The sequence below is a fragment of the Ruegeria sp. AI3 genome (assembly GCF_056541245.1).
Map to the genome: position 1 here is coordinate 113080 of NZ_JBQFYA010000013.1, position 56410 is coordinate 169489.

The 56410-nt window shown below is 59.0% G+C and carries 56 protein-coding genes, 2 tRNA genes and 1 riboswitch (2 of these 59 running past the window's edge); of the genes, 37 read left to right on the plus strand and 21 right to left on the minus strand.

Annotation, left to right across the window (positions count from 1 at the left end):
- Both ACRZ95_RS18470 and cysQ read right to left on the minus strand, forming a co-directional pair.
- Positions 1 to 392, minus strand: the 5' portion of a protein-coding gene (locus tag ACRZ95_RS18470) for a 3-deoxy-manno-octulosonate cytidylyltransferase family protein (RefSeq protein ID WP_170680714.1). 409 nt of this gene lie to the left of the window's left edge; only the first 392 of its 801 coding nucleotides appear in the window; it begins with the start codon at positions 390 to 392; its stop codon lies off the left edge, out of view.
- Positions 392 to 1189 (minus strand): 3'(2'),5'-bisphosphate nucleotidase CysQ, encoded by a 798-nt coding sequence (gene cysQ, locus ACRZ95_RS18475; RefSeq protein ID WP_170680717.1) that lies wholly within the window; start codon positions 1187 to 1189, stop codon positions 392 to 394. The genes ACRZ95_RS18470 and cysQ overlap by 1 nt, the downstream gene beginning before the upstream one ends.
- Before the next feature lie 122 nt (positions 1190 to 1311).
- On the opposite strand from cysQ, the gene ACRZ95_RS18480 reads away from it, so the two are divergent.
- Positions 1312 to 2133 (plus strand): ABC-2 transporter permease, encoded by an 822-nt coding sequence (locus ACRZ95_RS18480; RefSeq protein WP_170680720.1) that lies wholly within the window; start codon positions 1312 to 1314, stop codon positions 2131 to 2133.
- On the opposite strand, the gene ACRZ95_RS18485 is transcribed toward ACRZ95_RS18480, so the two are convergent.
- The gene (locus tag ACRZ95_RS18485; RefSeq protein ID WP_170680723.1) at positions 2130 to 2732 is read right to left on the minus strand and encodes an alpha-ketoglutarate-dependent dioxygenase AlkB; all 603 of its coding nucleotides are present in this window, start codon (positions 2730 to 2732) and stop codon (positions 2130 to 2132) included. The two genes, ACRZ95_RS18480 and ACRZ95_RS18485, sit on opposite strands and share 4 nt — an antisense overlap.
- 214 nt (positions 2733 to 2946) lie before the next feature.
- Between ACRZ95_RS18485 and dnaK the strand changes: the two genes are divergently transcribed.
- From dnaK to radC, 13 genes are all read left to right on the plus strand, one after another.
- Positions 2947 to 4854: a molecular chaperone DnaK gene (gene dnaK / locus ACRZ95_RS18490; protein WP_170380243.1), complete on the plus strand. Its 1908-nt coding sequence runs from the start codon at positions 2947 to 2949 to the stop codon at positions 4852 to 4854.
- Between the two features lie 74 nt (positions 4855 to 4928).
- Entirely contained in the window at positions 4929 to 6077 is a 1149-nt protein-coding gene (gene dnaJ / locus ACRZ95_RS18495; protein WP_170380244.1) for a molecular chaperone DnaJ, read from the plus strand.
- 250 nt (positions 6078 to 6327) lie between these two features.
- Positions 6328 to 6432, plus strand: a riboswitch (TPP riboswitch).
- 45 nt (positions 6433 to 6477) lie between these two features.
- Positions 6478 to 7281 (plus strand): bifunctional hydroxymethylpyrimidine kinase/phosphomethylpyrimidine kinase, encoded by an 804-nt coding sequence (gene thiD / locus ACRZ95_RS18500; RefSeq protein WP_170680726.1) that lies wholly within the window; start codon positions 6478 to 6480, stop codon positions 7279 to 7281.
- Entirely contained in the window at positions 7278 to 8255 is a 978-nt protein-coding gene (locus tag ACRZ95_RS18505; RefSeq protein WP_170680729.1) for an FAD-dependent oxidoreductase, read from the plus strand. The genes thiD and ACRZ95_RS18505 overlap by 4 nt, the downstream gene beginning before the upstream one ends.
- Entirely contained in the window at positions 8239 to 8433 is a 195-nt protein-coding gene (thiS, locus tag ACRZ95_RS18510) for a sulfur carrier protein ThiS (protein ID WP_170660915.1), read from the plus strand. The genes ACRZ95_RS18505 and thiS overlap by 17 nt, the downstream gene beginning before the upstream one ends.
- A gap of 2 nt (positions 8434 to 8435) precedes the next feature.
- The gene (locus ACRZ95_RS18515) at positions 8436 to 9200 is read left to right on the plus strand and encodes a thiazole synthase (protein ID WP_170680732.1); all 765 of its coding nucleotides are present in this window, start codon (positions 8436 to 8438) and stop codon (positions 9198 to 9200) included.
- Entirely contained in the window at positions 9197 to 9793 is a 597-nt protein-coding gene (locus ACRZ95_RS18520) for a thiamine phosphate synthase (RefSeq protein ID WP_170680734.1), read from the plus strand. The genes ACRZ95_RS18515 and ACRZ95_RS18520 overlap by 4 nt, the downstream gene beginning before the upstream one ends.
- Entirely contained in the window at positions 9790 to 10752 is a 963-nt protein-coding gene (locus tag ACRZ95_RS18525) for a HesA/MoeB/ThiF family protein (protein ID WP_170680737.1), read from the plus strand. The genes ACRZ95_RS18520 and ACRZ95_RS18525 overlap by 4 nt, the downstream gene beginning before the upstream one ends.
- A 20-nt stretch (positions 10753 to 10772) precedes the next feature.
- Complete coding sequence (locus ACRZ95_RS18530; protein WP_170680740.1) at positions 10773 to 11708, plus strand: ABC transporter substrate-binding protein; 936 nt, start codon at positions 10773 to 10775, stop codon at positions 11706 to 11708.
- Positions 11705 to 12379, plus strand: a complete 675-nt coding sequence (gene tenA, locus ACRZ95_RS18535) for a thiaminase II (protein WP_170680743.1) — start codon at positions 11705 to 11707, stop codon at positions 12377 to 12379. Before ACRZ95_RS18530 ends, tenA begins: the two co-directional genes overlap by 4 nt.
- Positions 12376 to 13101, plus strand: a complete 726-nt coding sequence (locus ACRZ95_RS18540) for an ABC transporter ATP-binding protein (protein ID WP_170680746.1) — start codon at positions 12376 to 12378, stop codon at positions 13099 to 13101. The genes tenA and ACRZ95_RS18540 overlap by 4 nt, the downstream gene beginning before the upstream one ends.
- A complete protein-coding gene (locus ACRZ95_RS18545) occupies positions 13098 to 13832 on the plus strand; it encodes an ABC transporter permease (RefSeq protein WP_170680749.1) in 735 nt (244 codons plus the stop codon). Before ACRZ95_RS18540 ends, ACRZ95_RS18545 begins: the two co-directional genes overlap by 4 nt.
- A gap of 36 nt (positions 13833 to 13868) precedes the next feature.
- A complete protein-coding gene (gene radC, locus ACRZ95_RS18550; RefSeq protein ID WP_170680752.1) occupies positions 13869 to 14624 on the plus strand; it encodes a RadC family protein in 756 nt (251 codons plus the stop codon).
- 278 nt (positions 14625 to 14902) lie between these two features.
- Here radC and ACRZ95_RS18555 read toward each other — a convergent pair whose 3' ends face one another.
- From ACRZ95_RS18555 to secA, 3 genes are all read right to left on the minus strand, one after another.
- The gene (locus tag ACRZ95_RS18555; RefSeq protein ID WP_170680755.1) at positions 14903 to 16459 is read right to left on the minus strand and encodes a phosphate ABC transporter substrate-binding/OmpA family protein; all 1557 of its coding nucleotides are present in this window, start codon (positions 16457 to 16459) and stop codon (positions 14903 to 14905) included.
- Positions 16460 to 16483: 24 nt separating this feature from the next.
- Entirely contained in the window at positions 16484 to 17392 is a 909-nt protein-coding gene (locus ACRZ95_RS18560) for a hypothetical protein (RefSeq protein WP_170680758.1), read from the minus strand.
- A gap of 100 nt (positions 17393 to 17492) precedes the next feature.
- Complete coding sequence (secA, locus tag ACRZ95_RS18565) at positions 17493 to 20210, minus strand: preprotein translocase subunit SecA (RefSeq protein ID WP_170680761.1); 2718 nt, start codon at positions 20208 to 20210, stop codon at positions 17493 to 17495.
- A 176-nt stretch (positions 20211 to 20386) separates the two neighbouring features.
- On the opposite strand from secA, the gene ACRZ95_RS18570 reads away from it, so the two are divergent.
- From ACRZ95_RS18570 to mutT, 3 genes are read left to right on the plus strand one after another with little or no spacing between them, the layout of a single operon-like run.
- Positions 20387 to 21235, plus strand: a complete 849-nt coding sequence (locus tag ACRZ95_RS18570; RefSeq protein WP_170680764.1) for a peptidylprolyl isomerase — start codon at positions 20387 to 20389, stop codon at positions 21233 to 21235.
- Between the two features lie 5 nt (positions 21236 to 21240).
- The gene (argJ, locus tag ACRZ95_RS18575; RefSeq protein ID WP_170680767.1) at positions 21241 to 22467 is read left to right on the plus strand and encodes a bifunctional glutamate N-acetyltransferase/amino-acid acetyltransferase ArgJ; all 1227 of its coding nucleotides are present in this window, start codon (positions 21241 to 21243) and stop codon (positions 22465 to 22467) included.
- Positions 22464 to 22862: an 8-oxo-dGTP diphosphatase MutT gene (gene mutT / locus ACRZ95_RS18580; protein WP_170334201.1), complete on the plus strand. Its 399-nt coding sequence runs from the start codon at positions 22464 to 22466 to the stop codon at positions 22860 to 22862. Before argJ ends, mutT begins: the two co-directional genes overlap by 4 nt.
- Positions 22863 to 22953: 91 nt before the next feature.
- On the opposite strand, the gene ACRZ95_RS18585 is transcribed toward mutT, so the two are convergent.
- Positions 22954 to 23364, minus strand: a complete 411-nt coding sequence (locus ACRZ95_RS18585) for a nuclear transport factor 2 family protein (protein WP_170680770.1) — start codon at positions 23362 to 23364, stop codon at positions 22954 to 22956.
- 388 nt (positions 23365 to 23752) lie between these two features.
- Between ACRZ95_RS18585 and ACRZ95_RS18590 the strand changes: the two genes are divergently transcribed.
- The 10 genes from ACRZ95_RS18590 to ACRZ95_RS18635 all read left to right on the plus strand — a co-directional run bounded on the left by ACRZ95_RS18590 (position 23753) and on the right by ACRZ95_RS18635 (position 34656).
- Positions 23753 to 25696, plus strand: a complete 1944-nt coding sequence (locus ACRZ95_RS18590) for an AMP-binding protein (protein WP_170680843.1) — start codon at positions 23753 to 23755, stop codon at positions 25694 to 25696.
- Positions 25697 to 25775: 79 nt separating this feature from the next.
- Positions 25776 to 26594 carry an ABC transporter ATP-binding protein gene (locus tag ACRZ95_RS18595; protein ID WP_170380262.1) on the plus strand — a complete coding sequence of 273 codons (819 nt, stop codon included), beginning with the start codon at positions 25776 to 25778 and terminating at the stop codon, positions 26592 to 26594.
- 29 nt (positions 26595 to 26623) lie between these two features.
- Complete coding sequence (locus ACRZ95_RS18600; RefSeq protein WP_170462900.1) at positions 26624 to 27610, plus strand: branched-chain amino acid ABC transporter permease; 987 nt, start codon at positions 26624 to 26626, stop codon at positions 27608 to 27610.
- Between the two features lie 2 nt (positions 27611 to 27612).
- A complete protein-coding gene (locus ACRZ95_RS18605) occupies positions 27613 to 27870 on the plus strand; it encodes a hypothetical protein (RefSeq protein WP_170380264.1) in 258 nt (85 codons plus the stop codon).
- A 3-nt stretch (positions 27871 to 27873) separates the two neighbouring features.
- Positions 27874 to 28950 carry a branched-chain amino acid ABC transporter permease gene (locus ACRZ95_RS18610; protein ID WP_170380265.1) on the plus strand — a complete coding sequence of 359 codons (1077 nt, stop codon included), beginning with the start codon at positions 27874 to 27876 and terminating at the stop codon, positions 28948 to 28950.
- Positions 28951 to 29025: 75 nt separating this feature from the next.
- Complete coding sequence (locus tag ACRZ95_RS18615) at positions 29026 to 30309, plus strand: ABC transporter substrate-binding protein (RefSeq protein WP_170380266.1); 1284 nt, start codon at positions 29026 to 29028, stop codon at positions 30307 to 30309.
- Between the two features lie 72 nt (positions 30310 to 30381).
- On the plus strand, positions 30382 to 31215 hold the full coding sequence (locus tag ACRZ95_RS18620) for an ABC transporter ATP-binding protein (RefSeq protein WP_170380267.1): 834 nt from the start codon (positions 30382 to 30384) through the stop codon (positions 31213 to 31215).
- Between the two features lie 19 nt (positions 31216 to 31234).
- The gene (locus tag ACRZ95_RS18625) at positions 31235 to 32452 is read left to right on the plus strand and encodes an acyl-CoA synthetase family protein (protein WP_170680845.1); all 1218 of its coding nucleotides are present in this window, start codon (positions 31235 to 31237) and stop codon (positions 32450 to 32452) included.
- Positions 32453 to 32567: 115 nt separating this feature from the next.
- Positions 32568 to 34232, plus strand: a complete 1665-nt coding sequence (locus ACRZ95_RS18630) for an ABC transporter permease (protein ID WP_170680774.1) — start codon at positions 32568 to 32570, stop codon at positions 34230 to 34232.
- 73 nt (positions 34233 to 34305) lie between these two features.
- Positions 34306 to 34656: a DUF2794 domain-containing protein gene (locus ACRZ95_RS18635; protein ID WP_170380289.1), complete on the plus strand. Its 351-nt coding sequence runs from the start codon at positions 34306 to 34308 to the stop codon at positions 34654 to 34656.
- Positions 34657 to 34659: 3 nt separating this feature from the next.
- On the opposite strand, the gene ACRZ95_RS18640 is transcribed toward ACRZ95_RS18635, so the two are convergent.
- The 3 genes from ACRZ95_RS18640 to ACRZ95_RS18650 form a co-directional block, all read right to left on the minus strand.
- A complete protein-coding gene (locus ACRZ95_RS18640) occupies positions 34660 to 35541 on the minus strand; it encodes a C40 family peptidase (RefSeq protein WP_170680777.1) in 882 nt (293 codons plus the stop codon).
- Positions 35538 to 36920 carry a M17 family metallopeptidase gene (locus ACRZ95_RS18645; RefSeq protein WP_170680780.1) on the minus strand — a complete coding sequence of 461 codons (1383 nt, stop codon included), beginning with the start codon at positions 36918 to 36920 and terminating at the stop codon, positions 35538 to 35540. Before ACRZ95_RS18645 ends, ACRZ95_RS18640 begins: the two co-directional genes overlap by 4 nt.
- 64 nt (positions 36921 to 36984) lie before the next feature.
- Positions 36985 to 37374 carry a hypothetical protein gene (locus ACRZ95_RS18650; protein ID WP_170680847.1) on the minus strand — a complete coding sequence of 130 codons (390 nt, stop codon included), beginning with the start codon at positions 37372 to 37374 and terminating at the stop codon, positions 36985 to 36987.
- A gap of 144 nt (positions 37375 to 37518) precedes the next feature.
- Here ACRZ95_RS18650 and ACRZ95_RS18655 point away from each other — a divergent pair, with 144 nt between their 5' ends.
- Positions 37519 to 38169 carry a carbonic anhydrase gene (locus tag ACRZ95_RS18655; protein ID WP_170380271.1) on the plus strand — a complete coding sequence of 217 codons (651 nt, stop codon included), beginning with the start codon at positions 37519 to 37521 and terminating at the stop codon, positions 38167 to 38169.
- Positions 38170 to 38322: 153 nt separating this feature from the next.
- A complete protein-coding gene (locus ACRZ95_RS18660) occupies positions 38323 to 38790 on the plus strand; it encodes an SRPBCC family protein (RefSeq protein ID WP_480555375.1) in 468 nt (155 codons plus the stop codon).
- Between the two features lie 21 nt (positions 38791 to 38811).
- On the opposite strand, the gene ACRZ95_RS18665 is transcribed toward ACRZ95_RS18660, so the two are convergent.
- From ACRZ95_RS18665 to ACRZ95_RS18680, 4 genes are all read right to left on the minus strand, one after another.
- Positions 38812 to 40644: an amidohydrolase gene (locus ACRZ95_RS18665; RefSeq protein ID WP_170680783.1), complete on the minus strand. Its 1833-nt coding sequence runs from the start codon at positions 40642 to 40644 to the stop codon at positions 38812 to 38814.
- A 160-nt stretch (positions 40645 to 40804) separates the two neighbouring features.
- Positions 40805 to 41827 carry an aspartate-semialdehyde dehydrogenase gene (locus tag ACRZ95_RS18670; RefSeq protein ID WP_170380274.1) on the minus strand — a complete coding sequence of 341 codons (1023 nt, stop codon included), beginning with the start codon at positions 41825 to 41827 and terminating at the stop codon, positions 40805 to 40807.
- A gap of 103 nt (positions 41828 to 41930) precedes the next feature.
- Positions 41931 to 42962, minus strand: a complete 1032-nt coding sequence (locus tag ACRZ95_RS18675; RefSeq protein ID WP_170680786.1) for a glycosyltransferase family 4 protein — start codon at positions 42960 to 42962, stop codon at positions 41931 to 41933.
- Between the two features lie 21 nt (positions 42963 to 42983).
- Positions 42984 to 44156 (minus strand): MFS transporter, encoded by a 1173-nt coding sequence (locus ACRZ95_RS18680; protein WP_170680849.1) that lies wholly within the window; start codon positions 44154 to 44156, stop codon positions 42984 to 42986.
- A gap of 141 nt (positions 44157 to 44297) precedes the next feature.
- Between ACRZ95_RS18680 and ACRZ95_RS18685 the strand changes: the two genes are divergently transcribed.
- The 3 genes from ACRZ95_RS18685 (at position 44298) to ACRZ95_RS18695 (ending at position 47201) form a co-directional block, all read left to right on the plus strand.
- Positions 44298 to 45440 carry a DUF3095 domain-containing protein gene (locus ACRZ95_RS18685; RefSeq protein WP_170680791.1) on the plus strand — a complete coding sequence of 381 codons (1143 nt, stop codon included), beginning with the start codon at positions 44298 to 44300 and terminating at the stop codon, positions 45438 to 45440.
- Between the two features lie 99 nt (positions 45441 to 45539).
- The gene (gene hpaR, locus ACRZ95_RS18690) at positions 45540 to 45974 is read left to right on the plus strand and encodes a homoprotocatechuate degradation operon regulator HpaR (protein WP_170380277.1); all 435 of its coding nucleotides are present in this window, start codon (positions 45540 to 45542) and stop codon (positions 45972 to 45974) included.
- A 531-nt stretch (positions 45975 to 46505) separates the two neighbouring features.
- Positions 46506 to 47201 (plus strand): fumarylacetoacetate hydrolase family protein, encoded by a 696-nt coding sequence (locus ACRZ95_RS18695; RefSeq protein ID WP_170680794.1) that lies wholly within the window; start codon positions 46506 to 46508, stop codon positions 47199 to 47201.
- A 3-nt stretch (positions 47202 to 47204) separates the two neighbouring features.
- Here ACRZ95_RS18695 and ACRZ95_RS18700 read toward each other — a convergent pair whose 3' ends face one another.
- Complete coding sequence (locus tag ACRZ95_RS18700; RefSeq protein WP_170680797.1) at positions 47205 to 48419, minus strand: DNA glycosylase AlkZ-like family protein; 1215 nt, start codon at positions 48417 to 48419, stop codon at positions 47205 to 47207.
- A gap of 4 nt (positions 48420 to 48423) precedes the next feature.
- Positions 48424 to 49449, minus strand: a complete 1026-nt coding sequence (locus ACRZ95_RS18705) for a LacI family DNA-binding transcriptional regulator (RefSeq protein ID WP_170680800.1) — start codon at positions 49447 to 49449, stop codon at positions 48424 to 48426.
- Positions 49450 to 49586: 137 nt separating this feature from the next.
- Between ACRZ95_RS18705 and ACRZ95_RS18710 the strand changes: the two genes are divergently transcribed.
- The 5 genes from ACRZ95_RS18710 to nadC all read left to right on the plus strand — a co-directional run bounded on the left by ACRZ95_RS18710 (position 49587) and on the right by nadC (position 54158).
- A tRNA-Arg gene (locus ACRZ95_RS18710) sits at positions 49587 to 49663 on the plus strand.
- A 123-nt stretch (positions 49664 to 49786) separates the two neighbouring features.
- Positions 49787 to 50701: an NUDIX hydrolase gene (locus ACRZ95_RS18715; protein WP_480555378.1), complete on the plus strand. Its 915-nt coding sequence runs from the start codon at positions 49787 to 49789 to the stop codon at positions 50699 to 50701.
- Positions 50702 to 50778: 77 nt separating this feature from the next.
- Positions 50779 to 51750, plus strand: coding sequence for a quinolinate synthase NadA (nadA, locus tag ACRZ95_RS18720; protein ID WP_170680803.1), 972 nt, complete (start codon positions 50779 to 50781; stop codon positions 51748 to 51750).
- The gene (locus ACRZ95_RS18725) at positions 51747 to 53285 is read left to right on the plus strand and encodes an L-aspartate oxidase (RefSeq protein ID WP_170680806.1); all 1539 of its coding nucleotides are present in this window, start codon (positions 51747 to 51749) and stop codon (positions 53283 to 53285) included. The genes nadA and ACRZ95_RS18725 overlap by 4 nt, the downstream gene beginning before the upstream one ends.
- 3 nt (positions 53286 to 53288) lie before the next feature.
- Complete coding sequence (gene nadC / locus ACRZ95_RS18730) at positions 53289 to 54158, plus strand: carboxylating nicotinate-nucleotide diphosphorylase (RefSeq protein ID WP_480555380.1); 870 nt, start codon at positions 53289 to 53291, stop codon at positions 54156 to 54158.
- On the opposite strand, the gene ACRZ95_RS18735 is transcribed toward nadC, so the two are convergent.
- The 5 genes from ACRZ95_RS18735 to ACRZ95_RS18755 form a co-directional block, all read right to left on the minus strand.
- The gene (locus ACRZ95_RS18735; protein WP_480555382.1) at positions 54149 to 54547 is read right to left on the minus strand and encodes a DUF6538 domain-containing protein; all 399 of its coding nucleotides are present in this window, start codon (positions 54545 to 54547) and stop codon (positions 54149 to 54151) included. The genes nadC and ACRZ95_RS18735 overlap by 10 nt on opposite strands.
- 63 nt (positions 54548 to 54610) lie before the next feature.
- Positions 54611 to 54685 (minus strand) — tRNA-Phe (locus ACRZ95_RS18740).
- Between the two features lie 79 nt (positions 54686 to 54764).
- Positions 54765 to 54947 carry a DNA gyrase inhibitor YacG gene (locus tag ACRZ95_RS18745; RefSeq protein WP_170641041.1) on the minus strand — a complete coding sequence of 61 codons (183 nt, stop codon included), beginning with the start codon at positions 54945 to 54947 and terminating at the stop codon, positions 54765 to 54767.
- Entirely contained in the window at positions 54944 to 55966 is a 1023-nt protein-coding gene (locus tag ACRZ95_RS18750; protein WP_170680808.1) for a ribonuclease E/G, read from the minus strand. The genes ACRZ95_RS18745 and ACRZ95_RS18750 overlap by 4 nt, the downstream gene beginning before the upstream one ends.
- Positions 55963 to 56410: the 3' portion of a Maf family protein gene (locus ACRZ95_RS18755; RefSeq protein WP_170680810.1), read on the minus strand. 131 nt of this gene lie beyond the right edge of the window; 448 of the gene's 579 nt are visible here — the last part of the coding sequence; the start codon falls outside the window, past its right edge; its stop codon occupies positions 55963 to 55965. Before ACRZ95_RS18755 ends, ACRZ95_RS18750 begins: the two co-directional genes overlap by 4 nt.

A 56410-nucleotide genomic window follows, 5' to 3' on the forward strand; every position in this document is an offset into this window, starting at 1 on the left:
GTGGCGACACCGGCCTCGGGCGCGGCGCGCAGGCCCGAGATCAGGTCTTCGACAAACCAATGCGGTGTCAGCGGCGCGTCGCCTTGCAGGTTTACGATGATCTCATAACTACCGCCCAAAACCTCATGCGCCTCGGCACAGCGTTCGGTGCCATTCTGGCAGGCTTCCGAGGTCATCACGACCTCGGCCCCGAACCCTTCGGCAGCCTCCCGGATGCGGTCGTCATCTGTGGCGACAACCACCTTATCTACACCTGACACAGACTTGGCCGCTCGCCACGAGCGTTCAATCAGTGTCATAGCTTGGCCCTTCGTGCCGGTCAGCGGCACCAAAGGCTTGCCCGGATAACGGGATGAAGCATAGCGGGCGGGAATGGCGATCAGAACGGACATCAGGCTTCCTTCAACTCAACACCCGGAGCGTAGGCGATGAAGAACGGGTTTGCATAGCCGTCCTTGCCATAGGTCAGGGGTGTGTGGTCGTCGAACCGGACCACTTGACCACCAGCCCCTGCCAGTACAGCGTGCCCGGCGGCGGTGTCCCACTCCATTGTGCGACCAACCCGTGGGTAGAGATCCGCCTCGCCCGTTGCGACCAGACAGAACTTGAGGGACGAGCCCGCGCTCTTGCTGTCCTGCACCTGATATTTGTTGATGTAATCCTCGGTCGCCTGATCCCGATGCGATTTGGAGGCGACGATCAAAAGGGCGGAATTGTCTGGGTTAGAGACTGAAATCGGCGTGATCTCCCCGGCGTGAGCCTTGTCCAATGCGCCGGTTTCCTCGACCGATTGCCCATCGGCTTGGGTGTAGAACATGCGACCGCGCGCAGGGGCATAGACGACGCCGCGCGTGGGGGTGCCGTTTTCGACCAGTGCGATATTGACGGTAAAATCTCCGCGCCGATTGATGAACTCCTTGGTGCCATCCAGCGGATCAACGATCAGGAATGTCTCGCCCTTCTCGGAATGCGAGGCGGCCTGTTCTTCGGTCACCAGCAGGATGTCGGGGAATGCGGCGTGCAGCCCTTCTGAGATCAACGCATCGGCGGCCTCATCAGCCTCGGTCACAGGGCTTTCGTCGGATTTGACCTTCACATCGAACGTATCCGAGTTGTAGATCTCCATGATCTTGTCACCGGCTTCCAGTGCCAGACGTCGGATGACGGGGATAAGGGCGTCGTAGGTCACAAAAAAGCTCCGATTTGATAGTTTGTTGATCGAATATGGTGACGGACTTATGATGTGCTGGTTACCGAACGGCAAGGTATTCGTGAAAGACTGAGGTCAACAGAGCAGGAAAGACCCGACACGTGTTCTATTTCAGGAATAACAAGACCCTGCTGGGTGGTGCCTTCACCACGGCCGAGCTGATCTTTCATGCGGTTGTGCGAGATATCCGGACCCAGCACTCGAACGCGGTGGTCGCGATTATCCGAAGTGTTGTTCAAGTCCTTGCGATGGTTCTCGTGTTCTACCTGATCATGTCATTTATGGGCACACGGGTGGCCAAGGTGCGAGGCGACATTGTTTTGTACCTCTTGTCGGGTGTGTTCCTGTTCATGTTGCACATCAAATCGGTAAAAAAGGTCGCGGGTGTCGGGGCGGGTAACAACCCAATGATGCTGCATTCACCTATGAATATGGTGATCACGATTTTGGCCACGGCTTTTGGGACGCTCTACACCATGATGGTGACGATGTTTGTCATCCTGTTCATCTACCATGCCGCGGTAAATCCATTGGTAATCGAACAGCCCGGGCCTGCCTTTGCTATGGTCCTTTTGTCATGGTTCACCGGATGTGCGGTGGGGTTGGTTTTGATGGCGCTGCGGCCTTGGTTTCCAATGACGGCAGGTATTCTGACCACGGTGTACCGACGGTTGCAAATGATCTTCTCTGGCAAGATGTTTCTGGCCAATGCACTGGGCGGATACATGTTGATGTTGTTCGCTTGGAACCCGCTTTTTCATTTGATTGACCAGTGTCGCGGTTATGTTTTCCGAAATTATTACCCGCGCAACACAAGCTGGGAATATGCGGTCTGGGTTGGCGTCGCGCTGCTAATGATCGGCCTGCTGGGCGTTTTCTTCACCAAGAAACATGTTTCACAAAGCTGGAGCGCGCGCCGCTAACGCGCAACGCGCAGGGTTAGGTTGATCCGCCCGCCTTTGGGCAGCAGTTTGGATGATTTGAACCGGATGCGGTCCACACCGTGATAAGTCAACCGCGCAGGGCCGCCCATGATCACCACATCGCCTGAGTTCAGCCAAAGGGATTCCGTCTTGCCTCCACGTGTTGTGTTGCCGATGCGGAAGAGCGCGTCATCGCCGAGCGAGACCGACAACACAGGCCACGAGAAATCGGCCTCATCTTTGTCCTGATGCAGGCCCATCTTCGCGTCTTCGCCATAGTAGTTGATCAGGCAGCAATCCGGTGCGCGCTCTGGGCCCACCAGATCTTGCCAGATCGCAAGGACAAGTTCGGGGATCTTGGGCCAGTTCATGCCCCCGGGATGCTGGTCCTGATAGCGGTAGCCCGCCTTGTCCGTCACCCAGCCCAAATCTCCGGCAGACGTCATGCGCACCGACATTTCTTTGCCCGATGGTGTCATGGGGCGGAACAGGGGTGCGGATTTCAGAATCGGGCGCAGCGCGTCTATCAACCGGTTCTGGGCGGCATTGTCCAGATAGCCCTTCCTGATCTCAATTCCCCGTAAAAGCAGCCGAGCCATGCCGGATTCCCCATTCCTTACCAAATCCTTGCCAAAAAAGGCAGCAGATTCCCGAAAACCTGCAATTCAGAATGCTTGCAGGCCTCTGGTCCGGCCCTTATATACGCCGGGACGCGCGATGGTGTAGTGCTGTCGCGCACATCAGATCGGGGACGGGATGCCATAACGGGTCCGGCCCTCGGGACATCGCCTTGAAGAGAAAGGGATTGAAAATATGGGAAAAGTAATCGGGATTGACCTCGGCACCACCAACTCGTGTGTTGCGATCATGGATGGCTCGCAGCCGAAGGTCATCGAAAACGCCGAAGGGGCGCGGACCACGCCCTCGATCGTCGCCTTCACTGAAGATGAGCGACTGGTCGGTCAGCCTGCAAAACGTCAGGCGGTCACCAACCCCGACAACACGATTTTTGGCGTCAAGCGTCTGATCGGTCGTCGTGTAGATGATGCCGAAGTCGAAAAAGACAAGAAAATGGTGCCCTATGCCATCGTAAATGGCGGCAACGGGGACGCATGGGTTGAAGCCCGCGGTGAAAAGTACTCCCCAAGCCAAATCTCGGCCTTCACTCTGGGCAAGATGAAGGAAACCGCAGAAAGCTACCTGGGTGAGGAAGTCACGCAGGCGGTTATCACCGTTCCAGCATACTTCAACGATGCACAGCGTCAGGCCACCAAAGACGCCGGTAAAATTGCCGGTCTGGAAGTTCTGCGCATCATCAACGAACCGACAGCGGCTGCTCTGGCCTATGGCCTGGATAAAGAAGAAACCCAAACCATCGCGGTCTATGACCTTGGTGGCGGTACCTTCGACGTGACCATTCTGGAAATCGACGACGGCCTGTTCGAAGTTAAGTCGACCAACGGTGACACCTTCCTGGGTGGTGAAGACTTTGACATGCGCATCGTCAACTACCTGGCGGACGAGTTCAAAAAGGAACACGGTGTCGACCTGAGCCAGGACAAAATGGCCCTGCAGCGTCTGAAAGAAGCCGCTGAAAAAGCCAAGATCGAGCTGTCCTCAACCTCGCAGACCGAAATCAACCAGCCGTTCATCTCGATGGGGTCGAACGGTCAGCCGCTGCACATGGTCATGAAACTGACCCGTGCCAAGCTGGAATCACTGGTTTCGGACCTGATCAAAAAGTCGATGAAGCCTTGCGCCGCCGCTCTGAAAGACGCCGGTCTGTCGGCTGCTGACGTGGACGAAGTTGTTCTGGTCGGTGGTATGACCCGGATGCCGAAAGTGATCGAAGAGGTCACCAAATTCTTCGGTAAAGAGCCCCACAAAGGCGTGAACCCGGACGAAGTGGTTGCCATGGGCGCGGCTATCCAAGCCGGTGTTCTGCAGGGTGATGTCAAAGACGTGGTTCTGCTGGACGTGACCCCGCTGTCGCTGGGTATTGAGACGCTGGGTGGCGTGTTTACCCGCCTGATCGACCGTAACACCACGATCCCGACCAAGAAGTCTCAGGTCTTCTCGACCGCCGAGGACAACCAGAACGCCGTAACCATCCGCGTGTTCCAGGGTGAGCGTGAAATGGCTGCGGACAACAAGATCCTGGGTCAGTTCAACCTCGAAGATATCCCGCCGGCGCCGCGCGGCATGCCTCAGATCGAGGTGACTTTTGACATCGACGCCAACGGCATTGTCTCGGTTTCGGCCAAGGACAAAGGCACCGGCAAAGAGCAGAAGATCACCATCCAGGCTTCGGGCGGTCTGTCCGATGAGGACATCGAAAAGATGGTCAAGGACGCCGAAGAGAACGCGGAAGCCGACAAGGAACGCCGCGAGCTGGTCGACGCCAAGAACCAGGCGGAAAGCCTCATCCATTCGACCGAGAAGTCGATGGAAGAGCACTCCGACAAGGTTGATCCGACCACCATCGAAGCCATTGAGCTGGCAATTGCCGCGCTGAAGGACGAGCTGGAAACCGAGAACGCCGACAAGATCAAGTCCGGCATCCAGAACGTCACCGAAGCCGCCATGAAGCTGGGCGAAGCCATCTACAAGGCGCAAGCCGAAGAGGGCGAGGAAGAGCCTGCAGCGGCAGATGCGGGTCCTGCGGATGATGACATTGTCGACGCCGAGTTCGAAGATCTGGACGACGATAAGCGTAAGTAACCGGTAACCGGGCCAATCTGGGCCGGTCCGCTTGCCGGGCCGGCCCAATTACGTTGAGGCAGAAGGGAAAACTGATGTCAAAACGCGACTACTATGATGTGCTTGGTGTAACCAAGGGCGCATCTGCGGATGAGATCAAAAAAGGTTTTCGCAAGAAAGCCAAGGAATTGCATCCCGACCGCAACAAGGACAACCCGGATGCCGAGGCGCAGTTCAAAGAAGCGAACGAAGCCTATGACGTGCTGCGCGATGCTGACAAAAAAGCAGCCTACGACCGTTTTGGTCATGCCGCTTTTGAAAACGGCATGGGCGGTGGTGGCCGTCCGGGCGGTGGCTTTGGTCAGGGTGACTTCTCCAGCGCGTTCTCGGATGTGTTCGACGATCTGTTTGGCGATTTCATGGGCGGCCAACGTGGTGGCGGCGGCGGACGTCGCGCGGCACGCGGATCTGACCTGCGCTACAACCTGCGTGTAACGCTGGAAGAGGCCTTCTCGGGCCTGCAGAAAACCATCAACGTTCCCGCTGCCGTGGCTTGTTCGGCCTGTGACGGATCGGGCGCTGAGGGTGGTGTTGAACCTACAACATGTCCGACTTGCTCTGGCATGGGTAAGGTTCGGGCTCAGCAGGGCTTTTTCACGGTTGAACGCACCTGCCCGACCTGTTCGGGCTTGGGGCAGATCATCAAAAACCCCTGTAAATCCTGCAATGGCGCGGGTCGTGTGGAAAAAGAACGCGCGCTGTCGGTCAATATCCCCGCCGGTGTTGAGACCGGTACACGCATCCGCCTGGCGGGTGAGGGTGAAGCCGGTATGCGCGGCGGCCCTCCGGGTGACCTCTATATCTTTGTTGAGGTCTCGGACCACAAACTGTTCGAACGCGACAGCGTGAACCTCTATTGCCGCGTGCCTGTCAGCATGGCCAAAGCCGCGCTGGGCGGGTCCATCGAGGTGCCGACCATTGATGGTGGGCGCGGACGGGTGCAGATCCCGGCGGGCAGCCAGTCGGGTCGCCAAATGCGCCTGCGCGGAAAGGGCATGCCTGCTTTGCGGGGTGGTGGCATCGGTGACATGTTCATCGAACTGGCTGTGGAAACTCCGGTCAACCTCACCTCTCGCCAGAAAGAACTTTTGCGTGAGTTTGATGATTTGGGTGAGGATAACCATCCAGAATCAAAAAGCTTTTTCTCATCCGTGAAGTCCTTCTGGGATGGGATGAAAAGCTAAGTTCAGGCCGCTCCAACTGGGGCGGCCTTTTTGAATCGAGACTCTGATCTCGCCGCCCCACGTATCTGTCGCCAGGTGGCTCGGTCTCGCAAACGATGTGATCCTTCATTCATCTGTCGCAAATAGCTTCAAAGCTTGCGGCAGATTCCCGCAAACTCCACCGCTCCTCTGGCCTTATTTTATTGAAGATATTGGCCATACGATACGCGGATTGAGGCTTGATTTTCCAGACTGGTCCTGAGATTGTCCGCATCAACCGTTGGGGTGCCCTTATCGAAGGGCTGAGAGGCGCAAGTGCTAACCCATCGAACCTGATCCGGGCAATTCCGGCGTAGGGAACGGTCTAAAGCAAACAGACGTTTTCCATGCCCGAGTTGCTCACAAAAGATGGAGCAACGACGTGGCACCTATTGCCTTGACCATAGCAGGATCCGACAGCGGCGGCGGCGCGGGTATTCAGGCCGATCTCAAGGCGATGTCGGCTTTGGGTGTTTTCGGGGCCAGCGTGATCACCGCCGTTACCGCTCAGAACACACAGGCGGTTACGGCCGTGCATGGCATTCCGCTAGAGGTGATCTCGGCCCAGATCGAGGCAGTCCTAAGCGATCTGGATGTACGCGCCATCAAAATTGGGATGCTGGCGACGCCAGAGATCATTGAAACTGTGGCGCAGGGGGTTTCCGGGTTTCGAGGGCCAATCGTTCTGGACCCCGTGATGATTGCGAAATCCGGTGACGCCCTTCTGGCCGATGAGGCGGTTCAGACCCTGCGCGATGTCTTGCTGCCTCGTGCGACGGTTCTTACGCCAAACCTGCCCGAGGCGGCATGTTTGCTGGATCAATGTGATGCCGACACGCCTGAGGTGATGGTTGAACAGGGCAAAGCTTTATGCGCGTTGGGTGCACAAGCGGTATTGATGAAGGGCGGTCATGGCAAGGGGGATGTCTGCCACGATCTGCTGATTGACGAAACCGGGGTGATTGCCGAATTACAGGCCCCACGAAAAGCCACCCGAAACACCCACGGAACTGGTTGCACGCTGTCCTCATCCATCGCTGCCGGATTGGCCAAGGATCTGACGCTTGTAGATGCTGTGGCGCGGGCGCATGAGTATCTGCAGGGTGCCATTGCGCGGGCTGATGAGCTGAAGATCGGTGCGGGCCACGGGCCTGTCCATCACTTCCACCGGGTTTGGCCTGCGTGACTCTCTGGTCTGTCATAGGCGCCGGTGTAGCCGGTTTGGCCGTCGCGTCCGAGCTGGTCTCGCGCGGGGCAAAGGTACAGGTTTTTGATCCCGGCGGCCCTCCGGGCCCGCATGGATGTTCCTGGTGGGCGGGCGGTATGCTGGCCCCGTGGTGCGAGTATGAAAACTCGGAGGAACCTGTCCTCAGGCTCGGTCAATCTGCCATTGACTGGTGGGCGTCCCGAACACCTGTGCAACGATGCGGTACTCTGGTCGTGGCCAATGCGCGGGACATTCCGGATTTGCGTAGATTTGCCCGTCGGACGAATTCTTATTCCGAAGTAGATCGGGCAAAAATCGCCAATTTAGAGCCTGATTTGCATGGATTCGGAAAGGGACTGTTCTTCGATCAAGAAGCGCATCTTGACCCCCGTCAGGCGTTGCTCGACCTGCACCGAGGACTCAAAGACAAGGGCGTTGAATTCCACCGCAAACTCGCACCTGCACAGCTGGAGAACGCCATCGATTGTCGAGGTCTGCACGCACGGGAATATCTGCATGATCTGCGCGGCGTAAAGGGTGAGATGCTGGTGGTGCGATGCCCTGATGTGATGCTGACACGCCCCGTGCGCCTGTTGCACCCGCGGATGCCGCTCTACATCGTCCCACGTGGCGGGGGCATTTACATGCTGGGCGCGACCATGATCGAAAGCGAAGACAGCAGCCGGATTACCGCGCGCTCAATGCTGGAACTGCTCAGCGCGGCCTACGCTTTGAACCCGGCCTTTGGTGAGGCTGAGGTGCTGGAAATCGGCGTCGATCTGCGCCCTGCCTTTCCTGACAACCTGCCGCGCATCCGGCGTTTGGGCCGGACGATCTATGCCAATGGTCTTTATCGCCATGGCTACCTGTTGGCCCCAGCGCTGGCGCAGGGCGTGGCCGATCTGGCGCTTGAGAACAAACATTCGGAGATGGTCGATGAAGATCGTGCTTAATGGCGACCCCAAGGAGGTAAAGGCCTCCACCTTGGCAGAGCTGCTAGATGAATGCGGTTTCTCGGGCCGTGTCGCAACGGCGGTGAACGAGGAATTCGTGCCCTCCAGCCTGCGCATTGCCCATGCCCTGTCCGAAGGTGACCGGGTCGAAATCCTGTCGCCGATGCAAGGAGGGTGAGGATGAAAAGCTTTTACGGCGTCGATCTGCCCAACCCGCTGATGCTGGGCACCGCGCAATATCCCAGCCCTGCTATCCTAGAACAGGCGTTTCGCGACAGCGGCGCGGGTGTGGCGACTGTCTCTCTGCGGCGGGAATCGGGGGCCGGGCAGACTTTTTGGCAGATGATCCGTGATCTGGGCGTGCTGGTGCTGCCCAACACCGCCGGCTGTCATACGGTCAAGGAGGCGGTGACCACCGCGCATATGGCCCGCGAAGTGTTTGAAACCAAGTGGATTAAGCTAGAGCTGATCGGCCATACCGACAGTCTGCAGCCGGACGTCTTCCAACTGGTCGAGGCCACGCGCATCCTGACCGAGGACGGGTTCGAGGTCTTCCCTTACACCACCGACGACCTAATCGTGGGTGAACGGCTGCTTGAGGCCGGGTGCGAGGTCCTGATGCCCTGGGGTGCGCCAATCGGTTCGGGCCGGGGGTTGAACAATGAATACGCCCTGCGCGCAATGCGGGCCGAGTTTCCGGATGTGCCGCTGGTGATTGATGCCGGGATCGGCCTGCCCAGCCATGCGGCTCACGCGATGGAGCTGGGATATGACGCCGTATTGCTGAACACTGCCGTCGCCCGCGCCGGTGATCCGGCGTTGATGGCAAAGGCCATGATGCGCGCGGTTGAGGCCGGGCAGCTGGCCCATCGGGCCGACCCGATCGAGGCCCGCGACATGGCCGAACCCTCAACCCCCGTCGTTGGAAAGGCGTTCCTGTCATGAGCTTGGACCGTTTTTACCCGATCTTTGACCACTCGGACTGGCTGCGGCGGATGATGCCCTTGGGTGTAAAGCTGGTCCAGCTGCGCATGAAGGATCAGCCGGACGATGTTGTCCGGGCCGAGATCGCGACCTCTCGCGAACTGTGCAATCAGCATGGCGCGGTTCTGGTGGTGAACGATTTTTGGCAGGCTGCGATAGATGCTGGCTGCGACTGGATCCATCTGGGGCAGGAAGATTTGGATGATGCCGACCTCAAGGCGATCCGAAAAGCGGGCCTAAAGCTGGGCGTTTCCACCCATGACGATGATGAGCTAGAGCGCGTTCTGGCCATGGACCCCGACTACGTCGCGCTGGGACCGGTCTATCCGACGATCCTGAAAAAGATGAAGTGGGAGCAGCAGGGCCTGCCGCGAGTCACCGAGTGGAAAGCCCGTGTGGGCGATATTCCTCTTGTCGGGATTGGCGGTATGAGCGTCGAACGCGCGCACGGCGTGCTTGAGGCAGGGGCCGACATTGTCTCGGTCGTTACGGACATCACCCTGAATGCCGACCCCGAGGCGCGGGTGCGCCAGTGGGTCGAGGCCACCAGATGAGCCGCTACGCTCGACAGATGATCCTGCCTGAGGTGGGGGCCGAAAGGCAGGCGCGCCTGTCCAAGGCGCGGGTTTTGGTTGTCGGGGCGGGTGGATTGGCGGCTCCGGTCCTACCTTTGTTGGCTGGGGCGGGCGTTGGGCATCTGACGATCCTCGATGCGGATGACGTGGCCCTGTCGAACTTGCATCGGCAGACGCTGTTTACTGAGGCAGATTGCGGACGCCCAAAAGCCGAAGTTGCAGCCGATCGCAGTCGTTCTTTGAATTCTGATATCGACGTCGTGGCATATGAACGGGCTCTAACAAACGAGAATGCGGCTGGTTTTGTTTCACAGGCCGACGTGATTCTCGACTGTGCGGACAGCTATGCCGCTAGCTACACGCTGTCGGATATCTGCCTGACCTTGGGAAAACCTTTGGTCAGTGCCTCGGTGTTGGGCCTGTCTGGCTATGTTGGTGCGTTCTGCGGCGGTGCGCCTTCACTGCGGGCCGTGTTCCCCGACGCACCAACCAGCGGGGCGAGCTGTGCCACGGCAGGCGTGCTGGGGCCGGTTGTGGCGATGATCGGCGCGATACAGGCGCAGATGGCATTGGCCCTGATCCTCGGCCTCGACCCATCGCCCCTGGGCCAGATGGTGCAGGTGGATGCCCGGACCTTCCGAAGCTCTAGCTTCCGTTTTGACGCAGCGCCCGAGCCTGAACAATCCTTCACCTTCGTTGCCGCCTCGCAGCTGTCCTCAGAAGATGTGATTGTTGAACTTCGGAGTGAAGACGAAGCCCCTCAGCCGATCCATCCATTGGCACGACGCCTAAGCGTGGAACACCTTAAATCAGAGCCTAACAAAGCAAAAAGGCTGGCTTTGTGCTGTGCAACCGGCCTGCGCGCCTGGCGTGCGGCTGAACAGATTGAACCGGACTGGCCGGGCGAGATTGTCCTCGTCGCGGCCTCAACCTCGTGAGTGAAAAGGAAACGCGAGACATGAAAAAGCTGATGACAGCCATCGCCCTTCTGGCCGCTGCGCCGGCCTGGGCCGAAGACAAGATGACCGTTCTGCTGGATTGGTTCATCAACCCAGATCATGGGCCCATCATCGTGGCGCAGGAAAACGGCTATTTCTCCGAGCAGGGCCTTGAGGTTGAGATCGTTCCGCCCGCTGATCCCTCTGCCCCGCCGCGTCTGGTGGCCGCTGGTCAGGCCGAACTGGCCGTATCCTATCAGCCGCAGCTACACCTGCAGATTCATGAAGGCCTGCCGCTGAAACGTGTCGGCACGCTGGTTGCGACTCCTCTGAACTGTCTGCTGGTTCTGGAAGACGGCCCGATCAAGTCGCCTGCGGACCTGAAGGGCAAGAAAATCGGCTTCTCGGTCGCTGGTGTGGAAGAGGCTGTTCTGACCACCGTGCTGGGCAAATATGGCGTGGCGCTGGACGATGTTGAACTGATCAACGTGAACTTCTCGCTCTCGCCGTCGCTGATGACCGGTCAGGTAGATGCGGTGATCGGCGCCTATCGGAACTTCGAGTTGAACCAGATGGATATCGAAGGCCGTCCCGGCACCTGCTTCTATATCGAGGAAGAGGGCGTGCCGTCCTATGACGAGTTGATCTACGTTGCTAACCCCGAGACGATGGACAAGGATAAGATCGCGCGTTTCCTGGCGGCGACCGAAAAAGCGACCCAGTACATTGTCAACAACCCCGAAAAAAGCTGGGAGATTTTCGCCGCGACTTCGCCCGAGTTGCAGGATGAGCTGAATGCTCGCGCTTGGGTCGACACCCTGCCGCGCTTTGCTCTGCGCCCGGCGGGTTTTGATGCAGGCCGTTATGCCCGATTTGAGACCTTCCTGAACGAAAGCGGCATGATCGACAGCGTTCTGCCGGTCAGCGACATCACCATCGACGTGACCGCGCAATGAGCGACTATGGCAAAGCCTTCACGCTGATGCGTGATGCAGCGCAGGGGCCGTGGCAGGACTACACCCGCCACGCCTTTGTCGAAGGGATGAAAGACGGCTCTCTGCCCCGAGAGGCATTCCTGCACTACCTGCGTCAGGACTATGTGTTCCTTATCCATTTCAGCCGCGCCTGGGCGCTGGCGGTGGTGAAATCGGAAACGCATTCCGAAATGCTGACGGCTGTGGGCACCGTGAACGCTTTGGTTGCCGAAGAGATGCAGCTGCATATCGGTATCTGCGAAGCGGCTGGGATCTCTCAGGAGGAGCTGTTTGCGACCCCGGAACGTGCCGAAAATCTGGCCTATACGCGCTTCGTGCTTGAGGCCGGGTATAGTGGCGATCTGCTGGACCTGCTGGCCGCGCTTTCGCCTTGTGTCATGGGATACGGAGAAATCGGGTCTCGACTCGCTGCTGAAGCGACCTCGGACACCTATCGCGACTGGATCAATACCTATGCTGGTGAGGACTACCAGGGCGCGTGCAAGGCGGTCGGCGAACTGCTGGATTCGGCTCTAACACAACGGATTGGGGCAGATTTCAAGGCCTCCCCGCGTTGGGGTCGTCTGTGCCAAACCTTCCGAACCGCCACCGAGCTTGAGGTCAATTTCTGGCAAATGGGTCTGACCCCATGACCCCGGCGCCCGATCTCACCATCAGCGGACACGGGAGCATTGGCGATACGCCCTTATTCGCACCGCTGACCCTGACCCTTGGGGCAGGGCAGTGGACCTGCCTGTTGGGTGGATCGGGCGTTGGCAAAACCACGGTTCTGCGCCTGATCGCCGGGCTGGAGACAGGCGCGGATTTCACTGGTCAGATATCGGCCAGCGATGGCCAAACGGTCCCGACTCGCGTGGCCTATATGGCGCAGGACGACCTGCTGCTGCCTTGGGCGACGGTGGCGCAAAACGTCTCGCTCGGCGCGCGATTGCGGGGTGAGAAACCTGATCTGGATCGCCGGGACCGTCTGATCGAGCGGATGCGCTTACAAGACCACATGGCCAAGAAACCGTCGGAACTGTCTGGCGGCCAGAGACAGCGCGTCGCTTTGGCGCGGACCCTGATGGAAGATCGCCCCATCGTGCTGTTGGATGAGCCATTCTCGGCCCTTGATGCACGCACCCGTGCAGACATGCAGGATTTGGCCGCCGAGGCGCTGCAAGGCCGGACGGTCCTTCTGGTCACCCACGACCCGGCCGAGGCCGCGCGTCTGGGCCAATCCATCGTCGTGATGACGCAGCAAGGGCTGACCTCTTGCGCCCCGCCTGCCGCGCCTGCACCACGCCATGTGGATGATCTAGAAACATTGGAAACCCAAGGTGCGCTGCTGAAGCTGCTGAGAGAGGCGGCATGAAACTCTTCTCAGCCCTCGCCGCAACCTTGTTCGCTCTGGCCGTCTGGCAAGCGATTGTCAGCCTGACCGGCCTGCCCAAATTCATCCTGCCCGGCCCGGCGCTTGTGGCCGAGACCTGGTGGCAGAACCGCTGGGTGATTGCAGAACACACCTGGATCACAGCGGTTGAGGTCGTGATCGGCCTGGCGGTGGGTACCGTTCTGGGCGTCGTCACCGCGCTGCAACTGGCCAATTCGCGGGCCGCACGGGTGCTGGTGCAGCCGATGCTGGTGTTCACCCAGGCTCTGCCGGTCTTTGCGCTGGCTCCGCTGCTGACCCTGTGGCTGGGCTACGGCCTTTGGTCCAAGGTCGCGATGGCGGTTCTAATCATCTACTTTCCGATCACCTCATCCTTCTTTGACGGTCTGATGCGGACCCCGCCCGGATATCTCGATCTTGCGCGCACGATGCAGGCAAGCCCACGTTCGGTTCTATGGCACATCCGTATCCCGGCGGCGTTGCCTTCGCTGGCCACGGGGATGCGATTGGCGGCGGTCTATGCGCCGATTGGCGCGGTGATCGGCGAATGGGTCGGGTCCTCGCAAGGGTTGGGCTACCTGATGCTACTGGCCAATGGTCGGGCCAAGACCGATCTGATGTTCGCGGCCATGCTGACTCTGGGCGTGTTCTCGATCCTGCTGCACATGCTTGTACGTCGCGCCACGGCCCGCATGGCCGGTGAGGCGCGTTAACCTTTCAGAAACCGATTCTGCGCCAAGGTAAGGCCTATGACACAGGACGCCTTTGCCGAAGCCCCAATGCTTTTCGATACGGACGAAGCGCCAGCGCAGCCGCTGCCGACGGATCGGTTACCCTCCTACATCAAAGACCATCGCAAGCGGTTGCGCGAACGGTTCATGTCTGGCGGCTCAGGCGCTATGCCGGATTATGAGTTGCTGGAACTGGTGTTGTTCCGATCCATCCCGCGTCAGGATGTGAAACCTCTGGCCCGGCTGCTGATGGATACGTTCGGGGACTTCAACCGCGTATTGACCGCGCCAGAGGAGCGGTTGCGCCAAATCAAAGGCGTTGGCGAAACCGTCATCACCGATCTGAAAATCCTGGAGGCCTGCGCCCATCGCATGGCCCGCGCGCGGGTGATGCAGCGCCACGTGATCTCCGGCTGGGATGCTTTGCTGGACTATTGCCACACAACGATGGCGCATAGAGAGATCGAGCAGTTTCGCGTGTTCTATCTTGACCGCAAGAACGTGATGATCGCGGATGAAGAGCAGGCGAAGGGCACCGTTGATCATGTTCCGGTCTACCCGCGCGAGGTTGCGAAGCGGGCGCTGGAGCTGAATGCCTCGGCCCTGATTTTGGTGCATAACCATCCCTCCGGCGACCCCACGCCGTCGCAATCGGATATCGACATGACCAACCGCATTCAGGATGCCTGCGCGGCCTTGGGGCTGACGCTGCACGATCATCTGATTATCGGAAAATCAACCGAGCTGAGCTTTCGATCCGAGGGGTATTTGTGACGGGAAGAGTTGTGTTGTCAGCTGATTGCCCAAACGACTGAAATTGTTGTCTGGGTTGAGAGTTCCAATTTGGCCGATTCATTTTGATGAGGACAGCTTTTCGCTTTCGTCCATTTTGCCTTTATCCAAATGCGTCACGGGGTTTGTGCATAGTGTTGCGTCTCACCGGAAAGAGCGTCGCGTATCTAGAGATCATACATGGTCTCCGCGCGGCTGGCGGAACCCTCATTGCTTGCAGAGGCGGTTTCGTCCGAGTTTCTGTCCGACTTCGTCACTCTCTAGTTCACCCAAACCTCAACCCGGCGGTTTGTTTTTCGGCCCCACTCAGTGTCATCGCAGGCCATCGGCATCGCTTCTCCGAAACCTTCGGTTGTGATCTCAATACTGTCGGGGATTTCGGTTTCAACGGCGGCCAGAACAGCATTGCGCACCGTTTGTGCCCTGCGATGAGCGATCCGGGCATTGGCGCTTGCGCCTCCATCCCCGTCACTGAATCCAGCGAATACAAGCTTGCGAGGGGTCAAACTGCCGGATTCAAGCGCCTGCGCCAATTGCAGAATGTTGGACCGCGATTGTGCATCTGGGCGAGAGCTTCCCGGCTCGAACCGGAAAGAGATCGACAATCTAGACAATGGCCGCAAAGTTTCGACCATGTGTTGAAGCTCTTCCAGCCCGACCTCGGCCCCACCGGAAACGATGGCATTGGCGAGCCGGTCCCCTTGTAGCCCAATCGGCAGGTTCTCGGTCGCCTGATCCACATACCCGGCCTGCCGTATCGCCATCTGCGCGTCGGCTAAGCGGGTATAAGCCAGAAACTGGCGCGCGATCCGAGGCAGGCGGCGTTGCGGCAGGTAGAGGAACATCGGAGAAGTCAGCGGGTAGTCCTCGGTCTTGATCGACTGGCGGGTCGCCGCAAGCGCATGCCCGCAGCCTCCTGCCAAAGGCAGCGCGCGGGTAGGGCCCGAGGCCGCCTGCGTCGTGATGCCGATCGCGAAAGGGTCGTTGGCCACTGCTTGAATAAGATCGCGATTGCGCTTGTGGCGGAGAGCGCTTTCGGACAGCTCAGCCTGCGCGGGGCGCAGCAGCTGATCCTCGACATCTTGGGACAAGCCTGACCCGGCGTCCGGCATGTGAAGGGCAATCTGAGCGTTCGGCCCTTCCAGATCTGTCCAGTTGGTGATCTCGCCCGACAGAACACGGACCAGATCCGCAGGTGAGATCTGTTGAACGGTGTTCTCTGGCGCGACCACCGGCACGATCGCATCCAGAGCCACAATCCGCGCGCGGCGGGGATGGGTCAGATCGCCCAGACCTGCGGCCTCGGCAGCGTCGCGTTCCTCATCCCGGATTTCGCGTTGCGCCATCACGATATCAGCGTCGTTGTCCATCAGGTCGGCAAACCCCTGATCCGTCGTTCCAACGCGAAAGAACAGGCGGGCGAGAGGGGCCGTGCGGTCTGGCTGGCGCAGCTCATAGGCAAAGCTGCGTTCATCCACGCGCGATGGGGTTGCTGTCAGACCTTCTTGTCGGGCGAAGCCGATGATCAGGGCAGGCAGGACCGTCTCGGCCATGACGGATGATCCCGAGAACCGGACCTCGGCCACGAAATCGGTCAGGCTGGGGCAGGCCGGGCCGTCGCATGTGACGCCAGAGCCATCGACTGTCAGCTCACCGAATTGGGTGTCGACCCGGTAGAATTCACCGTCAAAGCCCAGCAGAGTGCCGGAGACTTCGATCTTGCCATCATGCGATGTCAGAACAATATCCTGCGCTGCGGCTGAAACAGCCAGCGAAACAGAAAAAAGTACGGCCAGCGCCGCACGAAAAAGTGTCATGAGAAGGTCGAGCCTGCCTGCGGTTTAATTTGCCGCGATTGTCAGGTCTTGGAACAGATTATTCAACACCAGAAACTCACCGACTTCGGTACACATCGGCATCGTCAGGATCAGATCGCGCGACCGCAGCCGGCGATCACTGCGCAGTTCCAGCGACTGGACGTTCAGATCGCGGCCACAATTGGCCTCAGTCACTTCGGTTTCAACCGTCAAAGCGACCGAGCCGGACTGTTCCGAACGCGCAGCCGGGAAAGAGTAAATCTGGATATTCTGTGAATCATGGAAGCCCGCACTTCCCAGATGGACCACGGAACCCGCGCCCTGCGATGCGCTATTGGCCGAGATATGCCCCGGCTCTCCATAGCTTGCGCCGAACTCCAAGGCGTGGATTTGCAGATCGGTCTGACCTTGCCATTGCAATGCGACCCGGTCGAATTGGTCAATGTCCATGATGTGAGTGGTGGCGACCGTGCCGGTCTGATCCTCAAATGAGATCAGGAAAATGGCGTATTCGGACAGGGCCGGAATGGTCAGATCCAAGGCACCGTTTTCGTCGGTTTGCTGTGTCAGCGTCAGACCGCTGTGGTGAATCTCAACACGTTCGTTGCTGCGGCAGGGTGCCTTGATCCGCAGCCGTGCATTGGCACCCATTTGGGCGGTGGCACGCGCGCTGATGCTGCAATTGGTGTGCTTTTGCGCGGCCTTCGGCGCAGGACGCTCAATCGGTTGAGAGGGGGTCTCGTCAGAGGAAGAGGTCTGCACGATACGCTCAAGCCCGGCAATAACCGAGGCCTGATCCGCGACAGAAGCCACGGCGATGGGTTCCTGCGCGCCATTCGGTTGCGCAGGCGCACCATATTGCATCAGGTAACCAATACCCAGGGCACAAGCGACCGTGCCGCACATGGTCACGTAATTTCTGACTACGAACAAAACACCCTCCCCAGTTGAAGGAGCGAGTCGCACTCTCGTTAAAAATCGCGGCCAATTTGTGGCCGCGAAGCGGAGCGATTGTGACTGGTATTTGTTGACGTCAGGTCAATCGGCCGTGGCAGTGTTTGAACTTCTTGCCCGAACCACAGGGGCATTGATCGTTGCGCGAAGGATTACCCCAGGTCGACGGATCATTCTCGTCAAAGCCGGGCAGTGCATCGCCCGACGCGACGGCCTCGGCCTTGGCCTCGGCAGCGCCAGCAGCCTGATCAACGGCCTGCTGAGCTTGCGCTTGCTGGGCCGCCATCTGCGCCAGCATCTCGCGCTGTTCTTCTTCGGTCAGCGGGCGCACGCGCGACAATTGCTGAGTTACGGTTTCGCGCAGACTGTCCAGCATGCCTTCGAACAGCTGGAAGCTTTCGTTCTTATACTCGTTCAGCGGATCGCGCTGGGCGTAGCCCCGGAATCCAACGACCGAGCGCAGATGTTCCAGCGTCAGCAGGTGCTCGCGCCATTTGCCGTCGATAGTCTGCAGCAGAACCTGTTTTTCGATGTTGCGCATGTTTTCGGGGCCGAAGGCCACAGCCTTTTGCGCCATCATCTCATCGGCGGCCTTAACCAGACGCTCACGCACCTGTTCGTCATCTACGCCTTCTTCGGCGGCCCAGTCCTGAACCGGGGCATCGATGGTCAGCTTTTCTTTGATTGCCTCATGCAGCCCATCGGTATCCCACTGATCTGCATAGGATTTTGGCGGCATATATTCGTCGATCAGATCGTCGATCACCTGCTCGCGCATGTCCGAGACGATCTCGGACAGGTCGTCGGCTGACATGATCTCGCGCCGCTGGCTGAAGATCACCTTACGCTGATCGTTCATCACGTCGTCGAATTTCAGAACGTTCTTGCGCATGTCAAAGTTGCGGCCTTCGACCTTGGATTGCGCGCGTTCCAGCGATTTGTTGACCCAGGGGTGAACGATGGCTTCGCCCTCTTTCATGCCCAGTGTGGTCAACACCTTGTCCAGACGTTCCGAGCCGAAGATGCGCATCAGATCGTCTTCGAGGCTCAGGTAGAATACCGTGCGACCGGGATCGCCCTGACGGCCCGAGCGACCGCGCAGCTGGTTGTCGATGCGGCGGCTTTCATGGCGTTCCGAGGCCATCACATAAAGCCCGCCCGCATCCAGAACCTTTTGTTTTTCCTCGGCGTGCTTGGCCTCTTCCGCGGCGCGTAGCTCGGCTGGGTCGGCCTCGGGGTTTTCGGCTAGGGCCTGCAAAACCTTCATTTCCACATTGCCGCCCAGTTGAATGTCAGTACCACGACCGGCCATGTTGGTGGCGATGGTAACCGCACCGTAGCGGCCCGCATCGGCCACGATTTGGGCCTCTTGTTCATGCTGGCGGGCGTTCAGAACGTTGTGTTCGATCTTTTCCTTGGTCAGCATCTGGCTGAGGACTTCGGATTTCTCGATCGAGGTGGTGCCGATCAGAACCGGTTGACCCTTTTCCTGGGCCTTCTTCGCTTCAGAGATAATCGCGCCGTATTTCTCCATCGCGGTACGATAAACCTGATCGTCTTCGTCGAGACGCGCAATCGGACGGTTGGTGGGGACTTCGACCACACCCAGACCGTAGATTTCCTGGAATTCTTCGGCTTCGGTCAGCGCTGTCCCGGTCATGCCGCCCAGCTTGTCATAGAGGCGGAAATAGTTCTGGAAGGTCACGCTGGCCAGAGTCACGTTCTCAGGCTGAATCTGGACGTTTTCTTTCGCCTCGATCGCTTGGTGCAGACCTTCCGACAGGCGACGGCCCGGCATCATACGGCCAGTGAATTCGTCGATCAGCACCACGTTGCCGTCACGCACGATATAGTCCTTGTCTCGCTGGAACAGTTTATGCGCACGCAGACCCTGATTGACGTGATGCACCACGGTGGTGCTTTCGGGATCATATAGAGAATGATCCTCGGGGATCAGGCCCGCGGCGATCAGTTGTTGTTCCAGAAACTCGTTGCCCTCATCGGTGAAGGTCACGTTGCGGGATTTTTCGTCCAGCGAGTAGTGATCATCACTCAGGCTCGGGATCAGCGCATCAATCGCTGTGTACAGGTCCGAACGGTCCTGCGCCGGACCCGAGATGATCAGTGGCGTCCGCGCCTCATCAATCAGGATCGAGTCGACTTCATCCACAATCGCGAAATTGTGGTATTTCTGATAGATATCGGCCATATCGGCCTTCATGTTGTCGCGCAGATAGTCGAAGCCAAGCTCATTGTTGGTGGCGTAGGTCACGTCACAGGCATAAGCGGCTTTCTTCTCGGCATCTTGTTGGCCCGACCAGATCACACCGGTGGTCATACCCAACGCGGCAAAGACTTTGCCCATCCATTCAGCATCCCGTTTGGCCAGGTATTCGTTAACGGTGACGACATGAACGCCCTTGCCGGTCAGGGCGTTCAGATAGGCGGGGAAAGTGGCAACCAGCGTCTTACCCTCACCCGTCTTCATCTCCGAGATATTGCCCTGATGAAGGAAGGTGCCACCCATCAACTGTACATCAAAGGCCCGCAGACCCAGTGCACGTTTGGCACCTTCGCGCACGTTAGCGAAGGCTTCGGGCAGCAGGTCATCCAGGCTCTCGCCATCCAGCGCACGTTTGCGCAGTTCGGCGGTCTTTTCGATCAGACCCTCGTCAGAGAGTTTTTCGAACTCGGGCTCCAGCGCGTTGATCTTTTCGATCAGGGGGCGGGTCGCCTTGATCTTGCGGTCGTTCGGTGTTCCGAACACCTTTTTGGCGAGCGTTCCGAGTCCCAGCATGTTCACTCCAGCGGATCTGTTCTTGTCTTGGTTGCGACAGGCTTGCCCACCTTGCGCGCAACCCATAGATACGGGGGGTGAAAGGCGGCCCTGTCCAAGGCTTCAAAGCGATGTAAGCGGCAGGTTCTGAAGTGTCAACGCTGCGCCCTGTCGCGGCAAAGAAATAGGATGATTCCATGCCCAAAGGCCTCACTTTTCTGCCATCGCTGGCTTTGACCGCCGTGATGGCGCTGCCGCTGGCCGCCGAAACCAAGCCCGATGCAGGTACCGTTCTGGCTACGGTCAACGGGGACGAGATAACATTGGGTCACGTTGTCGCCACCGTCGCAGCATTGCCGCAACAATATCAGCAGATCGAGGACGATGTGCTGTATGACTTCGTGCTTGAGCAACTGATCCAGCAGCAATTGCTGGGCCAACAGCAGGAAGAGCTGACCCAGCAAAACGCGCTGACGCTGGACAATGAGACGCGCTCATTGCTGGCGGTGCAGACTGTGAACGCCCTGACCAACGATGTTGTGACGGATGAGGCAGTACAAGCGGCCTATGACGCGCAGTTTGCCGAATTTGAAGGTGAAGACGAGTTCGATGCCAGCCATATTCTGGTTGAGTCCGAGGACGAGGCCAAAGCGCTCAAGTCGCAACTTGATGACGGCGCCGACTTTGCCGAGATGGCGCGCGAGCATTCGACCGGGCCGTCCGGCCCCAATGGCGGTGCGCTGGGCTGGTTCGGCAAGGGTCAGATGGTGCCCGAATTTGAAAACGCCGTGCTGGGCCTTGAAAAAGGTCAAGTTTCAGACCCGGTACAAACGCAGTTCGGCTGGCATCTGGTGATCCTGAACGACAAGCGCAAATCCGAAGCCCCCGCGCTTGAGGCCGTGCGCGATGAACTGGCCCAGACCATTCAGCAAGAGGCTATTCAGGCCCGTATTGATGAGTTGACCCAACAGGCTCAGATCGAACGCACCGCGCTTGAAGGGGTGGGTCCTGAAGTTATCCGCCAGCTGGACCTGATTCAGGAGTAACCCCCGTGGCCACGATCACCAAAACCTCGCCACTGGCCCCTGCCGGTTTCCCCGACCTGCCAGCGATTGACGGAGTGCGTTTTGCAACCGTCGAGGCAGGGGTGCGCTACAAAGGCCGGACCGACGTCATGTTGGCGGTGCTCGATCCCGGCACGTCCGTAGCAGGGGTGTTTACGCGCTCGGCCACCCGCGCCGCTCCGGTGCTGGACTGTCAGGACAAGATCGGTGGTTCCAGCGATGGGCCAGCGGCGATTTTGGTGAACTCGGGCAATGCCAACGCCTTCACCGGCCACTACGGCCAAAACTCGGTCGCCGAGGTGACGCAAGCGGTTGCCAAGGCGACCGGCGTTGCGGTTGAGAGGGTCTTCACCTCATCCACCGGCGTGATCGGTGAACCGCTGCCGCATGATCGCATTGTCTCGCAGCTTGAGGCGTTGAAATCCGGTCTCAGTCGTCACGTGATCGAGGACGCGGCGCGGGCCATCATGACCACCGATACCTTCCCGAAAGGGGCGTCGGCTCAGGTCGAGATTGACGGCAAAACAGTCTCTATTGCGGGGATTGCCAAGGGATCGGGCATGATCGCGCCAGACATGGCGACGATGCTTGTCTACATCTTCACTGACGCTGTGGTTGACCAATCGGCGCTGCAATCCATGCTGGGCGCGCAGACAGACCGGACTTTCAATTGCATCACCGTCGATAGCGATACCTCGACCTCAGACAGCCTGTTGCTGTGCGCAACCGGTGCGTCAGGCGTCGATGCTACGGGGAACGCGGCCTTCGCTGAGGCTTTAGAAAACGTCATGCTGGACCTTGCGCAGCAAGTTGTGCGCGACGGCGAAGGGGCAACGAAATTCGTGGAAATCCGCGTGACCGGAGCCGCCTCGGATGCAGATGCCAAGGTGCATGGGTTGGCGATTGCGAACTCCCCTCTGGTGAAAACTGCGATTGCAGGTGAGGACCCAAACTGGGGCCGCGTTGTCATGGCAATCGGCAAATCCGGAGCCGCTGCAGATCGCGACCTGCTGAGCATTTTCTTCGGCGATATTCTGGTCGCTGAAAAAGGCTGGGTCAGCCCTGATTATCGCGAGGAAGACGCGGCCGCCTACATGCAAGGCCAAGACCTTGTGATCGCAGTCGATCTTGGGTTGGGCGAGGGCCAGTCCACCGTTTGGACCTGCGACTTGACCCACGGCTATATCGAGATCAACGCGGATTATCGTTCATGAAGACAGTATTAGTGTCTGCTGTGGCTCTGATCGACATCGAGGGCCGCGTCTTGCTGGCCCAACGTCCCGAGGGCAAATCCATGGCTGGTCTGTGGGAATTCCCCGGCGGCAAGATCGAACCCGGCGAAACCCCCGAAGCCGCCCTGATCCGCGAATTACACGAGGAACTTGGTATTGACACTTGGGCCTCCTGCCTCGCGCCGCTGACCTTTGCAAGCCACAGCTACGACGATTTCCACTTGCTCATGCCACTGTTTGCCTGCCGCAAATGGGAAGGCATCCCGCAGTCCAAAGAGGGTCAGGCGCTGAAATGGGTGCGGGCGAATGATCTGCGCAATTACCCGATGCCTGCCGCGGATGTACCGCTGATTCCGATACTGCGGGATTGGTTGTGAACGTCTGGCAAAACCAGAGTTAAGGTCTCCAAATGAAAGAATAGAAAAGAAACCCAGCGGGATTTTTCGCAGGGTTTCCTATCTTCGAATGTTAAGCCCAGCCAAGCTGCTTCAAGGAATGCGCATCGTTCCAGATTTTCGTCATATGCCGAATTTTGTCGCCATCGAATTCAATCGCGTAAACGTAGTCGGCCGCGATTGTTTTGCCGGTGGCCGGAACCGGACCATCTACTGAATGGGTTCCGTGGAAAACAGCAAATGCATTCACGATTCCACGGTCATCGTCAGTCGAGAAAGATTTTAGCTCATAGTGCCCATCTGGAATCGGAGTTAGCAGCCCCTTCATCCAGTCGGCGTAACCTTCTAGTGTCGTCACATCGACCAGAGCATCGGCTTGCGCTGAAAACGTGGCCCCGTCGTGACAGAAGTCCTTACAGCCGTCCCAGCCTTTGCCGGTTTCGCATGCCTCAAAGAACTCTCGTGCAGTTTTTTGAATGGACATTGGTTTCCCCCTTAAACAACGGCCAACTGAATTGGCCACTCAGTCACTCAACACCAATCAGAGTACGCTGAAACGTGCGTATCTCAAAACTACCCAGGATAAACCTGCAAGGCCGAGCTGGAATGACGTAGGCTCAAATGTGTGCAGATATTCGATTGCGCTGAACTTTAGAGCGCATGTTCGATCGTGCGAAACGAGTCCGCCTGACCCTGTTACAATTCGTAAGAATTGAGAAAACATCAGGCAAAACTTGACGCTGATTGTACCTATGCTCCTAATCGGGGCATTGGCGTTCGGGCACCATCCCGGACCCGCCATTTCCGGCCCGGGGAGGGGTCGGGTGGGGAGGAGAAAGAGATTGGCTCAGACGCAGTCGGGCGCTGAAGGGATGCAGTCCCTTCCGGCGCTGCTACATCGCAATGCGACAGAGTTCGGGGATACCCCGGCTTATCGGGAAAAGGAATTCGGGATCTGGCAATGCTGGACCTGGGCGGAGGCCGCCAAGGAAATCCGCGCCATCGCGCTTGGGTTTCTGGAGTTGGGCGTCGAGAAGGGCGACCACATCGCCGTCATTGGTCGCAACCGTCCGGCGCATTATTGGTCAATGGTCGCGGCGCAGATGGTGGGCGCGGTTCCGGTGCCTCTGTATCAGGACTCGGTCGCCGAAGAGATGGCCTATGTGCTGGAGCATTGCGGTGCGAATTTTGTCGTCTGCGGTGATCAGGAACAGGTCGACAAGGTCATCGAGATTCAGGAAAATCTGCATCAGGTCAAACACATCCTCTATACCGACAAGCGCGGGATGCGGAAGTATGACCACTCGCAGATGAACGCGCTTGAGGACATTATGGCCGAGGGCAGCGCTGGGCACGCGCGGTTCGATACCGAGCTGGACAAGCGTATCGCGGCGATCACCTATGACGATACCTGCGTGATGCTGTATACCTCAGGGACAACAGGCAAGCCCAAGGGTGTGGTGCTGTCGAACCGGAATGTCATTGAAAGTGCAAAGAACTCGGCCGAGTTCGATCATCTGACCCGGAACGAAGACATTCTGTCTTACCTGCCGATGGCCTGGGTGGGCGATTTCATCTTCTCGATCGGTCAGGCCTATTGGTGCGGCTTCTGTGTGAACTGCCCCGAGAGCGCCGACACGATGATGACGGACCTGCGCGAGATCGGACCGACCTATTTCTTTGCCCCGCCGCGCGTTTTTGAAACGCAGCTGACCAATGTGATGATCCGGATGGAGGATGCGGGCAAGCTGAAGCGCAATATGTTCCATCATTTCATGGCACATGCCAAGAAGGTCGGTGGTCTGTTGCTGGACGGCAAGCCGGTGGGCTTTGGCGACAAGCTGAAATACGCGCTGGGCAATATGCTGGTTTACGGCCCGTTGAAGGATACGCTCGGCTATGGCCGGTTCCGCGTCGGCTATACGGCGGGTGAGGCCATCGGGCCGGAAATCTTTGATTTCTACCGCTCTTTGGGCATCAACCTGAAGCAGCTTTATGGTCAGACCGAAGCGACTGTCTTTATCACCCAACAGCCGGACGGAGAGGTGCGGGCGGATACGGTCGGCGTTCCAGCCCCTGCGGTCGAATTGAAAATCGACGATACGGGCGAGATCCACTACCGCTCACCCGGTGTGTTTGTCGAATACTACAACAACCCGGACTCGACGGCCTCGACCAAGGATGCTGAGGGTTGGGTTGCGACCGGGGACGCGGGGTTCATCGAGGAAAGCTCGGGCCACTTGCGGATCATCGACCGCGCCAAGGATGTGGGCAAAATGGCTGACGGGTCGATGTTCGCCCCGAAGTATGTCGAGAACAAGCTGAAATTCTATCCCGATATTCTTGAGGTCGTTCTGTTCGGGAACGGCAAGGATCGCTGCGTGGCCTTCATCAATATCGACCTGACGGCGGTCGGAAACTGGGCCGAGCGCAACAACGTGGCTTACGCGTCCTACCAGGAACTGGCGGGACATCCGCGTGTGTTAGAGACGATTAAGGCCCACGTGGAAGAGGTTAACAAATCGGTCGCTGCGGATGAGATGCTGTCGGGCTGTCAGGTGCATCGCTTTGTGGTTCTGCATAAGGAACTGGATGCCGATGATGGCGAGATGACCCGGACCCGCAAGGTACGGCGCGGTTTTGTCGAGGACAAGTTCCACGACATTATCGCCGCGCTTTATGACGGGTCCTCGAGCGTTTCAACGACGACCGAAGTGACCTATGAGGATGGGCGCAAGGGGTCGATTTCTGCGACGCTTGAGATCGTTGATGCGCCGGTTGTGTCGGTCGCGCATCACAAGGTTGCGGCGGAATGATGGGCCGTTCGAGCGCCGCTCGACCTGCGGTCATCGCCCCGCCCGCCGTCCCGTTTTTGCGTAAGTCTGGGAGAGACTGATGCTGGATAATTCCGAAGGATATGTCACCGAAGACGGCCGCAAGATCGGCGGCGTGGTGATGGAGATGAAAAACATCACCCTGCGATTTGGCGGCGTGGTGGCGATCAAGGATATCTCGTTTGATATTCGCGAGGGCGAAATCCGCGCCATTATCGGGCCGAATGGGGCGGGCAAGTCCTCGATGCTGAATGTGATCTCGGGGTTTTATGTCCCGCAGGAGGGGGAGGTTTGGTTCCACGGCTCCAAGCGCCCTCCGATGCGGCCGTTTGAGGTGGCACAGCAGGGGATTGCGCGGACCTTCCAGAACATTGCCCTGTTCGAAGGCATGAGCGTCCTGGACAACGTCATGACCGGACGCCTGAGCTTTATGAAGACCAATATCCTTCAGCAGGCTTGGTGGAAGGGGAAGGCCGAAGCGGAAGAGACCGAAAATCGTGAGGCGGTTGAGAGGATCATTGACTTCCTCGAGATCCAGCACATCCGCAAGACGCCTGTGTCACGCCTGCCCTACGGGTTGAAGAAGCGGGTGGAGCTTGCGCGTGCTCTGGCGGCGGAGCCGAAGCTGCTGCTGTTGGATGAACCCATGGCGGGCATGAACGTCGAAGAGAAAGAGGATATGAGCCGCTTCATCCTCGATGTGAATGATGAATTTGGCACCACCATCGCTCTGATCGAACACGACATGGGCGTGGTGATGGATCTAAGCGATCGGGTCGTCGTGATGGATTACGGCAAGAAAATTGGCGACGGCACGCCCGACGAGGTGCGCAACAACCAAGAGGTCATCGACGCCTATCTGGGGGTCAGCCATGACTGACATCGGATTAGTAAATTGGGGGGGCACCTATGCCTGAACAACTCGTATTTGCGATGGAGGTCATCCTCAACGGTCTGATGGCCGGGGTGCTTTATGCGCTGGTCGCGCTGGGCTTTGTGCTGATCTACAAGGCCTCGGGGATTTTCAATTATGCCCAAGGGGTTATGGCGCTTTTTGCGGCGATGACGCTGGTTGGGATCATGAAGGGGCAGGTGCCGTTTGCCCATCTGATCAATGCGATTTTCGGGACGCATATCCACTACTTTGGCTGGAACGTGCCTGCGCTCTTGGCGATCCTTTTGACCATGGCGGTGATGGTATTGCTGGCCTGGGCGGTGCAGCGCTTCGTCATGCGCCATCTAGTCGGACAAGAGCCGATCATTCTGTTCATGGCCACCATTGGTCTGGCTTACTTCCTTGAGGGCGTGGCCGACCTGATGTGGGGGTCTGAGATCAAGACGCTTGACGTAGGTCTGCCGCAAGGCATCAACCTGTGGATTGATGAAACGACCTACAACATCTTCGACTACGGCTTCTTCATCGACAATCTGGACATCGTGGCGACGATCATCGCGGCGCTTCTGGTGGCAGCTCTGGTCGCATTCAGCCAGTACACCAAACAGGGCCGGGCGATGCGCGCTGTTGCAGATGACCATCAGGCAGCGCTGTCAGTTGGCATCTCACTGAACTTCATTTGGGTCATGGTCTGGTCGGTCGCAGGGTTCGTCGCTCTGGTCGCAGGGATCATGTGGGGCACCAAATCGGGCGTTCAGTTCTCGCTGTCGCTGATCGCGCTCAAGGCTTTGCCGGTATTGATGCTGGGCGGCTTCACCTCGATCCCCGGAGCCATCGTCGGCGGGCTGATCATCGGCGTGGGCGAGAAGCTGTTCGAATTCGCCTTAGGACCTGCGCTGGGCGGCGCGACTGAGAACTGGTTTGCCTACGTGCTGGCGCTGATCTTCCTCGTGTTCCGACCTCAGGGCCTGTTCGGCGAGAAGATCATCGAGAGGGTTTAGCGATGACCAAGCTGATCGCCATCATCAACGTCATCGCATGGGCCGGGTTCTGGGCGTTTGGGTATATAGCCCTGACCTCGGACGATCTTTCCGAAGGCCAGCTGACCATCGCGGCAATCCTGGCTTTTGCGGGTCTGATCATGGGCGTTCTGGCCTATTTGAAACTGGTCCGCGCGTCTGAGGCGAGCGGATACGCCAAGGGCTCAAACCAATTGGACGCCGCGGCCCGGAACCGGGCGCAGGAAGAATGGGGAAAGTAAGATATGTTCTATCGTGAGGCCGGGGACTTCAAAACCTCGTACATTGCTGACAGCCAGACTTTCCCGATCAAGTTTGACCGGTATCGCTACTATGTCGTGCTGGCGGTGGCGTTCGGGATCATACCCTTCATCATCAACGATTATTGGGCCAACGCCCTGCTGCTGCCCTTTCTGATCTACGCCATCGCGGCGATCGGGCTGAACATCCTTGTGGGCTATTGCGGGCAGGTCTCGCTGGGGACCGGAGGGTTCATGGCTGTGGGTGCCTATGCCTGCTACAAGCTGATGACTGCTTTCCCGGATGTCAGCATGTTCATCCACGTGATCCTTGCCGGAGGTATCACGGCCTTTGTGGGCGTGTTGTTCGGCTTGCCGAGCCTGCGGATCAAGGGGTTCTATCTGGCCGTGGCGACGCTTGCGGCGCAGTTCTTTTTGGTCTGGCTGTTTAACCGAGTGCCGTGGTTCTACAACTACTCGGCTTCGGGTCAGATCAACGCGCCGGAACGGGATGTGTTTGGTATCATCATAACCGGTCCAAATGCTCCGGCATGGGCGACCTATCTGTTCTGCCTGATTTTCCTGACCGTCTGCGCCATCCTCGCGCGCAACCTGACGCGGGGCACCACGGGCCGGACCTGGATGGCGATCCGAGACATGGATATCGCTGCCGAAATCATTGGCGTGAACCCCCTCAAGGCCAAATTGACCGCCTTTGCCGTCAGCTCGTTCTTCGTAGGCATCGCAGGGGCGCTGTTCTTCGCGGTCTATCTGGGCGCGGTCGAAGTCGGTGAGGTCTTTGGCATCCAGAAATCATTCCTAGTGCTGTTCATGGTCATTATCGGTGGATTAGGGTCTATTTTTGGGTCCTTTGCAGGGGCGGCTTTCCTTGTGCTGTTGCCGGTCGTGCTGAAGTTGATCGGTGTAGACCTGCTGGGTTGGCCCACGGACATTGTGGCGCACCTGAACCTCGTGATCGTAGGCGGGCTGATCATCATGTTCCTGATCCTCGAACCACATGGGCTGGCGCAGCTTTGGCGTGTCGCCAAGGAGAAACTCAGACTCTGGCCATTCCCGCACTAGGGACAGGCCCAATCAAAAAAGACGGGCGCAAACGCCCGAAACCACCATCGGATCAATCAAGGGAGGAGACACCCGATGAACAAGAAACTGGCAACCCTGGCGCTGGGCGCCGTGATGGCCGCAGGCCCGGTCATGGCCGACCTTGTGTTCCCGTCGCTCAGCTACCGGACGGGTCCCTACGCGGCAGGCGGTATTCCGTTTGCTGACGGTTACGCCGACTATTTCACCCTGCTGAATGAACGCGATGGCGGCATCGGGGGTGTTCCAGCCAAGGTTATCGAATGCGAAACCGGCTATAACACTGAAAAAGGTGTGGAATGCTATGAATCGACCAAGGGCGAAGGTGCGCTGGTCTATCAACCGCTGTCCACCGGAATTACCTATCAGCTGATCCCGAAAGTGACGGCAGATGGCATTCCCTTGCACACAATGGGATATGGCCGGACCTCGGCTGCGAATGGCGAGGTGTTCAGCCACGTGTTCAACTATCCGGCCAACTACTGGAACGGAGCTTCGGGCGCGATTAACTATCTGCTGGATGAAAACGGCGGAGACCTGAGCGGCAAGAAAATCGCGTTGGTCTACCACAACTCTGCCTACGGCAAAGAGCCGATCCGCACTCTGGAAACGCTGGCCGAAAAGCACGGCTATGAGCTGTCTCTGCTGCCTGTCGACCACCCAGGTCAGGAGCAGAAGTCGCAGTGGCTGCAAATCCGCCGCGAAAAGCCCGATTTTGTGATCATGTGGGGCTGGGGCGTCATGAACCAAGTTGCGGTTCAGGAAGCGGCCAACATTCGCTTCCCGATGGAGAACTTCATTGGCGTCTGGTGGTCAGGTGCTGAATTCGATGTCGAGCCTGCAGGTGAAAAGGCCACCGGCTACAAGGCCCTGACCTTCACGGGCCTGGGTATGGACTATCCGGTCTATGACGATCTGCAGAAATACGTCGTCGATGCCGGTAAAGCCGCAGGCGCAGGGGATCAACTGGGCACTGTTCAGTACAACCGCGGTCTCTATGCTGCGATGTTGGCGGCTGAAGCGGTAAAGACTGCGCAGGAAATGCACGGCACTGCCGAGATCGACGCGTCAATGATGCGCGATGGCATGGAAGCGTTGGAAATCACCAATGCCAAGATGGAAGGTCTGGGCATGGTCGGTTTCGGGCCGGAATTCTCGGTTTCCTGTGAAAACCATGGCGGCCCCGGTCTTGTGGGCGTGGTCCAGTGGGATGCAGCGGCCGGAACCTGGAACCCGGTTCAGGACTTCAAACCGACAGATGCCGAAGTCATCAACGCTCTGATCGCAGAAGACTCGGCGGCTTATGCGGCTGAAAACAATATCGAAACGCGCTGCAACTAAAGCGCTCTGAACCAAGCGGGGCGGCGGTTTGCTGCCGCCCTGACCCGAACACGCGAACGAGGATAGGCGCTGATGCTGGATGCGGCCCAAACCACGGATGTGCAGGCGGAAACCCTGCTTGAGGTCAACAATATCGAGGTGATCTACAATCACGTGATCCTCGTGCTGAAGGGCGTCAGCCTGACGGTTCCCAAAGGCGGCATCACGGCGCTGCTTGGGGGGAATGGCGCGGGCAAGACCACGACGCTTAAGGCGGTGTCGAACCTACTGCATTCCGAACGGGGTGAGGTCACCAAGGGCTCGATCAAGTATCGCGGCCAAAGCGTTCATGAAAGCGACCCGGCGGATCTGGTGGAAAAAGGCGTCATTCAGGTGATGGAAGGCCGCCACTGTTTCGAACACCTCACGGTCGAGGAAAACCTGCTGACCGGGGCCTATACCCGCAAGGACGGCAATGCCGCGATCCAGAGCGATCTGGAGCTGGTTTACAATTACTTCCCGCGCCTGAAAGAGCGCCGCAAAAGTCAGGCGGGCTATACTTCGGGCGGGGAACAGCAGATGGTCGCGATGGGCCGCGCGCTAATGTCACGGCCCGAGACGATCCTGCTGGATGAACCCTCGATGGGGCTTGCCCCGCAGCTGGTCGAAGAGATTTTCGGCATCGTAAGAGATCTGAACGAGAAAGAAGGCGTTTCGTTCCTATTGGCCGAGCAGAACACCAATGTGGCGCTCAGGTTTGCGCATTACGGCTATATTCTGGAATCCGGTCGCGTGGTGATGGACGGCCCTGCTGCCGAACTACGTGAGAACCCGGATGTGAAGGAATTCTATCTCGGCATGTCGGATGAAGGCCGAAAAAGCTTTCGCGATGTGCGCTCGTACCGCCGCCGCAAGCGGTGGTTGTGATCTGATGGAGGATATGGCGATGACCTATTTCGACGCACTCGAAACGCGCTCGGCGGATCAGCGCGCCTCGGATCAGGCGATGGCGCTGCAGTCGCAACTGGAACGGGCGCGGTCTGCGCCTGGGTTCATGGCGCATTTCGCTGAAATAGACACTAATACGGTGAAAACGGCCGAAGACCTGCCCATGCTACCGGTGCTACGCAAGTCGGACCTGACCCGCGCGCAAGGAGAGCGCCCGCCCTTTGGCGGCTTTACAGTCAAACCGGCGCGGCACTTTCACCATGTGTTCCAATCCCCCGGCCCGATCTATGAGCCTGGCAGCACAGACCACGATTGGTGGCGCATGGGCCGGTTCCTGAACGCTGCCGGTGTCGGCGCGGGCGACATTGTTCAGAATTGCTTCGGCTATCACCTGACGCCTGCGGGCATGATCTTTGAAAACGGCGCACGTGCGGTTGGCGCGGCTGTTCTGCCTGCCGGAACCGGCCAGACCGAGCTGCAGGTGACCGCGGCTCGCGACGTTGGATGCACGGCCTACGCGGGCACGCCGGACTATCTGAAGGTCATTCTGGACAAGGCCGATGCCATGGGCGTTGCGCTGAGTTTCTCAAAGGCCGCTGTGGGTGGGGGCGCGCTGTTCCCCTCGTTGCGGCAGGAATACGCGGATCGCGGCATTGCCTGTCTGCAATGTTATGCCACGGCCGATCTGGGCAATATCGCCTATGAGAGCGCCGCGATGGAGGGGATGATTTTGGACGAACACGTCATCGTCGAAATCGTCACCCCTGGCACCGGAACTCCGGTTGCGACTGGTGAGGTTGGCGAGGTCGTGGTGACCTCTCTCAACCCAGATTACCCGCTGATCCGGTTTGCGACCGGTGACCTGTCGGCCATTATGCCGGGTCAGTCGCCTTGCGGTCGTACGAACGCTCGGATCATGGGATGGATGGGGCGTGCCGATCAGACCACCAAGATCAAGGGCATGTTCGTCCGGCCCGAGCAGGTGGCCGCGCTGGTCGACAAACATGCCGAGATCGTCAAAGCCCGCGTGATTGCGGCCCGTCAGGGTGAGATGGACACAATGACCGTCCAGATCGAAAGCGCTGGTGGCGATGACATGGCTTATGCGAAATCCGTGGCCGAAGTGCTGAAGCTGAAAGGCGCGATCGAGGTTGTGGCCCCGGGGTCCTTGCCCAAGGATGGTCTGGTGATCGAGGATCAGCGGGTCTATGACTGATATCTGCGGCGTTTGATGCCGCAGATTTGTTGCAAGATTTGTTGCTCCGGGCACTGGTGTTTCCTAGCGTTTTAGTCGAGAAAGAAGACGCCCTCGCCACTTACAAGCCCGGACAATGGCCCTGATCGAATATTCTGAAAATGGATCACGAAACCGCGGTGTGCGTGGCACGCGGCTTTTGGCGGCCATTGCCTATGTCGTGGCGGCGGCCTGTCTGTTGCCGATGGTTGCGGTGGTTCTGGCGGCGCTGACCGGTGGCACGGAAACCATCTCGCACCTGGCTGAAACCGTGCTGCCCCGCTACACGATGACCACCGCCATATTGGTGGTCCTGGTGGCTGTTGGCACTTTCAGCATCGGGACCGGAGCCGCTTGGCTGGTGACGATGACGCGGTTCCCCGGCGTGCGCCTGTTGGAGATCGCGCTAGTCCTGCCGCTGGCCTTCCCGGCCTACGTTCTGGCCTATGCCTACACGTTCATATTGGACCATCCCGGTATCGTACAGGCCACGCTGCGCGATGTGACGGGTTGGGGGCCGCGCGACTACTGGTTCCCCGAAATCCGCTCGACCGAGGGCGCGGCGGTGATGCTGACGCTGGTGCTATATCCCTATGTCTACCTGCTGGCGCGGGCAGCGTTCCTGCAGCAAAGCGCTACCGCGTTTCTGGCGGCGCGGGCGTTGGGAAACAGCCCTTGGCTGGCCTTTCGGCGGGTTTCGCTGCCGATGGCGCGTCCTGCCATTGCCGGAGGCGTTCTTCTGGCGATCATGGAGACCATCGCCGATTTCGGAACCGTCTCGTATTTTGGCGTCCAGACCTTCGCCACGGGCATTTATACCAGTTGGTTTTCGCTGGGAGATCGTGCAGGCGCCGCACAACTGGCCTTGTGCTTGCTGACCTTCGCGCTTGTATTGGCTGTGGCTGAACGCACGCGGCGCGGCAAGGCCAAGTATTATCAAGCGGGCAAGCAACATGCAGCTCTGCCCGCAGCGCAACTGACTGGATGGCGCGCGATCGGTGCTTTTGCCCTCTGCGCCATTCCCGTGTTTTTCGGGTTCCTGCTGCCGGTGGTCGTTCTGTTCGAGATGGGGTTGAAATCCGAGCAGAACCTGCTGTCGCCCCGCTACCTCGGCTTCATTCAGAACTCGCTGACTCTTGCCGGGACGGCTGCTGTCATCACAGTTATTGCGGCCGTCAGTGTCGGGTTCTTTCAGCGCTTGAGGCCGGGGCGGCCCTCGACCATCGCGGGTTATATCGCGCGGCTAGGCTATGCGGTGCCGGGTGGAGTGATCGCGGTTGGACTATTGGTGCCTTTTGCCAGCTTTGACAACGCGTTGGACGCGTGGATGCGCGCGACATTTGACGTATCGACCGGCCTGCTAGTGACCGGGTCAATCTGGCTGCTGGTGGCGGCCTATATGGTGCGGTTCCTTGCGGCGGCCCTAAGTGCTTATGAAGGCGGGCAGAGTACGGTTCACGCCAATATGGACGCCGCAGCCCGGTCTTTGGGGCAGACACCTCTGGGCACGCTCAGGCGGGTGCATCTGCCGATCCTGACGCCCTCGTTGCTGACGGCCCTGTTGATCGTATTTGTCGACGTGATGAAGGAATTGCCTGCAACGCTGATCATGCGTCCCTTCAACTTTGACACGCTGGCGGTGCAGGCATACCGGCTGGCCTCGGACGAGCGGCTCGAGGGGGCGGCGGTGCCATCCTTGGTCATTCTGGCCGTTGGATTACTGCCTGTGATCCTGATATGTCGACAAGTCGGACGGCGGTAACACCCGTTGACGAATTATGGCCCGCTTGCGCATCGGGCTTGATTCAGCCGCGTTTTCCGGCAAGGCTTGTGGTATGAACATGCAGCCTCCCAGCCGGTTCCCAACAAACTCGGCCCAGATGCCCGTCGCGTTCGACCGGCGCGAGATGTCCCATATCCTGTCCGTCTATGGCAAGATGGTCGCCGCCGGAGAATGGCGCGACTACGGAATTTCCAACCTGCGCGACATGGCGATTTTTTCGATCTTCCGACGTACCGCCGAGCATCCCATCTACCGGATCGAGAAACACCCCCGCCTGCGCCAAAAGCAGGGGATGTATTCCGTTGTTGGGATGGACGGGCGTATCCTGAAACGCGGCCACGATCTGCGCACGGTTCTAAGGGTGCTCGAGCGCAAGCTGATCCGCTCAGTTTCTCCGGATTAGAGCCTAAAGCTCCGGATGCCGCCCGTAGCCAGTTACGGCGCCGAATTCCTTTTGACCGATACGCGCGATGGCCTCCTCCAGAGGCTCTTTCGCGACGGCCATGTGATATGCGTTTGAGTGCAAAAGCGTATCTTTATCCAGCATCATGCCCACATGACCTTTCCAAAACACCAGATCGCCTCGGCGCAAGCCAGGTTTTGAAATCGGCCTGAAAAACCTAGATTGCATGTCACTATCGCGCGGGCAGGCCATTCCGCAGGACTGATACGCAATCTGAACCAGGCCCGAACAATCAATGCCAAGCCCTGTGTCACCACCGTAGAGGTAAGGGGTGGCAAGAAACTGTTCCGCGACGGTCACAGGATCGGACGCCACCCAGTCCAATTCGGCCAGCTGAGTTTCGCGAATATACCGAGCCGTCGGGACATAACCCTCCTCCTTCACGCAAACCCAGCCGGTTGATCGAATGGCGTTTTCACGGTCCGGGTCACGACGCGGCCAGTATTCAACGAGTGTTCCGAAAGGTAGAATTCTTTCATTCGCGTTTTTGGTCACATCAGGGTGTTCCAACGAGACCGCTCTGGGCACGCAAACTCGATGCGTCGGCTCAATCGGGCGCTTTTGAATTCCGGGTCTGATCCATCCGACATAACCGTCTTTTTTGCGGTATCCGAACAGGGAATTGTCCGTTTTGTCGAGAATGATAAAGACTTCTCCGGACACCATTTGGCACTGACGAGTGCCATTGGGTTCGTCCAGAATGTCCTCTACGAACCTTTGAATCCGAAAGGGTTCGCCGTCTGTAAAAACCTCAGCCTCGACCTGACCTTTCAGGGAAGAATGCGCGAACCGTCCGTTGAAGGGTAAGAGCCTGCGATCTGTCATAGGCCCAAAATCTCGGGCAGTGCGGTCAGCAGGGCGCGTGGGCCTTGCCCCAATCCACCCTTACTGCGACCCGGTTGTTTGCTGGGCTGCCAGGAATAGATGTCGAAATGCATGTAATTGCTGTTTTCGACAAAGCGGCGCAGGAACAGGGCTGCGGTGATCGACCCCGCGAACCCGCCCGAGGGCGCGTTGTCCAGATCGGCAATGCCAGGTTCGATCATCGTCTCATAGGGTGTGTGGAAGGGCATGCGCCAGACTGGATCAGCGGCTTGGGCGGCAGCTTTGCTCAGCGCCCCGGCGGCGCGATCGTCATCTGTGTAGAACGGTGCCAGATCGGGCCCCACGGCCACGCGCGCCGCGCCGGTCAGGGTCGCCATCGAGATCACGAGGTCCGGTTTCCCCTCATCCGCCAGCTCCAGCGCGTCGGCCAGAACCAGCCGCCCCTCTGCATCGGTGTTGTTGATCTCGACCGTCAAACCCTTACGAGAGGTCAGGATATCTCCGGGACGGAAGGCGTTGCTCGCGACCGCATTCTCGACCGCCGGGATCAGCACCCGCAGTTGCAGCGGCAGGTTCAGCGCCATGATCATCCGGGCAAGGCCCAGAACATTGGCGGCACCCCCCATGTCCTTTTTCATCAGACCCATCGACGCGCCCGGTTTCAGGTTCAGCCCGCCGGTATCGAAACACACACCCTTGCCGACGAGCGTCAGCGTCGGCCCGCGCGCGCCCCAATTCATCTCGATCAGTCGCGGGGCCTGATCTGCGGCGCGCCCAACCGTATGAATCATAGGGAAATTCTGCTCCAGTAGCGCGTCTCCGGTGATCGTTTTGCACGTGGCTCCGAATTCGTCCGCCAACGCCTCGGCTGCCGCTTGCAGTTGATCCGGCCCCATATCGGAGGCTGGCGTGTTGACCAGATCGCGGGTCAGCGCCTCGGCATTTGCCAGTACCTCTAACCGCGCGGCATCAACGCCTTCAGGGGCAACCAGTCGCGCCTTGGCGGCGGATTGAGGCGCATAGCGATCAAAGGCGTAGCCGGTCAGCAACCAGCCCAGACACTCCATCTCCAGATGTTCCGCCGGGACGCCGGCCGCGATGTGGTAGCTGCCTTCGGGCAGCGCATCCGCGGCAGCGGCCAGAGGGAACCGCTTGCGGGCGCGCTTGCCCTCGGTCCCGTATCCGGCCAGCGCGAACCCCGCACCGCCTTCCGTGCTTGGAACCGTCAGGACCTGACCCAAAGCGCCCTTGAACCCGTTTGCCGTTACCCAATTTCGGATGTGATCGGACTGACCGGCCAGCCAATCGTCCAGATCAGGTTGCGCCACCACATGCAGCGGCACAGAGGTGTCAGAGGGTTGGGCAAAGCTGAGGGTCATAGTCGTCTCGGGCTGAATGAATTTGCGACCAGACTATCCGCCTGCGGCCTGCCCGCAACCCCCGTCACACCGAAAGGTCCTGCTGATCCCAGATCGCGGTCAGAGAGCGCTCTCCAACCCGGATCAACCGCCCCAGCGTTGCACCTGCTGCAACGGCATCGCCCGCATCTACGGCGCCGGTGACATCGCTCGCAACCCGCGCCAGCGCCGTCATTCCAATCTGATCGGCGATTGCCACCAGCGACTTGGCGCATTTGCGCAAGGCCTCCCAATCGCGCTGCCGCCAGTGCCGTTCGCAATTCGATAAGCGCACGGCCAGTTCCTCGACCGTGCGGCACAGCACGTCCAGCGCGTTCTTGTCGCCCAATTGCCGGTACAGCCCGCTGAGGCGATCCGGATCCAGTCGCACGGTTTCCTTGTGTTCAAGCCTGATTATGTTTTCCACCACATTCACCCTAGTTTCATCGCCCCCACGGCGTGGCATTGATCCTTGCTGTCAATTCCTTTGCAAAACCTTGCGATGAATTTGGATAATGGCTCGAATTTTTCTTGAATTCGGTTTACAGCAGCCTACGCAACGAAAGACGGGAATGCCGAAATGGATTTAGCCAAACCTTTGCCGACCTATCTGGTGAAACGGTATCACGGCTGGAAAGCGACGACCTATTCCGAAAATCAGGTCTGGTATCGGCGTTTGGCGGATGAGGGGCAGCGCCCCCGTGCGATGGTGATTTGCTGTTGCGACAGCCGCGTTCATGTGACCGCGATCTTCGGTGCCGATCAGGGCGAGTTCTTCATTCACCGCAACATTGCCAACCTGGTGCCCCCTTACGCTCCGGATGGGGATCACCACGGGACCAGTGCAGCCATCGAATATGCGGTGACCGCGTTGAAAGTGGCGCATCTGATCGTGCTTGGTCATTCGCAATGCGGTGGGGTGCAGGGCTGTATCGACATGTGCAAGGGTGAAGCTCCGCAGCTGGAAGCAAAAGAAAGCTTTGTTGGCCGTTGGATGGATATCCTCAAGCCCAAGTATGAACAGGTTGCGGATATCGAAGATGGCGTCGAGCAGGCCCGCCAGTTTGAACGTCAGGCCGTCGTTGCGTCGTTGGAAAACCTGATGACGTTCCCTTTTGTTTCCGACGCGGTCAAGAACGACACGCTCAGCCTGCACGGGCTTTGGACAGATATCGGCGCGGGCGGGTTGGAGTGTTTCGACCCCTATCAGAAAAAGTTCGTTCCGGTCTGACGCCCTAGCATCGCGTTAAACGGCAGTTCCATCCAATTTTCTATGATATGCTCCGGACAAAGGAATTACCCTTTGGAGCATATTATGAAATTGATTAAACGCGTTTTTCTTGGCCTGATCGTTCTTGTACTAGCACTGGTCGGCGTCGCGTAGTTGCTGCCCTCAAAAGCTGATGTATCCCGCAGTATCACCATCAACGCCGCGCCTGAGGTGATCTTTCCCTATCTGAACTCGATGCAGCAGACCGAGCATTGGTCACCCTGGTTGCACCGGGACCCAGAGACCAAGCTGACCTATTCCGGGCCAGAGTCGGGGGTTGGGAATATTTTGAACTGGAGCTCTGACGATCCGCAGGTCGGCACCGGATCGCAAGAGATTGTCGCGAGCGTCGAAAACCAAAGCATCCAGACCGCGCTTGATTTCGGCCCGATGGGGACCGCCACAGCCGCATTCCTGCTGCAGCCCGATGAAGATCAGACGCAGGTGACATGGGGCTTCGAGTCTGAGTTGGGCATGAATCCGATGTCTCGTTGGATGGGGGTAATGATGGACCGCTGGCTTGGCCCGAACTATGAGCGCGGTCTGATGAACCTCAAGGTTTTGGTGGAAGGGCAGGGATAGCCCTTCCCTCGGAAACGCCCTTTAATTGCGTTTTGGTTCCGTCGCCAGCCAAGGCTGTTCGACTTTCATCCCCTGATAAATCGCGTGCAGGAAGGTATGTGCAACAACCGGATCGTTAGAAAAGGGTGAGACGTCCAGCTTTCCTTCTCGGATGCCTTCTTTAGCTTCGTAGACAACTGTATTGTTCTTCACGGTCACCAGAACCTGTAGCTCGGCCAGGGTTTCGGGGTCCACCGCCGTCGGATCGTCCGAAAGGATTACGAAGTCAGCTACCTTCCCAACCTCGATCGAGCCCTTCTGATCCTCTTCGAAATGCTGCCATGCGGGCCAAATTGTCATGGCCTTGAGCGCGGTCATGACATCGACACGTTGATGAGGGCCAAGGATGTCGCCTGACCGGGTACGTCGCGTCACTGTCGCGGCCAGAACACGCATGCTGTCGGGCAAAGCGACCGGCGCGTCGTGATGCGTCCCGAACATCATTTCACGCTCTCGTATCCATCCGGTCGGCGAGATATTCTCACCGTTGATCGGGCCGACGGTATGGTCGCGATGCCAGTCTCCCCAATAAAAGGTGTGCATTGGAAAGACAGATGGGAAAACGCCCAAGCGCTTGAAACTGACGACCTGATCCTCGCGCAGAAACTGGCCATGGATCAAAACCGGACGATTTCCGGGGTCGCCGTATTTCATTTGGGCTTCTTCCAGAGCGGCGATCAGCATGTCCGATGCGCCTTCGCCATTGGAATGCACCAGGATCTGAATGCCGTTCTCATAGCACCAGTTCACCGCGTCCTGAAGCTGCTCCATCGTGATCGCGGAATAGCCCGCGTAGCCTGCGGGGTAAGAGCCAACCGGATCGTAGTAGGGACGGTCGCGCAGCGCCGTGAAACCCTGGGGCGAGCCATCAATGGTCAGCTTGCAGCCGCCCACACGGACCCTATTCGTGTAGTCCCCTGAGACATTGCTACCAATGTAGTCCTGCGCCTCCAGAACGTCAGGAAAGGCAACCACGTCAATGGGCAGTTCGCCATTGGCCCCAACCTTTTTCAGCACCTCGACGATCTCACCGGATGATCGGCCCTCTTGCCCGGTGGTGTATCCGAACCGCGCCCAAAGCGCGCTGCCGGCACGGGCAAATTCAGCCAGACCGTCTTCGCCCAGATCGCCGAGAAGAGGCACTAACAAGGCGAAAAACGCGTATTCCTCTAGCACTCCGTTGGGTTCTCCGTTTTCATCCCGCTGGATAACGCCGCCTGGCGGCGCTTCGGATTCGGCCGTGATGCCCGCCAGTTCCAGTGCCTTTGAGTTGCCCACACCCAAATGTCCGGATTGGTGGATGATCACGACGGGTATGGTGGTGGAAACAGCATCCAGATCCTGGCGCGTGGGATGCCGCAGCTCGGCCAGTTGCGCATTGTCATACCCAAAGCCAATGATCATGTTCGCGTTTTCCACGGCTTCGGCATTTGCCTCGGCCCAAGCTGTCAGAGTGGCCTGCAGGCTGGCGATGTCTGTCACCTCTCCGTCCGGAGGTGCCAGCATGTTGGCCGACAAGGCTTGCAGCCCGCCCATCACAACGTGCCCGTGGCTGTCGACAAATCCAGGCAACATTGCGCGCCCTGCCAGATCAAACGCTGTGGTCCCATCGCCTTGATGCGCGGCCATATCTGCAAGCGATCCAACTGCCAGAATGCGGCCATCGCGGACCGCCACGGCCTCGGCCGAGGGCTGGTCATCATTGATCGTCAGAATGGGACCGCCGGAATAGATCGTATCGGCTATCTCTTGTGATGTCGCGGACAGCGGAGAAAGAGTGGCGAGTATTATGAAAGGAACAGAGAAAATGCGCATCGTGAAACCCTTTGGATGGTTTTCTTAAGGCTATGGGCGCAACTTAGCACGGATTGCTTTGTCTGTCCTTTGTCTTGAACGGCATCATGGCTGAGCACACGCAAAGAAAAAGGGCCGCTTCTTACGAAACGGCCCCTTGCGAAGAATATTAACTCAGGCGTCAGCCCTTTTTCAGAACCTCACGACCCAGAAGCTCGGCAATCTGGACTGCGTTCAGGGCGGCACCCTTGCGCAGGTTGTCCGAGACGCACCACAGGTTGATGCCGTTTTCAACGGTCGAGTCCTGACGGATGCGGCTGATGAAGGTTGCGAAATCGCCTACGCATTCGGTAGGCGAGACGTAGCCGCCGGCCTCACGCTTGTCGATCACCATGATGCCCGGCGCTTCGCGCAAGATATCGCGGGCTTCGTCTTCGTCGAGGAATTCTTCGAACTCGATGTTCACGGCCTCGGAGTGGCCAACGAACACGGGCACGCGAACGCAGGTGGCTGTGACCTTGATCGACGGATCGACGATCTTCTTTGTCTCGACAACCATCTTCCATTCTTCCTTGGTCGAGCCGTCTTCCATGAAGACGTCGATCTGAGGGATGACGTTGAAGGCGATCTGCTTCTGGAACTTCTTCGGCTCAACCTCGTTGATCGGGTTGTAGACGGCTTTGGTCTGTTCCCACAGCTCGTCCATGCCCTCTTTGCCCGCACCGGACACCGACTGATAGGTCGAGACAACAACGCGTTTGATCTTGGCGCGGTCATGCAGCGGCTTCAGCGCGACGACCATCTGCGCGGTCGAGCAGTTGGGGTTGGCGATAATGTTCTTGTTCTTGTAGTCGTGGATCGCTTGCGGGTTGCATTCCGGCACGATCAGAGGGATCTCGGGGTCGTAGCGATAGAGCGACGAGTTGTCGATCACCACGCAGCCCGCCGCAGCGGCTTTGGGTGCATAGTCCTTGGTCGCGGCAGAGCCTACAGCGAACAGGGCCATATCCCAGCCGGTGAAATCAAAGGTGTCCAGGTCTTTGGTCGTGAGTGTCTTGTCGCCAAATGTCACCTCAGTACCCAGCGAACGACGGCTTGCCAGCACGGCAATTTCGTCCACGGGGAACTGGCGTTCCGCCAGGATGTTCAGCATTTCGCGGCCCACATTACCAGTGGCGCCGACGACGACGACGCGATAGCCCATTTCATGTCTCCAAAGTTAAGGACGCGCGTTCATAGCCGCGTTGCCGTCGGGACAAAAGGGCTTTTGCGCCGTATTTCGACGAATGACGCCGATTTGAGGCGCTTCACTCGCTCAGCAGGCGCTTGTAGAGGGTCACAAGGGTCTGTGCTTCGCCTTGGATATCGAAATTCTGCTCCACATGGGCGCGGGCGGCCTGTCCGGCCTGAGACAGGGAATCACGGTTTTCCAGCATTTCTGCCGCCGCATTGGCCAGTGCCGGGATATCACCCGGGGTCACCACGCGGCCCAGAGACGGGTCGGTCACAATCTCGGAAAACGCGCCGACATCTGTTGCCACGACCGGAACACCGCAGGCCATCGCCTCAAGCGGGGTGAGGCCGAAACCCTCCCACCGTTGGGGGGCAATGAATAGGTCCAGAACCTGATACCATTCGGCAATCTGGTCGACCGCCACCTCGGGCATAAAGAGGATACGGTCCGACAGGCCCGCCTTGGCGACCTTGTCTTTCTGCTCTGCTAGAAAAACCGTGTGTTTTTCCGTCGCGCGGCCCATGACGATGCCCGAGACGTCCTTGAATCGCGCGCACAGATCAATCATGGCGTCGACGAACGCGTCCGTGCCTTTTTGATGGCGGATACGGCCGTAGCAGCCAAGCAGCAGGCCCTCCGGCAGGCCCAGCCGCGCGCGAAGGGCGGCTTTGTCCTCAGGCGGAGTAAAGTCGTCTAGGTTGATGCCATGCATGATCACCTGCGCGTCCCGTTCCAGATAGCCTGCGGTCTTGCGCGAGGTCGCGACAATCGCGTCCATCTTGTCGATCAGCCATTTGGTGTAGCCTGTGTGCGCCCGTTGCGAAGCGCTAGTAAAGAGCAGCTTCAACTTCAACCGGAACACATTGCGCAGGATCAGGCCCAGAAGCATCTCGGTATTGCGGCGCGCGTGCCAGACCCGCAGCGTGCGACGGGACAGGAAAGGCAGGTGGCCCAGTGGGATATGCGGGATGTCAGCGGGTAGGCCCGGCCCGGTAGCGGCGATGTCGATCTGTTGCACCTGCAAAGGGACCAACCGCGCAATCGTTGCCGTCACGCCCGAAAGCCTGCGTTTGAGATTGGGGGCAATGACGACGGGGTCTTTCACCGGGCTCTCCTGATCGTTGCGTCAGTCGACGCTATCCCGGCTGAATAGATAGATCACGCATCCAATGGCAAGGGTCACGGCGAAAAAGCCGAATATCGCCGTGTAGGGGGCCGTAGGGCTGACGTCGGAAAAGGCGGCGTGAATCTGCCCTGTGGCAAATTGCGCAAGCCCCACCCCGCCGATGCCAAATAGGTTCAGCAAGGTCACGCCGCGCCCGGTCAGATGCGGCGGGATGAAGGCTCGGCCATGGGCCATGATGACAGGAAAGCTCGCGCCCAGAAACCCGATCAGCGACAACATCACGACCGACACCCAGACGGCGTTGTCGACCCACAGGCACAAAAGCCCAAGCGCGACCGCACAGAGGACATTGCCGCCAACAATCACCCATTTGCGGGTGCCCAGAAGACGATCTAGCGGGCCATAAACAAATGTCCCCGCGATCATCGCGGTTCCCATCACCAACGTGGCCGTTCCGATTTGCGTGGTGGTCAGGCTGAACACATCGTTCAGGTATGGCCCCGCCCAAAGCCCGCGCAGTGCAGCCGCCGGAGCGTAAGCGACCAGCATCAAGGGCAGGATGAGCCACAAGGCAGGCTCTTTCAGCAGATCCAGCAAAGATCCTTTGTGGTCGGTCTCGACCTTTTTCGGATCGCGCACGCTGAACCAGATGCCCAAGCCGATTGCGGCGGACAGAACCGCCAACCCAACCATCGTGGCGCGCCAGCCCATCAGCTCGACAGCTAGCGCCGTTGGATAGGACGCAACAAGATTGCCAACCGACCCCACGCCCAGCATCAGCGCCGCCAGCGTAGCAAACCGAGCCGGAGGATACTCGCGTGCAAAGATGAAGTACGAGGCCATCAGAACCGGTGAACAGCCAACACCGATCAGGGCCATCGCGATGCTGACATGCAGAGGGCTGCTGGCGGCGGCAAAAACAAGCGCCCCTCCGGCCCCGCCGATCATCAACAGGACGGTTGCGCTGAGCCGTGGTCCAATACGGTCCAGCGCCCAGCCCACCGGCAGCTGCATCGCGGCAAAGACCAGGAACCAAAGTCCCGAAGCAAAGGCCAAATCCTCGGGCGAAGCCCCGATATCACGCGCCAGATCAAGGCTGAGAACGGCAAGGAACGCGCGAAAAAACTGGCTCAGGACATAAGCCAGACATAGTACAACCAAACCTGCCTGCATGAACGGCCCTTTCCTGCGCATTTCCACCGCCCTGATTGGCACGCCGTGGCAAAACGCACAAGCACGTGTACTATGTTGCAAGGGGAGGACAGCGATCACATTCGGGCTAGCTTAACCTCCAATTGGAACAAAGGGGGGACGATGAAAGACCTCCATTCAGATTTTTACGAGTCCCTGCCGCTTTGGCGCGATTTTACCCTTCTGTCGGACCCGGCGCAGTTTGCCTCGGTTCCGGACGATTGGGTTGTGGGTGTTGCCGACATCGTGGATTCGACCGCGCAGATCGCCCAGGGACGGTACAAAACCGTCAACATGGTCGGTGCTGCGGTGATCTCGGCCATGATCAACGCTCTGGAAAACAAGCCTTTCCCATATGTCTTTGGTGGCGATGGGGCAGGCTTCGCCGTGCCACCCAGTGCGGCGGATATCGCGGCTGGAGCGTTGGCAACCCTGCGGCGCTGGGCCGAAGAGGAGTTTGAGATGCCGTTGCGCGCGGCCCTGGTCCCGGTGGCGGAACTGCGCAAAGCCGGGAAAGACCTGAGGGTGGCGCGCTATGCCCCGTCTACCGGTGTGGACTATGCCATGTTCGCGGGAGGAGGTCTGGCTTGGGCCGAGGCGCAGATGAAATCCGGGCACTATTCGGTCGACCCCGCCGCGCCCAACGCGCAGCCAAATCTGGACGGCCTGTCCTGCCGCTGGTCTAACAGCCCTGCGCAGCATGGCCAGATCGTCTCGGTCGTGGTGCAGCCGACGGCTCAGGCGACCGAGCGGGATTTTGCGGATCTGGCGCAATCTGTTGTCACCATGGCCGCCGAACTGGATCGTTCTGGGCATCCGGTTCCGGAAAACGGACCTCCGATGACATGGCCGCCGCCGGACGTAGGTTTGGATGCCCATGTCTCGCGCGCGGGGGGCAATCTGTTTGCGCAAAAACTGAAGCTGCTCGGGCAGAACCTGTTGATCGCCCTTTTGTTTATGACGGGCAAGCGGCTTGGGCAGTTCGAACCCGGTCACTATCGGCGGATGGTCAGCCAAAACGCAGACTACCGCAAATTCGACGATGGCCTAAAAATGACGCTGGACTGTGACCCTGCCACGTTGGACCGCCTCCAGCGTATGCTGGATGAAGCCCGCGGGCGCGGCAAAATCCGCTACGGCCTGCACGTACAGGATGAGGCGATGATGACCTGCTTTGTCCCCTCAGCCATGCGGGACGATCATGTGCATTTCGTGGATGGGGCTTCGGGTGGATATGCAAAAGCCGCCGAGGCGATGCGGGTGTAGCTTGCCACTAGCGGCTTTAAACTGATATTTATCAGTATATTATAGGTCTTTCCTCTCTTGGTGGCTTGAGACCTTCTGCTTTTTCAGTAATGATTCAGTATGTCCGATCAACTCCCCTTGGTGTCGCGATCCCTGCCCATTGCGTTGCTGCGCGCCCGAGAAAGGGTTATGGGCCCTATTCGCAAATTGCTGATTGATGCCGGGGTGACCGAGCAGCAATGGCGCGTGCTGCGCTTGCTGAAAGAAGAAGGTGCAAGCGAACCGACGGATATCTCGGAACGGGCATGCCTGTTGTTGCCCAGCCTGACGCGCATCTTGCAAAAACTAGAAGACAAGGGCCTGATCAAGCGCCGCTGTCACCCCAAAGATCGACGACGTCAGATCGTCGAAATCACTGCGAAGGGCGAACAGATCATTCAGGACAACTTGACGGGTATTGTTCAACAGGCCGATCGCATGCGCGCGCATCTTGGTCCCGAAAAGCACGAAACGCTTCTGGATATCCTCAACGAGCTGAAAAACTTCAAAGAGTGACCCTCTGAACTAAAACCCCGCCGGAGAAGGTAGGGGGAATTCTCCGGCGGGGTGGCCAGACCCGGGTTGGATTCTGTGCCTGGCCCAAGGCCGTTGCGTGTCGTCTTACCCGACGGCCCGGCCCACGTGTCGGAGGGCGCGCCAGCCCTGAAACAGGGTCTAACAAGGGCGAAACTCCCAGGGGGATGGGTGTCTTCGCCTGCCGTCTCCGATACGTTCACGTCCCAATGCCGACATGTTGAGGCGTCCGCAAGAGGTATCTTCAGGTCACTGCATTCGTATTGATCTTTCCGGCAGAACTTCTGTGCCGGGCAGGTTGTGGGGGTGCCATCAATTCTCAAATCTACTAGGCGATCTAGCGCGATTTTACCTGTTTCCAAGGGATTCATACGCCCAGATGCGCCGCTGCAGGAATTGGGCGGCTTTGCGCCAGATCACGCCGCAGATGTCGGCGTGAACCGGCGCAAAGCTACGGCTTGCCAGTTGCGTGCCAGACGATAAGCTGCGCGGCGCAACACTCAGGGGATCGCCATGCCGTACCTGTTTTCTCTACCCGCACCAATCTCGATCCCCGTGATCGGCGAGCAGGCGACCTATCCCATTGGTCGGATTTTCTGCGTTGGGCGCAACTATGCGGCGCATGCCGCTGAAATGGGTCACGAGGTAGACCGCGAGGCGCCGTTCTATTTCACCAAGTCGTCCGCAAACGCCGTTCTGACCGGAGCGACCGTGCCATACCCGCCAGGCACTGAAAATTACCATCATGAAATGGAGCTGGCCGTCGCCATCGGTCGCCCCGTGTTCCGCGCCACCCCTGCAGAGGCGTGGGAAGCGGTATATGGCTATGGATGCGCGCTGGATATGACCCGCCGCGATCTTCAGATTCGCGAGCGCAACAAACAGCGCCCGTGGGATCTTGGCAAGGATGTTGAGAACGGCGCTGTCTTTGCACCTTTGACCCGTGCCGCCGAGTGGTCGCCGGAGGACCGCAAGCGCATTCATCTGAGCGTCAACGCCAAGGTTCGGCAGGACGCGACTTTGAATGAGTTGATCTGGAAAATTGATGAGATCATCTGCCACCTGTCCGGTTTCTATCACTTGCGTCCCGGCGATGTGATCCTGACAGGCACCCCCGCCGGGGTAGGGCCGGTTACAGCAGGGGATGAAATTGAAGGTGGGATAGATGGGTTGGAGCCCATTCACCTGACCCTGACGGACGCAGAATAGAGTCTATTTAGGCTCTTTCAGCCAGTCATTGGCAAATTCGACCATATCAAGACCGGCAAACCGGCGCAGTCTGTCCAATTCGGAATCCAGTCGTCGCTTGCGCGCATCCGACCAGCGTATCGCGCGCTCCGGCCATAGGGCTTTGACGCGCAGAACGCCGTCGTCCCGATGGGCTTTCATGTCGATCCGGCCAATCAGCTTGTCGCCTTCCAGAAGCGGGAAAACATAGTAGCCATAGGTCCGCTTGGGTTCGGGCACGAAGACCTCGATCCGGTAGTGAAAATCAAACAGCCGCTCGGCTCGGTTCCGGTCACGCAGCATCGGGTCAAACGGGCTGAGAACCCGGATGCGGCCTGTTGGTGCGGGCAGATCGCTCAGACCATCGGTCAGATCGGGGCGGGCAAACAGTTTGCGCAGGCGCCCGTTGACGCAAGCAACCTCGACTTCTTCCAGTGCACCTGATTGCAACCCTTGGGCGCACCATGCCTTGGCCTCAGCCGCGCTGACGGTATCCCAGAACGCGGCCAGCTCACCCGAAGTGGCAAAGCCAAGCCTGTCCAGCGCCGCATTGCACAGCCAATCAACCGTCGCGTCGGCGTCACAGATTAGCTGACCGGGGCAGAGATGCGTTTCGATCACCCGCTCGGTCAGATCATAGCGTTTCTGAAACCCCTCACGCCCGACAACGGTCAGCGTGCCAGAACGCCACAGATATTCGAGCGCGGTCTTGGAAGGGTGCCAATCCCACCACCCGCCAGAGCCCTTCTTTTCGTCCTTCCCCACATCGGACGAAGACACAGGTCCATGATCGCGGATATGACTCAGAACCGTTTCGAACTGCTGTTCGAACCCATCCCGACGCCAGTTCTTCCACCGCGATTTCAGCAGATCCGCATCGCGCTGGAACCGCAGATGCCAATGCGCGTAATACTCCATCGGAATGACGGCTGCATCGTGTGTCCAGTGTTCGAATAGCGCGCGGTCCCGCTCATACAAGCGTTTGAGGTTACCGCTGCGATAGCTGGGCCTGCGCGAGAACAGGATCATGTCATGCGCGCGCGCCACCGTATTGATGCTGTCGAGTTGAACGAAGCCCAGCCTCTGGATCAGATCCAGCAGATCACTGCCCTTGGACCCGCCCGAAGGTGCCTCGGCCAGCGCGTGGCGATCCATGAAGATCGCCCGCGCCGTGCGGTTGTCCAGCCGTTTCAGCGCCACGATATCAGCGCCGTTTCAGCGTATCCCCAAAGTTGACCTTGGGGGTCAGAGTCACGCGGGTCTCGATCTCGGCATTCGGATCGTCAAGCTGCGTGGCGATGATCTTGGCCGCTTGCTGTCCGATCTCAAGCCGGCAGGCATCCATTGTCGCCAGTTTGCGGGGCAGGCCCTGCAGCAGTTCGACGTTGTTGAAACCTGCCAAGCCGATCTGGCCGGGAACGTCGATGCCTTGCTCTAGCAGATACAACAGACCACCCGCGCCGATCATATCGTTGGAATAATACAGGAAATCCAAATCGGGCGAGCGTTCCAGCATAGCTTGCGTCATCTCACGCCCCTTGGCCAGAGCCGAGCCGCCGGAATAGAACTCCCGATCCTCGATCTCGATCCCGTGCTTGCCCATAACCTCGGTGAAACCTTCGAACCGTTTCCGCGCCCGGTGGTCCAACGGCATCTTGGTGCCCATGAAGCCGATATGCTCATAGCCCGCTTTCAGGATTGCCTGCGCCATTTCGCGCCCGGCGCGACGATGAGAGATCCCGACCATCGCATCAACCGGCTTGCCATCGGTATCCATGATCTCAACCACAGGAATTCCGGCCGAATCCAGCATCGCCCGCGCCGCGTCGGTATGCTCCAGCCCGGCAATGATCACCCCCGAGGGCCGCCAAGAGAGCATCTCATACAGCACTTTTTCCTCTTTCTCAGGCAGGTAATCGGTCACGCCGACCACAGGCTGAAGATCGGTGTCCTCGAGCACCTGATTGATGCCGGTCAGAACCTCGGGAAAGACCATGTTGGACAGGGATGGAATGATAACCGCCACCAGATTGACCCGGCTTGAGGCCAGCGCGCCCGCGATCTTGTTGGGCACATAGCCCAGTTCTTTCGCGGCGGCCAAAACGCGGGTGCGCGTCGCATCCGATACATCGCCCCGATTGCGCAGGACCCGGCTGACCGTCATCTCGGATACCCCAGAAGCCTCAGAGACATCGCGAAGGGTAAGCGGGCGTTTTGTTTCTGTGTTCACGGAGGGCACCTGCGTTGTTGTTTTATCTGATGCTAGCGTAAACACCGTGCAGTTTACAACTGTTCAGCACGCCTACAGCAAACCCACAGTAAACCCCATGACAAGCCGAAAAAACAAAGGTAGAGAGGGCTTTGCACGGCCCCGTGGCTCAACTGGATAGAGCAGCCCCCTCCTAAGGGGCAGGTTGCAGGTTCGAATCCTGCCGGGGTCGCCACTGCAGATTCCGGAAATGCCTTCATTCAACGGTGAAAACCTGATCTTAAGGTCGGTGTTCGCGCGATGGCATTTTCCTCAAGCAAAGGTTTGAAATCTGGGTTAGAAATCAAACACGATGTCAATGACTGGCATTGCGCAATACACAGGTACCTTCTTGCCCAGCGGACTAGCCCCTGCCGAACTGATCGCAATCCTTGTCGCCGTGACCGACAACCAGCCGCGTGTCATGACCTTGCGGGGGGGTGAGGCGCTGCCATCGGGGCCGTTCGAATCTTCTCATCGCAGCCTGCAGAGCAGCCTACGTGCCTGGATTGAAGCGCAGACCGGTCATCCCGTGGGGTATCTTGAACAGCTCTATACATTTGCGGACAGGGATCGCGATCCTCGGTCTGGGGATGTAGAAACCTCGCAGCGGATCTCGATCAGCTATCTAGGGCTGGTGCGCGAACAGGATGCAGCCGGGGCAGGGCGCCCGTCCTGGCGCAGTTGGTACCGGTACTTCCCGTGGGAAGACCATCGCGACAGCATCCCCGAAGAAGTGCCGCGCATCGCCGATCGCCTGACGGCTTGGGCAGGGTCAGATCCGCTCAAGGCACAGCGTGTCGACTATCTGTTCGGTCTGAACGGAAAGACGTGGAACGAGGAACTGGTTCTGCAGCGCTATGAGCTGATGTATGAGGCCGGTCTGGTCGACGTGCCCGAGTTTGGCCTGCCCATGGCTGGCGACAATCGCCGTATCCTTGCCACTGGCATTTCGCGGCTGCGGGCCAAGATCAAATATTCTCCGGTCGTGTTCGAGCTGATGCCCGAAAGCTTTACCCTGCTTCAATTGCAGCGCACGGTCGAGGCGCTGTCGGGTCTGCACTTACACAAACCCAACTTCCGTCGCCAGATCGACCAGCAGGAACTTGTTGAAGAAACAGGTGAAATCTCGAGCGGCACCGGCGGCCGCCCGGCGCGTCTGTTCCGGTACCGGCCCGCCATTCTTGAGGCCCGCATGCTGTCGGGCGCAAGGCTGCCTCTGTCCAAATCCTGAGTTGTGCTTGACATAATCTCGAATCGAGAATAATCACAGCTCAAATGTACTCGAATCGAGTATAATTGGAGGAGCCAATGAAAGATTTCCGCCTGCCAGAGTTGTACGATCGGGTTAAGCAAGTCATTCCGCCAGCCGAATGGATGCAGTACGAAGAGGATCTGGAAGCCATCCTCGACCTGAAGCGGCAGAAGAATGCCGTCATCCTTGCGCACAATTACCAAACGCCCGAGATCTTTCACGGTGTGGCCGATATCGTAGGTGACAGCCTGGCCCTGGCGCGCGAAGCCGTTGAGGTCGACGCCGATGTTATCGTGCTGGCTGGCGTGCACTTCATGGCCGAAACCGCCAAGCTGCTGAACCCTGAAAAAACCGTGCTGATCCCGGATATGGGGGCGGGATGTTCGCTGGCGGATTCCATAACGCCCGAAGATATCGTGCTGCTGCGCGAAGCCCATCCGGGTGTACCGGTAGTCACCTACGTTAACACGTCGGCTGCGGTGAAGGCTGCCTCAGATATCTGCTGCACCTCGGGCAACGCAGTGAAAGTGGTGGAATCCCTCGGGGTGCCGCGCGTGTTGATGATACCGGATGAGTACCTTGCCAAGAACGTCGCCAAGGAAACCGATGTCGAACTGATCGCCTGGCACGGGCATTGCGAGGTGCATGAGCTGTTCACCCCAGACGACATTCGGGCGATGCGCGAGGCATGGCCGGGTGTCACGGTGCTGGCCCACCCGGAATGTCCACCCGAGGTCTTGGCCGAGGCTGATTTCTCAGGCTCTACCGCCGTGATGTCGGACTTCGTCGGCGACAAGAAACCGGCAAGGGTTTGCCTTCTGACCGAATGCTCCATGAGCGACAATGTGGCGTTGAAACACCCAGACGTGGAATTCGTGCGCCCGTGCAATTTGTGCCCGCATATGAAGCGCATCAGTTTGGGCAATATTCGCAAAGCGCTGGAATTGGGTCGCCACGAAGTCACCGTCGATCCGGCCATCGCCGACGACGCGCGCCGTTCGGTCGAGCGGATGCTGGCCGTGAAATGATCCGGCTTGAGGGGCTCCATGACCGGATCGCCATCATCGGTGGCGGTATCGCAGGGCTGGTGGCCGCACTGGAACTTGCGCCGCTGCCTGTGGTGCTGATCACCCGGGCCGGGCTGGGGCAGGAATGCTCAAGTGCCTGGGCGCAAGGCGGGGTTGCCGCGGCGCTGGGTGCTGATGACGATCCTGCCCGGCATCTTGCTGATACGCTGCGGGCCGGAGATGGGCTATGTGATGCAACTGTCGCCTCGGGCATTCTTGCAGAGGCCGCAGAGGCGATCGCTGTGCTTGAGCGATACGGCATTCACTTCGACAGGGCGCAGGATGGCACTTTCGCCTTGGCGCGCGAGGCCGCGCATTCCCGTCGACGCATTCTGCACGTAGGCGGTGACCGGACTGGGGCCGAAATCATGTCCGCTGTGACCCGCGCGGTGCAGCATTGCCCCTCAATCACCTGCCTCACGGGCGTCGAAGCCCGGCGTCTTGTGACCGTCGACGGGTGCGTTGCCGGAGTTCATCTGCAAGCGATGGGTCAAGCGGCCGTATTGCGGACAGCTCGGGTCATCATGGCGACAGGTGGCTGCGGGGGTCTTTTCGACGCCAGCACCAACCCGTCCGGCAATTTCGGTCAAGGTTCGGCGATGGCCGCACGTGCAGGCGCAGCTCTGCGCGATATGGAATTCGTGCAATTTCACCCGACCGCACTGGCGACTGACCAAGCACCTTTGGACCTGATCAGCGAGGCGGTGCGGGGCGAGGGGGCAACTCTGATCGACCAGAATGGCAAGCGGTTCATGGCACATATCGCGGATGCCGAACTGGCCCCACGGGACGTGGTGGCCCGCGCTGTGCATCAGGTCATCGCAGGCGGAGGGCGCACGTTTCTTGACGCCCGCGCGGCGCTGGGCGCAGGCTTTGCCAAACGATTTCCGAGCATTCAGGCCCTGTGCGCAGCCCAAGGTATCGACCCCGCGCGCGACCCGATTCCGATACGCCCTGCTGCGCACTACCACATGGGTGGCATTGCCGTTAACCAGACCGGCCAGAGCACGCTGCCCGGGTTGTGGGCCATCGGTGAATGTGCAGCGACCGGCTTGCACGGGGCCAATCGCCTTGCCAGCAATTCTCTGCTCGAGGCTGTTGTAATGGCTCGTCGCGCCGCCAGCGATGTTGCGGCCAGCAAGATGCGAGACCGGGCTTTTGTCCCCAACCCCGCTGCGTTGCCTGATCCCGATCCCGGCGCTGTCCGGCCGATGATGTCGGGGCATCTGGGTGTGATCCGGCATGGGGCCGGGCTGCGGAACGCGATCTCGAACCTGTTGCCGCATGTTCGGTCATGCGAGCCTGCCTCGGACCCGGCCCTCGTGGCGCTAGCAATCGCGGTTTTTGCCGAAAAGCGCCGAGGCTCCTGCGGCGGGCACTATCGTAGCGACTTCCCTGAGCCAGAGACTAATCTGCGATCAACCCTGATGAACCTGACCGAAATCCTGTCGCATGCGGGTTCGGTCGACCAAGAACCCCAGCTGAGGACAGCCTGATCCATGACTGCCATGCCCCTTACCCCGTTGCCGCGCACGATGCTTGAGCCGATGATCCGCCGCGCTCTGGATGAAGATCTCGGTCTGGCGGGCGATGTCACCTCTGCCGCCGTCATTCCACCAGATCACCGATCCGAGGTTGTGGCGCGCGCCCGCCAACCCGGTTGCATCGCCGGTCTGGACTGTGCGGAACTTGCCTTCGCCTTGGTTGATCCGGCCATCACGGTGACCCGCCATGTGAACGACGGAGACTCGGTTTCGAGCGGCGCGCCGATTGCAACATTCCAAGGGCCGTCCCGCAGCCTGTTGATCGCTGAACGAACCGCGCTCAATTTCATGGGCCATCTCTCGGGAATTGCCAGCGCGACCGCTGATCTGGTGCGCCGTGTCGAAGGCACGCGCGCCTCAATCGCCTGCACCCGCAAGACAACCCCGGGTCTGCGCGCGCTGGAAAAATACGCCGTGCGCGCGGGTGGAGGCATGAACCACCGCTATTCCCTAAGCGATGCGGTGCTCATCAAAGACAACCATGTCGCCATCGCCGGAGGCGTCGGCCCAGCCCTGACAAGCGCGAAACAAACGGTCGGACATATGGTCAAGATAGAGATCGAGGTCGATACACTCGCGCAGTTGGAGCAGGTTTTGGAGATCGGTGCCGATGCCGTGCTGCTCGACAACATGACCCCGACCACATTGCGCGAGGCAGTGGGTATGATTGATGGGAGAGCTATCGCCGAAGCCTCGGGCGGGATCACACCTGACAGCGTGCGCGCTGTCGCTGAAACCGGGGTTGATCTGATTTCCATGGGCTGGATCACCCACAGCGCACCCTGCCTTGATATCGGTCTGGATTTCGTCGCAAGTCACCCCTGAAAACACTGACCGCAGAATACTGGACACTGCGGCCTTCGCCGGCCCAGAGGGTAAGCTTCCCCGATATTTGGAATACAACAAGTCATAGAGTCGAGGGTTTCATGGATCCGATTGGACCTGGTCTCTTCTCGTCCAGAGAGGGCGGTCATCCTCAGAAGATGCTTACCCGGTAGGTCTACGTCTTGGATACGTAGGCGATACCAGTGATCATCCAATTGCTGAGAAGTTCTTTGCGCTCGGGACTTTGCGGACGCCGCTGATCTTGTCCGCAGCGAGAACGATATTTTTCTGGTGGTATAGTGGTGATCGAGGTCCTTCGGGACCCGCCGTGTGAAGTACAAGCCCCCTGCTTTCACAAATGAGAAGGCAACGGTTTTGTTCTCCAGCATGTACTACGCCCTTGGTCGGTTCCAGTTAAAGCTGAAGGGAAACAGTAGCTTACCTGTTGGGAATGGTGCCCGGGGGCGGAATCGAACCACCGACACGAGGATTTTCAATCCACTGCTCTACCCCTGAGCTACCCGGGCACGGGAATGGCAATAGCCATTAGGTGGAGGCCTTCTATGACTTGCACCAAGCAGTGTCCAGAGGCTTTTTGACATTTTTTCAGTGTGGACGGCGCGGGATGTCTTCGGGTTCGGAAATCGCGTCCTCGGTATCCTCTTCGCGTTGCGAGGGCACGGCGTAGGATCCGTTCAGCCACTTTGCCAAGTCCAGGTCCGCACAGCGTTTCGAGCAGAACGGGCGGTATTTGGAAACCGTCTTTTCCTGACAGATCGGGCAGGTCATCCAAGCACCTCGCTCAGAGGGATACGCCCGCGTTTGCGTTGCAGCTCGAAATGGCCCAGCGGCGTCCAACCTGCGAGCGTTGTTTCGATCCCGTCCGCCTTGAACGCGGCACGTAGGGCTTGCTCCAGACCACGACGGTCTTTCTTGGGCATCGGAGCCATGTCGATCGTGATTTGACCGCCCAGACCGCGCACCCTCAGGGCGCGTGGAAGGGTCTTGGCGCAGGCGAAATTGGCTTTTGTACCGGCTGCGAGCGAAGTGTCGGAGCCCGTGTTCACATCCACCGCAATAAGCGCGCGGGTGGGTTCGATGTATAGATGCCCTCCGCCCGGCAGGGGCTCGGCAATGCCGCGGGCAATGTCCAGCGCGTCCAGAACGCCGTGATGTTCGAAACCACCGGCCTCGGTCACGACATCTGCCGGGTCGGTCCAATCCCGCCAGGCCAGGATATGAGGGCCGTCACCTTCGGCCAGGGTTTCAGGCTCGGTGCCCGGATCGTTCAGGACCTGTTCGGCCTGCGTCAGCATGGCGCCGATGTCTTCGGCGATGTCATCTGCATCCGCACCAACGCAGCATGACCGCAGAATCAGACCGTAGATGCTGTCGCCCATGACCTCGTGGGCGATTTCCAGCAGGTGGTCGCGCTCATCCTCATCCTTGATGCTGCGCGAGATGTTCAGACCCGGAGCCTCGGGTGTGACAATCGCATAGCGGCTTTTGAACAGAACGCGGTCGGTGACCGGAACGGCTTTGCCGGGTTCGGCAAAACCTGTCACCTGCACCGGAAGTAGCGCTCCGGGTGCGAGACCCTTGACCTGGCGCAGAAAGGCTGGCCCGTCCGGGGTTGTAAGGAACATGCCGCCTTGGCCTTTGACCGGGCGATCCGCGCGGGCGCGGTAGATTGTGCCGGGGGGCGGCGCGTCTCCGGCGATCAGAAAATCGTCGAGCTTGCCGTCGACCATCAGCGCGGCTGCTTCGCGGTCTTCAATATGGTCCAGAACGATTGTGCGGCCTTTCATGGCGCCTCTCTGTACAATGGGTAGCCGATTGCCTGCAAAAGTGCGGCGGTCTCGGACAGGGGCAGGCCCACGATGCCGGTGAACGATCCGGAAATCCAGGGAATGAACGCCCCGGCCGGGCCTTGGATGGCATAACCACCCGCCTTGCCTTGCCAGTCATCTGTTGCAAGATAGGCGTTCACCTCGACATCCGACAAGCGTTTCATCTTGACTTGAGAGACCACGTCACGCTGAAACACCCGACCTCCGCAGCGCACCGCGACCGAGGTCACGACCCGGTGCCGACGCCCGGACAGAGCATGCAGAAACTCGGCCGCTTCGCCTGCGTTTTCGGGTTTGCCCAGAATGCGACGCCCCAGCGCCACCGTGGTATCTGCGCACAAGACAATATCTGCACGATCCGCCTGAACTGCCTGCGCTTTTTCGCGCGCAATACGGCTGCAA

Bases quoted from the DNA above. Each gene is read 5' to 3' on its own strand.
- ACRZ95_RS18485 (WP_170680723.1), bottom strand. From the start codon at position 2,732: ATGGCTCGGCTGCTTTTACGGGGAATTGAGATCAGGAAGGGCTATCTG.
- dnaK (WP_170380243.1), top strand. From the start codon at position 2,947: ATGGGAAAAGTAATCGGGATTGACCTCGGCACCACCAACTCGTGTGTT.
- dnaJ (WP_170380244.1), top strand. From the start codon at position 4,929: ATGTCAAAACGCGACTACTATGATGTGCTTGGTGTAACCAAGGGCGCA.
- thiS (WP_170660915.1), top strand. From the start codon at position 8,239: ATGAAGATCGTGCTTAATGGCGACCCCAAGGAGGTAAAGGCCTCCACC.
- ACRZ95_RS18515 (WP_170680732.1), top strand. From the start codon at position 8,436: ATGAAAAGCTTTTACGGCGTCGATCTGCCCAACCCGCTGATGCTGGGC.
- ACRZ95_RS18520 (WP_170680734.1), top strand. From the start codon at position 9,197: ATGAGCTTGGACCGTTTTTACCCGATCTTTGACCACTCGGACTGGCTG.
- ACRZ95_RS18525 (WP_170680737.1), top strand. From the start codon at position 9,790: ATGAGCCGCTACGCTCGACAGATGATCCTGCCTGAGGTGGGGGCCGAA.
- ACRZ95_RS18530 (WP_170680740.1), top strand. From the start codon at position 10,773: ATGAAAAAGCTGATGACAGCCATCGCCCTTCTGGCCGCTGCGCCGGCC.
- tenA (WP_170680743.1), top strand. From the start codon at position 11,705: ATGAGCGACTATGGCAAAGCCTTCACGCTGATGCGTGATGCAGCGCAG.
- ACRZ95_RS18540 (WP_170680746.1), top strand. From the start codon at position 12,376: ATGACCCCGGCGCCCGATCTCACCATCAGCGGACACGGGAGCATTGGC.
- ACRZ95_RS18545 (WP_170680749.1), top strand. From the start codon at position 13,098: ATGAAACTCTTCTCAGCCCTCGCCGCAACCTTGTTCGCTCTGGCCGTC.
- radC (WP_170680752.1), top strand. From the start codon at position 13,869: ATGACACAGGACGCCTTTGCCGAAGCCCCAATGCTTTTCGATACGGAC.
- ACRZ95_RS18555 (WP_170680755.1), bottom strand. From the start codon at position 16,459: ATGACACTTTTTCGTGCGGCGCTGGCCGTACTTTTTTCTGTTTCGCTG.
- secA (WP_170680761.1), bottom strand. From the start codon at position 20,210: ATGCTGGGACTCGGAACGCTCGCCAAAAAGGTGTTCGGAACACCGAAC.
- ACRZ95_RS18570 (WP_170680764.1), top strand. From the start codon at position 20,387: ATGCCCAAAGGCCTCACTTTTCTGCCATCGCTGGCTTTGACCGCCGTG.
- mutT (WP_170334201.1), top strand. From the start codon at position 22,464: ATGAAGACAGTATTAGTGTCTGCTGTGGCTCTGATCGACATCGAGGGC.
- ACRZ95_RS18585 (WP_170680770.1), bottom strand. From the start codon at position 23,364: ATGTCCATTCAAAAAACTGCACGAGAGTTCTTTGAGGCATGCGAAACC.
- ACRZ95_RS18590 (WP_170680843.1), top strand. From the start codon at position 23,753: ATGCAGTCCCTTCCGGCGCTGCTACATCGCAATGCGACAGAGTTCGGG.
- ACRZ95_RS18595 (WP_170380262.1), top strand. From the start codon at position 25,776: ATGCTGGATAATTCCGAAGGATATGTCACCGAAGACGGCCGCAAGATC.
- ACRZ95_RS18600 (WP_170462900.1), top strand. From the start codon at position 26,624: ATGCCTGAACAACTCGTATTTGCGATGGAGGTCATCCTCAACGGTCTG.
- ACRZ95_RS18605 (WP_170380264.1), top strand. From the start codon at position 27,613: ATGACCAAGCTGATCGCCATCATCAACGTCATCGCATGGGCCGGGTTC.
- ACRZ95_RS18610 (WP_170380265.1), top strand. From the start codon at position 27,874: ATGTTCTATCGTGAGGCCGGGGACTTCAAAACCTCGTACATTGCTGAC.
- ACRZ95_RS18615 (WP_170380266.1), top strand. From the start codon at position 29,026: ATGAACAAGAAACTGGCAACCCTGGCGCTGGGCGCCGTGATGGCCGCA.
- ACRZ95_RS18620 (WP_170380267.1), top strand. From the start codon at position 30,382: ATGCTGGATGCGGCCCAAACCACGGATGTGCAGGCGGAAACCCTGCTT.
- ACRZ95_RS18625 (WP_170680845.1), top strand. From the start codon at position 31,235: ATGACCTATTTCGACGCACTCGAAACGCGCTCGGCGGATCAGCGCGCC.
- ACRZ95_RS18630 (WP_170680774.1), top strand. From the start codon at position 32,568: ATGGCCCTGATCGAATATTCTGAAAATGGATCACGAAACCGCGGTGTG.
- ACRZ95_RS18635 (WP_170380289.1), top strand. From the start codon at position 34,306: ATGAACATGCAGCCTCCCAGCCGGTTCCCAACAAACTCGGCCCAGATG.
- ACRZ95_RS18640 (WP_170680777.1), bottom strand. From the start codon at position 35,541: ATGACAGATCGCAGGCTCTTACCCTTCAACGGACGGTTCGCGCATTCT.
- ACRZ95_RS18645 (WP_170680780.1), bottom strand. From the start codon at position 36,920: ATGACCCTCAGCTTTGCCCAACCCTCTGACACCTCTGTGCCGCTGCAT.
- ACRZ95_RS18655 (WP_170380271.1), top strand. From the start codon at position 37,519: ATGGATTTAGCCAAACCTTTGCCGACCTATCTGGTGAAACGGTATCAC.
- ACRZ95_RS18665 (WP_170680783.1), bottom strand. From the start codon at position 40,644: ATGCGCATTTTCTCTGTTCCTTTCATAATACTCGCCACTCTTTCTCCG.
- ACRZ95_RS18670 (WP_170380274.1), bottom strand. From the start codon at position 41,827: ATGGGCTATCGCGTCGTCGTCGTCGGCGCCACTGGTAATGTGGGCCGC.
- ACRZ95_RS18680 (WP_170680849.1), bottom strand. From the start codon at position 44,156: ATGCAGGCAGGTTTGGTTGTACTATGTCTGGCTTATGTCCTGAGCCAG.
- ACRZ95_RS18685 (WP_170680791.1), top strand. From the start codon at position 44,298: ATGAAAGACCTCCATTCAGATTTTTACGAGTCCCTGCCGCTTTGGCGC.
- hpaR (WP_170380277.1), top strand. From the start codon at position 45,540: ATGTCCGATCAACTCCCCTTGGTGTCGCGATCCCTGCCCATTGCGTTG.
- ACRZ95_RS18695 (WP_170680794.1), top strand. From the start codon at position 46,506: ATGCCGTACCTGTTTTCTCTACCCGCACCAATCTCGATCCCCGTGATC.
- ACRZ95_RS18715 (WP_480555378.1), top strand. From the start codon at position 49,787: ATGACTGGCATTGCGCAATACACAGGTACCTTCTTGCCCAGCGGACTA.
- nadA (WP_170680803.1), top strand. From the start codon at position 50,779: ATGAAAGATTTCCGCCTGCCAGAGTTGTACGATCGGGTTAAGCAAGTC.
- ACRZ95_RS18725 (WP_170680806.1), top strand. From the start codon at position 51,747: ATGATCCGGCTTGAGGGGCTCCATGACCGGATCGCCATCATCGGTGGC.
- nadC (WP_480555380.1), top strand. From the start codon at position 53,289: ATGACTGCCATGCCCCTTACCCCGTTGCCGCGCACGATGCTTGAGCCG.
- ACRZ95_RS18735 (WP_480555382.1), bottom strand. From the start codon at position 54,547: ATGCTGGAGAACAAAACCGTTGCCTTCTCATTTGTGAAAGCAGGGGGC.
- ACRZ95_RS18745 (WP_170641041.1), bottom strand. From the start codon at position 54,947: ATGACCTGCCCGATCTGTCAGGAAAAGACGGTTTCCAAATACCGCCCG.
- ACRZ95_RS18750 (WP_170680808.1), bottom strand. From the start codon at position 55,966: ATGAAAGGCCGCACAATCGTTCTGGACCATATTGAAGACCGCGAAGCA.